Origin of the sequence: Amycolatopsis mediterranei (genome assembly GCF_026017845.1) — a bacterium.
Lineage (GTDB): Bacteria > Actinomycetota > Actinomycetes > Mycobacteriales > Pseudonocardiaceae > Amycolatopsis > Amycolatopsis mediterranei.
In genome coordinates this window covers 7,965,349-8,022,111 of sequence record NZ_CP100416.1, presented here as the reverse complement: position 1 = coordinate 8,022,111, position 56,763 = coordinate 7,965,349, and the positions used below count along the sequence as shown (strand labels likewise).

Genomic DNA, 56,763 nt, shown 5'->3' with positions numbered 1-56,763 from the left:
GGGCCAGGAAGTCGAAGTCACAGCCTTCGTCGGCCTGCGTGATGTGTTCGCTGTAGAGCGCGCCGTAACCGCGTTCGAACCGGGGGGCCGGCGCGGTCCACTCGGCACGCCGCCGTTCGAGCTCCGCATCGGACACCTCGAGCCGCAGCGTCCGCGAAGGAACGTCCAAGGTGATCAGGTCGCCGTCGCGGACCAGGGCCAGCGGGCCGCCGACGTGCGACTCGGGGGCCACGTGCAGGACGCAGGCGCCGTAGCTCGTCCCGCTCATCCGCGCGTCGGAGATCCGGACCATGTCCCGGACGCCCTGTTCGAGCAGGTGCGCGGGAATCGGCAGCATCCCGTACTCGGGCATGCCGGGGCCGCCGAGCGGGCCGGAGCCGCGCAGCACCAGCACCGAGTCCGCGGTGATCGCCGGGTCGTCGATGCGCTTCTTGAGGTCGGGGTAGTCCTCGAACACCACGGCCGGCCCGGTGTGCGTCAGCAGGTGCTTCTCGGCCGCGATGTGCTTGATGACCGCGCCCGACGGCGCCAGGTTCCCGTGCAGCACGGCGACCCCGCCCTCGGTGGCGACCGGGTTGTCCCGCGTGCGGATGACGTCGTCGTTGTGCACCTGCGCGTGCGAAAGGTTCTCGCCGAGGGTGCGGCCGGTGACGGTGAGCCGGTCGGGGTGCAGCAGGTCGGTCAGCCGCGACAGCAGCCCGGGCAGGCCGCCGGCGTAGTAGAAGTCCTCCATCAGCCAGTCGCCGCCGGGGCGGATGTTCGCCAGCACCGGCACGCGCCGGGCGATCGCGTCGAAGTCCGCGAGCGACACCGGGATGCCGCTTCGGCCGGCCATCGCGATCAGGTGGATCACGGCGTTGGTCGAGCCGCCCAGCGCGAGCACGGTGGTGATCGCGTCGGCGTACGCGCGCTTGTCCAGCACCTTCGTGATGACCAGGTCTTCCCAGACCATGTCGACGATCCGGGCGCCGCTCGCGGCGGCCATCCGGTGGTGCGCCGAATCGACGGCGGGGATCGACGCCGCACCCGGCAGGGTCACGCCGAGCACCTCGGCGGCCGAGGTCATCGTCGACGCCGTCCCCATCGTCATGCAGTGCCCCGGTGAGCGGGCCAGTCCGCGTTCCAGTTCGGACAGTTCGGCGTCGCCGATCAGCCCGGCGCGCTTGTCGTCCCAGTACTTCCACATGTCGGTGCCGCTGCCGAGGACCTCGTTGCGCCAGTGCCCGCGCAGCATCGGCCCGGCCGGGACGAAGAGGGCGGGCAGCCCCGCGCTGGCTGCGCCCATCAGCAGCGCCGGGGTGGTCTTGTCGCAGCCGCCCATCAGGACCGCGCCGTCGATCGGGTAGGACCGGAGGATCTCTTCGGTCTCCATGGCCAGCAGGTTGCGGTAGAGCATCGGGGTCGGCTTCTGGTAGGTCTCCGACAGCGTGGCGACGGGGAACTCCAGCGGGAAGCCGCCGGCCTGCCAGACGCCCCGCTTGACCTGCTCGGCGCGTTCGCGCAGGTGCATGTGGCAGGGGTTGATGTCCGACCAGGTGTTGAGGATGCCGATGACGGGTTTGCCGAGGTGCTCTTCCGGGTTGTAGCCGAGCTGGCGGCTGCGGGCGCGGTGGCTGAAGTTGCGCAGTTCGTCGCCGCCGAACCACCGGTGGCTGCGGAGTTCCTCGGGTTTCTTCATGCGATCCAGTATGGCATCTGATATACGATCTGCCTGGCCTGGTTGAATGGGTTCCGACACGAACTAGGGAGCGCGCCATGACCGGGACGTTCAGCCTGCCCGCCTCCCGGACCGAAGTGGTCCTGGAGGAGATCCGCCGCGGCATCCTGACCCGGGAACTCGTCCCGGGTCAACCGCTGGTCGAGGCGGAGCTGGCCGCCCGGCTCGGCGTGTCGAAGACCCCGGTGCGCGAGGCGCTCAAGGTGCTGTCCAACTCCGGGCTGGTGACGTTCAGCCCGTACAAGGGCGCGTCGGTGATCACGGTCGACGCCGAGCTCGCGAAGTCCGTCTACGACGTGCGGATGGTGCTCGAGCCCGAGGCCGTCCGGCGGACCGTCGAGCGGCACGACCCCGAGCTGCTGGAAGACGCGGCGGAGGCGCTGAAGGAGGCGTCGACGGCGATCGCGGACAAGGACCAGGCCGCGCTGAGCCTGCTGAACCGCCGCTTCCACCGTGCCCTCTACCGCGGCTGCGGCAACCCGCTGCTGGTCAGCATCCTCGACGACCTCAAGGACCGCGCGGCGCTGATCAGCGTCGTCGGCTGGGAGGCCAACCCCAGCTGGAAGAAGGAGTGGACCGAGCACCGGGCGGTGCTGGCCGCGGCGAAGAAGGGGGACGCGGAGGGCGCGGCCGCCCTGCTGCGCGACCACATCGGCGGGTTCCTCGAGCGGGTGCTGAAGGCCATCGGATGAGGCTGCTGCTCATCTCGGACACCCACCTGCCGGCCCGCGCCCGCGAGCTGCCGCCGCAGGTGTGGGCCGAGGTGGCGGCCGCCGACGTCGTCGTGCACGCGGGCGACTGGGTCGACGTCGCCCTGCTCGACGAGCTGGAAGAGCGCAGCAAGCGGCTGATCGGCGTGTACGGCAACAACGACGGCCCGGCGCTGCGCGCGCGGCTGCCCGAGATCGCTCGGGTGGAGCTCGACGGCGTACGCCTGGCCGTGATTCACGAAACGGGCGCCAAACAGGGCCGCGAGCAGCGGTGCGACGCGCAGTTCCCGGACACCGACGTGCTGGTCTTCGGGCACAGCCACATCCCGTGGGACACGGTGGCGCCGTCCGGGCTGCGCCTGCTCAACCCCGGTTCGCCGACGGACCGCCGCCGTCAGCCGTACTGCACGTACCAGACCTGCCGCATCGAAAACGGTGCGCTGACCGGCGTCGAGCTGCATCAACTGCCCCGGAGGGGGTAGACAGGTCCCATGGATCCGGCATGGGCGTTGCGGGAGATCGCGTTCCAGCTCGAACGCGCGGGCGAACCGACCTACCGCGTCCGGGCGTTCCGGAACGCCGCGGCGACGGTCGACAAGACCGGCGCCGAGAAGCTGGCACAGCTGGCGGAGAACGGCACGCTGACGTCGTTGCCGGGGATCGGCAAGGCCACCGCCGGCGTCATCGAGGACGCGCTGGCCGGCCGCGACCCGGCGTACCGGGGGAAGATCGTCGACAAGGAGCTGCCGGACGGTGAGCCGCTGCGCTCGGCGTTGCGCGGCGACTGCCACACCCACTCGGACTGGTCGGACGGCGGCAGTTCGATCGGCGAGATGGCGGTGGCGGGCCGGGACGTCGGCCACGAGTGGATGGTGCTGACCGACCACTCGCCGCGGCTGACGGTCGCGAACGGGTTGTCCCCGGACCGGCTGCGGACGCAGATGCAGATCGTGGCGAAGGCCAACGAGCTGATGGCGCCCTTCCGCCTGCTGCACGGCATCGAGGTCGACATCCTCGACGATGGCTCGCTCGACCAGGAAGAGGAGCTGCTGGGGCAACTGGACTTCGTCGTCGCGAGCGTCCATTCGAAACTGCGCATGCCGGCGCGCGACATGACACGCCGGATGGTGGCGGCGGTGCGGAACCCGCACGTGCGGGTGCTGGGGCACTGCACCGGACGGCTGGTGGTCGGCCGCGGGCGTCCGGAGTCGGAGTTCGACGCCGAAGCGGTGTTCACGGCGTGCCGCGAGAACGGGGTGGCGGTGGAGATCAATTCCCGGCCGGAGCGCCTGGACCCGCCGATGCGCTTGCTGCGCCTGGCGGCGGAAATCGGCTGCGACTTCACCATCGACAGCGACGCGCACGCGCCGGGCCAGCTCGACTGGCTGGGCTACGGCTGCGAGCGCGCGATCAAGGCGGGAATCGGGCCGGAGCGCATCCTGAACACCCGTACGGCGGATGCGCTCCTGACCCGATAGCCCGGCTCAGTTGATCGTGTACGAGTCCCCGTAGACCTTCCACTTCAGCGGGGTGTGCAGGTCGAAGTTGCCCTCGCTCAGGAACTTCGCCTGCTCGGTGTCGACGCGGGAGGTGTCCGCGTGCGCCTCTTCCTGCTTCATGATCACCTTGCGGGCGGCGAAGAACGCCTTGAGGTACGTCGCTTCGTCGCCGCCCTGTGCCGGGGTCTTCGCCTTCTTCATCGCGGCCTTGCGGATGCCGCCGAAGCTGTCGGAGCTGTCGCCGGGGCCGTGCATCACGATGGCGTCGTAGTAGGCGAACTGACCGAGGTTGCTCAGGCCGTCCGCCTTGCCCTGGTTCACCGACGGGTTGAAGTAGACGCGGTCGCGCTCGTTGTTCTGCGCGGTCTGGAACGCCGTCGTCGCCGCGGCCTGCTTCCACGCGCTCTCGAACGCCGAGCCCAGCCCGGAGTGCGAAGCCGTGCCGTTCACCTTGCGCAGCGCGGGAAGGTACTTCGCCAGTGGGTTGTTCGGCACGGAATTCGTGTACGCCTCGACGAGTTCCAGCATGTCGCCGGTGCCCGAACAGAAGCCGATGATGCCCGCGGTGTAGCCGCGGCCGTCGCCGATGTCCTCGATGTACTTGTACTGCGCCTTCCAGTCCAGCGAGGAGTTTTCCGCGCTGGAGACCAGCTTCATCGCGATTTCCTTCTTGGCCGGGGCCGAGAGGTCACCGGTGGCGAGCACGGACGCGCTGGACGCCGCCAGTGGCGCGGGGGCGGCCGAGGAGAGGGCCGGCGTGGTGATCACGAGGGCGGCGACGGAGGCCGCACCGAGCGTGCCGACGAGGACCGGCCGCAACTTCTTGCTCATGGGGAGGGGACCCTTTCCGCGGGATGCGCCGTCGGAGTACGGCGGTTACGGGTGATGTGGGTGGAGCTGCGGCGTAACGACACGGTAGCGAAGGGTCAGCAGGCTCCACAAGAGGCGGAATTCGTTCATGTTCGTGAACGGTCCAGACCACCACCGACGGGTCCGGAAAGGACGGTCAGCGCACCCCGGCGAAGAGGCGGATGACGTCCGGCAGCACGGTCACCGGGATCGTCGGGTCGATCGCGCGCTGGACGCCGAGCCCGATGCCCAGGCTGAGCAACGCCGTCGCGGCGTCGTCGGCCGACATCGGGAGGGTGATCCCGAACCGCTCGGCGTACCCGGTGAGCAGGCCGGCGATGGTGTCGCGGATGGCCTTGTCCCGCGCGGCCAGCTCGGCACGCACGTGCGGGTCGCGCCGCGCGTTCGTGGCGAACTCGACCTCGAGCGCGGTCCAGGCCTCGTCGCCGATGCTGCGCTCGGCCCAGGTCTGGAACGCCGCCAGCAGTCCCTCCATGCCTTCGGCGCCGGCCAGCGCCTCGGCGATCAGGGCGACCTGCTCGTCGTGGATCCGGTCGAGCACGGTGAGGCAGAGCTCGTCCTTGTTGCGGAAGTTCGAGTACACCGCGCCCTTCGAATACCCGGCCTCGTCGGCGACCTTCTCCAGCGACGTCACCGAGTAGCCGTCGCGCAGGAAGAGCAGCTTGGCGGTCTCGATCAGCTGCTCGCGGGTGCGTGCCTGGCTTTCCGCGCGGGTGAGTCGGGCCATGGGGGCACTCTAGCGAACAGTGGAATTGGGGTACCGATGGTTTTCGGATACTGCTAGTCTCCGAAAATGGAACAACGCGACTTCGCCGTCCTCGTCGTCGGTGCCGGGGCATCGGGCCTGGGTGCCGCCATCCGCCTTTCCCAGGCCGGCGTCGGTGACCTCGCCGTGCTGGAGAAGGCCGGCGCGCTCGGCGGGACCTGGCGCGACAACACCTACCCCGGCTGCGCCTGCGACGTCCCGTCCGCGCTGTACTCCTACTCGTTCGCGCCCAATCCGGAGTGGACGCGCGCGTTCGCCGGCCAGGCCGAGATCCGGGCCTACCTGCAGGACACGGCCGCGCGCTTCGGCGTCACCGAGAAGATCCGCTACGGCGTCGAGGTGACGCGCGCGCAGTGGAACGCCCGGGAGTCCCGGTGGGAGCTCGAGACGTCGCAGGGGCCCTGCACCGCGCGGATCCTGGTCGCCGGCACCGGTCCCTGGCACGAACCGCTGATCCCGGACCTGCCGGGGCTCGCCGGTTTCCCCGGCGAGGTCTTCCACTCCGCGCGCTGGAACCACGGTTACGACCTGACGGGCAAGAGGGTCGCGGTGATCGGCACCGGCGCGTCCGCGGTCCAGTTCGTCCCGGAGATCGTGCCCCGGGTGGGGCGGCTGCACCTGTTCCAGCGCACCGCGCAGTGGGTGCTGCCCAAGCCGGACCACCCCGTCGCGGGCGCCGAGCGGTTCCTCCTGCGGCGGTTCCCGGCCCTGCAAGGGGCCCTGCGCGCCGCCGAGTACGGCCTGATGGAGACGCTCGGCTTCGGCTTCCGGCACCCGTGGCTGCTGCGGCAGGTGCAGAAGATCGGGCTCGCCCACCTGCGCCGGTCCGTCCGGGATCCCGTGCTGCGCAAGGTGCTCACGCCGGACTACACGCTCGGCTGCAAGCGCCTGCTGATGTCCAACACGTACTACCGCGCCCTGACGGAGTCCACTGTGGACGTCCATCCGACGGCGGTGCGGGCGGTGGAGGGCCGCCGCGTGCTGGGCGCGGACGGTACGGTCGCCGAGGTCGACGCGATCATCTTCGGCACCGGCTTCCACATCCTCGACATGCCGGTGTCGGCGCGCGTGTTCGACGCCGAGGGCCGCAGCCTCGACGACCACTGGAAGGGCAGCCCGCAGGCGTACGCGGGGACGACGGTGGCCGGGTTCCCGAACCTGTACCTGCTGCTGGGCCCGAGTCTCGGCACCGGGCACTCGTCGGCGTTCACGATCGTCGAGGCCCAGCTGCGGCACACGGTCGCGGCGGTGACCCGGACGCTGCGGTCGCCGGGGACGTCGCTTTCGGTCCGCCCGGAGGTGCAGGCGGCGTTCAACGCGGAGGTCCAGGCGGCCCTGCCGGGCACGGTCTACCAGTCCGGCGGCTGCTCCAGCTACTACACGGACGTCAACGGGCGCAACAGCTTCAGCTGGCCGTTCTCCACCGGGCGGCTGCGCTCGCGGGTGGGCGAGTTCCGCGAAGCCGACTACGAGATCACCGACTGCGAGATCACAACGTCGTGAAGCGGATGCCCGCCTTGGTGAGCCGGTCCACGAGCGCACCGCCCATCGCGGTCGCCGTGGTCACCTGGCCCGCCGTCTCCGGGAGGTCGTCGGTCGCCAGGCAGAGGGCCGACTCCGCCAGCATCTTCGCCGTCTCGTCGTAGCCCGGATCGCCGCCCGAGACCTCCGTCACCACCCGCGAGCCGCCGCCTTCGCCGAGGAACCGCACCGAAAACCACGACCGCGCGCGCCGCTCGGGACTCGGCCCGTTGCCGGGCGCCAGCAACCGCGACAGCGCCCGCCGGGCCGGCGGGACCTGCGCCGCGGCGAGCAGGGCACCCGCCCCGGCCACACCGCCGGCCAGCACGGGCAGGTGCTTCACCGCGGCGAAGTGCCGGTACGTGAAGTCCGGCCCGTAGCGCTCGGACGCAGCCGCCGACCGGCGGACGACGTCGGGGTCGATCGTCGGCAGCGGCACCGCCCACCAGCCCGGCTCGGCGACCCGGTGCGGGCGTCCGAGCGGGGCGCGGGCGAACCGGCCCGCCGGCCGCGGCTCGGTCGCCGCGCGTTCCTTCGCGACGCGGGCCCCGGCCGGCAGCCGGGACATGATGGTCAGCGCGCTGAGGAACGTGCCGCCCGAGGGCATCCCGCCGGCGCGGACGTAGCCGTCGACCCGCAGCGGCACGCCTTCGGGCAGCTGCTGCACGGTGAACCAGGCGCCGAGGTCGTGCGGGATCGAGTCGAACCCGCACGCGTGCACCAGCCGCGCGCCGGTCTCGCGGGCGCGCCGGTCGTGCGCCAGGTACATCCGGTCGACGAACTCGGGTTCGCCGGTCAGGTCGACGTAGTCGGTGCCCGCTTCGGCGCACGCGGCCACCAGCGGTTCGCCGTGCGTCAGGTACGGGCCGACGGTGGTGATCACCACCTTCGTGGCCTCCGCGACGGCCACCAGGGAAGCGCGGTCGCCGGAGTCGGCGACGAGCAGGTCGAGCGCGCCGAACCGGTCGTCGATCTCCGCCAGCCGCGTCCGGACGGCCTCGAGCTTGCCGCGGTTGCGCCCGGCCAGCGCCCAGCGCAGGTCGGCCGGGGCGTGGCGGGCCAGGTACTCGGCGGTCAGGCCGCCGGTGAACCCGGTGGCGCCGAACAGGACCACGTCGTACGCGCGCATGGCAGCTCCTTCGAAGGGACGTCGGCGGGCTCAGGTTACCCGCCGGTCAGTTCCCGGCGCCGGGTGAACTACCGGCGGGTACAGTGCCCCCTCGACCGCGAGGAGGCCACCGTGACCGAACGCTTCGGCAGCTACCAGAACGAGATCTACCTGCAGGGACTCGGTGGTCGGCTGCCGCCGTGCTCGACCGACGCGACGAAGCTCGAGGCGTCGGCCCGCGAGGTCATGGCACCCGGGCCGTTCTCCTACGTCGCGGGCGCGGCCGGCTCCGGCGCGACCGCCCGGGCCAACCGCGAGGCGTTCGACCGCTGGCGCGTCGTGCCCCGGATGCTGACCGGCGCCACGGACCGCGACCTGGCCACGACGGTGCTCGGCACCCGGCTGCCCGCGCCGGTGGCCCTCGCCCCGGTGGGTGTCCAGTCGATCGTCCACCCGGACGCCGAGTCCGCGACCGCCCGCGCCGCCGCGTCGGTCGGACTGCCGTTCACCCTGTCCACGGCGTCCTCGACCGGCATCGAGGACGTCGCGGCGGCCGGCGGCGACGGCCCGCGGTGGTTCCAGCTGTACTGGCCGGGCGACAACGACGTCTGCGCGAGCCTGCTGACGCGGGCGAAGAACGCGGGCTACACCGCGCTGGTCGTCACCCTCGACACGTGGACGCTGGCCTGGCGACCGTCCGATCTGGACCAGGCGTACCTGCCGTTCCTGAAGGGCGAAGGCTGCGCCGTCCCGTTCACCGACCCGGTGTTCCGCGGCCTGCTGGAGAAGTCGCCGGAAGACGACCCGAACATGGCGATCCTGCGGTGGATCGGCATGCTCACCGGCACCGACCGGACGTGGGACCAGCTGCCGTTCCTGCGCGAGCACTGGGACGGCCCGATCGTGCTCAAGGGCATCCAGCACGTCGCCGACGCGCGCCGCGCGGCCGAGGCCGGCATGGACGGCGTCGTGGTGTCGAACCACGGCGGCCGCCAGGTCGATGGCGCGCTCGGTGCCCTGGAGGCCCTCCCGGGCATCGTCGCCGCGGTCGGCGACCGCATCGAGGTGCTGTTCGACTCGGGCGTCCGCACCGGCTCCGACGTCCTCAAGGCACTGGCCCTGGGCGCCCGGGCGGTGCTGGTCGGCCGCCCGTGGGTGTACGGCCTGGCCCACGCGGGCGAGGACGGCGTGCGCCACGTCCTGCGCAGCCTGCTGGCGGACTTCGACCTGACCATGGGGTTGTCCGGCCACCGCACGCTCGCCGACCTGGGCCCGGACTCGCTGCAGCGGACGTGAGGTAACGAATCGGGAACTCGGGCGACAGCGCGGGCGAGGGCCGCTACGGTTCTGCCTCGCCACGGCCGCTCGGGGACGGACCGGTGGTTCCATCGTTCCTTTCACCAGGGGGTTTCCCATGTCTTCGATCATGATGCGGATCGGCGTGCTGTGCGCCGTGCTCGGGTTCGGCACGCTCGTCCTCGAGCAGTTCGACTACGAGTTCCGGATCCTGTCCTGGGCCACCGACATGCAGCCGGTGTTCGGCATCGTCCTCGGCGTGGCCGGGCTCGCGCTGATCGGTGGCTCGGTGGCGCTGAGCCGGGCCAAGACGGCGGAGCAGCACGCGCCGGTCCAGCCGCCGCAGCAGCCCGGCCAGCCCGGCTGAGCCCAAAGCGCCCCAATGTGGCCTTGGTTGCGTTCAACGCACCCAATGTGGCCTTCGGTGCGTTGAACGCACCGAAGGCCACATTGGGGCGCTCGGGGCCGGGTCGATGTCTGGTCGGTCACGCGGCGGGGATATTCGGAAGCCCGGTCGGTCACCCACGGCTATCCTTGGACCAAGAATGTCCGAGCCATCCCCCTTCCACGCGCTGCGAGCGCGCCTGCCCGAGCTCATGCCGCGTGACGAGCAGCGGCTGCGCCGCCGGCTCGAGGGCGCCCGCAAAGCCCGTGACCGTGACAGCGCCCTCGCGCGGATCGCCGCCGACGTCGACGCCGCCGAGCTGCGCCTGCGGTCGCGGCGCGAAAGCGTGCCCAAGATCGAGTACCCCGCCGAGCTGCCGGTCAGCAAGCTCAAGGACGAGATCGCCGCCGCCATCGACAAGCACCAGGTCGTGATCGTCGCGGGGGAGACCGGCTCGGGCAAGACCACCCAGCTGCCGAAGATCTGCCTGGAGCTCGGGCGCGGCATCCGCGGCCAGATCGGGCACACGCAGCCGCGGCGGCTGGCCGCGCGCACGGTCGCCGACCGCATCGCGAGCGAACTGAAGACCGAGCTCGGCGAGACCGTCGGCTACAAGGTGCGGTTCACCGACCAGTCCGGGCAGGACACGCTGGTCAAGCTGATGACCGACGGCATCCTGCTGGCCGAGATCCAGACCGACCGGTCGCTGCGCCAGTACGACACGCTGATCATCGACGAGGCCCACGAGCGCAGCCTCAACATCGACTTCATCCTCGGCTACCTCAAGCAGCTGCTGCCGCGCCGCCCCGACCTCAAGGTGATCATCACCTCGGCGACGATCGACCCGGAACGGTTCTCGAAGCACTTCGACGACGCGCCGATCGTCGAGGTCTCCGGCCGGACGTACCCGGTCGAGGTGCGCTACCGGCCGCTCGTCGACCCCGAAAATCCGGCAGCTCCCGAAGGCTCCGGAGACGCCGACGAGCGCGACCAGACCCAGGGCATCCTCGACGCCGTCGAGGAGTTGTGCGCCGAGGGCCCCGGCGACATCCTGGTGTTCCTGTCCGGCGAGCGCGAGATCCGCGACACCGCCGACGTGCTCAACCGGGCGAACCTCCGCAACACCGAGGTGCTGCCGCTGTACGCGCGGCTTTCGTCGGCCGAGCAGCAGCGCATCTTCCAGTCCCACACCGGGCGCCGGGTGGTGCTCGCGACCAACGTCGCCGAGACGTCGCTGACCGTGCCGGGCATCAAGTACGTCGTCGACCCGGGCACCGCGCGGATCTCCCGCTACAGCCACCGCACCAAGGTGCAGCGGTTGCCGATCGAACCGGTGTCGCAGGCGTCGGCGAACCAGCGCAAGGGCCGCTGCGGCCGGACGTCGGACGGCATCTGCATCCGGCTCTACTCCGAAGCGGACTTCGAGGCGCGGCCCGAGTTCACCGATCCGGAGATCCTGCGGACCAACCTCGCCTCGGTCATCCTGCAGATGACGTCGCTGGGCCTCGGCGACATCGCGGCGTTCCCGTTCGTCGAACCGCCGGACCGCCGCCAGGTCGCCGACGGCGTCGGCCTGCTGCAGGAGCTGGGCGCGTTCGCGCCGGGCGGTTCCGGGTCCGATCGCAGCCTGACCGACATCGGACGCAAGCTCGCGCAGCTGCCGGTCGACCCGCGGATGGGCCGGATGGTGCTGGAGGCGGCCCGCAACGGCTGCGTCCGCGAGGTGATGATCATCGCGGCCGCACTGTCCATCCAGGACCCGCGGGAACGGCCGGCCGAGAAGCAGCAGGCCGCGGACGCCCAGCACGCGCGGTTCGCCGATCCGACGTCGGACTTCCTGGCCTACCTGAACCTCTGGGAGTACGTCGCCGAGCAGCAGAAGGCGTTGTCCGGCAACCAGTTCCGGCGCATGTGCCGCACCGAGTACCTGAACTACCTGCGGCTGCGCGAGTGGCAGGACATCTTCAGCCAGCTGCGTCAGCTGGCCAAGCCGCTCGGCATCTCGCTGAACACGAACACGGCCCCGGCCGACCCGCAGCGCGTGCACACGTCGCTGATCGCCGGGCTGCTCTCGCACATCGGGCTCAAGGACCCGGCGAAGGGCGACTACCTCGGCGCGCGCGGCGCCCGGTTCGGCGTGTTCCCGGGCTCGGCGCTGTTCAAGAAGCAGCCGCGCTGGGTGATGTCGGCGGAGCTGGTCGAGACGTCGCGGCTGTGGGCGCGGGTCAACGCGCGCATCGAACCCGAGTGGGTGGAGCCGCTGGCCGGGCACGTCGTCAAGCGGTCCTATTCCGAGCCGCACTGGGAACGCAAGCAGGGCGCGGTGATGGCGATCGAGAAGGTGACGCTGTACGGCGTCCCGCTGATCGCCGACCGCCGCGTCAACTACGGCCGGATCGACCCGGAGCTGTCGCGGGCGCTGTTCATCCGGCACGCGCTGGTCGAGGGCGATTGGCAGACGCGGCACCACTTCTTCGCCGAGAACCGGGCGCTGCTGGAGGAGGTCGAAGACCTCGAGAACCGCGCGCGGCGGCGTGACATCCTGGTCGACGACCAGACGCTGTACGAGTTCTACGACGCGCGGGTCCCGGCGGACGTCGTGTCGGTGCGCCACTTCGACAGCTGGTGGAAGAAGGCCCGGCACACCGAACCCGACCTGTTGTCGTTCGAGAAGTCCATGCTCATCAACGAGTCCGCCGGCGGCGTCCGCGAGGGCGACTACCCGGACTCGTGGACGCAGGGCACGCAGGTCTTCAAGCTGACCTACCAGTTCGAGCCGGGCGCGGACGCCGACGGCGTCACCGTGCACATCCCGCTGCCGGTGCTCAACCAGGTGACGCCGGACGGGTTCGACTGGCAGGTGCCGGGGCTGCGGGCGGAACTGGTCACGCAGCTGATCAAGTCGCTGCCGAAGGCGGTGCGCCGCAACTTCGTCCCGGCGCCGGACACGGCCCGGGAAGTCCTTTCGCGAGTGTCCCCTTCGGACGGTCCGCTGCTGGAGGTGCTCGGCCGCGAGCTGCGTGCCCTGCGCGGGATCACGGTGCCGTACGCGGACTGGGACCTGTCTTCGGTGCCGGAGCACCTGAAGATGACGTTCCGGGTGGTCGACGAGCGGGGTCGCCGCGTGGCCGAGGGCAAGGACGTGGCGGAGCTGCAGCGCCGCCTGGCCCCGAAGGTCCGCGAGACGATCTCCAAGGCGGCCAACACCCTGGAGAAGGCGGGCCTGACGAAGCCGTCGTTCGGTTCGTTGCCGGAGGTGTTCTCCTCGCACCAGCGTGGGCACGACGTCAAGGCGTACCCGGCGCTGGTGGACGAGGGCGCGACGGTGGCGGTGCGGCTGCTGGACACGCCGGCCCAGCAGGAACACGCGATGTGGGCGGGCACCCGGCGGATGCTGCGGCTGAACCTGAACTCGCCGATGAAGTTCATCACGCGGTCGCTGTCCAATTCGTCGAAGCTGGTGCTCAACCGGAACCCGCACGGCAGCGTGGCGGCGCTGCTCGAGGACTGCGTCGACTGCGCGGTGGACGCCCTGATGGCCGCGGGCGGCGGCCCGGCGTTCGACGAGACCGGCTTCAAGGTGCTGCTGGAGAAGGTCCGGGCGGGCTTGCACCCGGCGGTGCTGGACGTGCTGACCGAGGTGGAGAAGATCCTGCGCGCGGCGAACGACGTCGAGGTGCAGCTGTCCTCGTCGCGCGGCCCGGCGGAGTCCTTGGCGGACATCCGGGCCCAGCTGACGGCGCTGGTGTATCCGGGTTTCGTGACGGAGACGGGCGCTTCGCGACTGCGCAACGTGGTCCGGTACCTGCAGGGAATTTCCCGACGGCTGGAGAAGCTGGTTTCGGAGCCGACGCGCGACCTGCAGCGCACGGCGGACATCGCGTGGATCCAGGGCGAGTACGCCGACGCGCTGGCTTCGCTGCCACCGGGAACGTCGTCCCCGGAGCTGCGCGAGGTGCGGTGGATGATCGAGGAGCTGCGGGTTTCGTTCTTCGCCCAGACACTGGGGACGGCGCACCCGGTGTCGTTGAAGCGGATCACGAAGGCCCTGGACGACGCCCTGGCCTGACGCCGGGAATGTCCGGCTTCGAACTTCCGTCGGTTGACCGCGGCCGGATGGACGTCAAGCCTGGGTCGGCTGGAGACCTTCCTGGGAAAGGGCTTTCCGATGTCCTTGGGTGTTTCGTCCGCCAGGCGAAGAATTTTCGCCGTCTGTACCGCGCTTCTTCTGCCGCTGCTCTTCGCGCCCACCGCGCACGCCGCCACCGGGGGCTCGCCGCTGCCCGTGGTTCCGCACGCCGGCAAGCACAAGATCGCCGCGGAGGCTCGGCACGACGTGCCGAATCCGCTGCTCAAGGAGCAGTTCGCCGAAGGGGAAGAGGAGGACGGCGACAATCCCGCGCTGTCCGCGCTCTGCCAGACCTACATCGGCAAGCCGAACCCGTACCGGCCGCTCGCGCCGAACACCGACGTCATCGACGGCGACACCATCGTGCCGACCGGCAGCCAGACCGGCTGCAGCACGGCGCAGAACGAGACCACCATCGCCGTCAACCCGGAGAACCCGCGCAACATCGTCGCCGGGGCGAACGACTACCGGCTGTACAACACGCGTGAGTCCCGCAACGACTCCGGCGGCTTCGCCTACACCTCGTTCGACGGCGGCCGGACCTGGGCGAACGTCCAGCTCCCGCACCTCGACTTCCCGACCGGGGCGGCCGCGCCACTGTCCTACATGGACGCCGCCGGCGACCCGGCCATCGCCTTCGGGCCGCACAACACCGTCTACTACGCGACGCTCGTGTTCAGCCGCGCCGCGGTGCCGGACGACCAGCAGCTCGCCAGCGGCATCGCCGTGTCGGTGTCCCACGACGGCGGCCGCAGCTTCGGCGACCCGGCGATCCTGCACCTCGACGGCGTCACCCCGGCCGGCACGGCGACGCCCACGAACATCTTCAACGACAAGGAGTGGATCGCCGCCGACCCCGTGTCCGGCGACGTCTACGTGACCTGGACGCAGTTCACCTACGACGCGACCGGTGCGTTCACCGAGTCGCCGATCGTGCTGTCGAAGTCGCGCGACTTCGGCCGGACGTGGTCGCCGATGCGCCGGATTTCGCCGTCGCTGACCGGGTTCCCCGGCGGGATCACGCCGTTCGGCAGCGGCTCGAACCCGGTGGTCACCCGCGACGGGACGCTCCAGGTCGCCTACGAGACGTCGGTGTGCGCGACGGCCGCGTGCGACCAGCCCGCCGACCACGACGCGGTCGTCGTGGCGACCTCCCGCGACGGCGGCCGGACCTTCCGGCACGCCGAGGTGGGGCTCGACTTCGACTTCCCGGTCGACGAAGACGTCGCCAACAACGCGCTGACCGGCGAGAACTTCCGGGTCAACAGCTTCCCGCAGCTGACCTACGACCGCGTGACCGATCACCTGTGGGTGACCTGGGCCGACGACCGCAACGGCACCTACCGCGACGGCGAGTCGGTGAAGACGAACGGCGACGCGTTCCTGAGCGGGTCCGACGGCCGGCACAGCTGGTCGAAGCCGGTGAAGATCGGCACCGGCGCGGACGAGGTGTTCCCGGCGGTCGCGGCCCTGGCCGGGCGCGTCGCGGTCACGTCCTACACGCGCGCGTACGACCCGAACGGCATCGGCCTCGACTACGCGTACGCCACCGGCTGGGGCGACCGGTTGTCCCCGCTCCGCCGGATCACGACGCAGACGGCGAACCCGCAGGTCCAGTTCGTGTCGACGGGCGCGGAGACGGGCAAGGAACTCCAGGGCGTGTTCATCGGCGACTACACGGCGACCGCGGTCGGCGCGGACTTCCGGCTGCACCCGGCCTGGACCGACTTCCGCGGCAACCCGGGGAGGACCCTGCCGAACCAGGACGTCGGGACGCAAACCCTCCCGATGTTCCCGTAACCCGCCGTACCTGGACGGACGACACGCGTACCTGGACGGACGACACGCGTACCTGGACGGACGACACGCTGCAGGCCGGGCAGCCAGGTCGTGTCGTCCACCTGGGTACGCGTGTCGTCCGTCCGGGTTCGGGCAGTTGGGGCTACTTCGCGTCGGCGTAGGTGTCGACCTCGGCGGTTTGCATGGGGAAGCGGACCGGGCAGGCCGGGCCGAACAGCATCCGGGCGGCCTCCGTCACGCTGTCCGTGATGGCGGACGACACCTCGGGAGCCAGGGCCGCCGGGGTGTGGACGATCACCTCGTCGTGCTGGAAGAACACCAGGTGGGCCGGGGCGGGCAGGCGGGTGCGGAGGGTCGCCAGCATCACCGCCGTCATGTCCGCCGCGCTCGCCTGGACCACGAAGTTGCGCGTGAACCGGCCCCAGCCGCGGGAGGCCCGGCGGGCCTTCAGCTCCGCCGCTTCGTCCGACGCCAGCCCGCCCGTCAACGCCCGCCACGCCGCCGAGGGCGCCGGGGACGTGCGGCCCAGCCGGGACCGGACCCGCTCGCCGCGCTCGCCCGCCTGCGCCGCATGCTCCACATAGGACACCGCGTCCGGGAAACGCTGCCGCAGCAACCCCAGCAACGGGCCCGCTTCGCCGGACGTGCCGCCGTACATCGCCGAGAGCATCGCGATCTTCGCGCGCGCCCGGTCGTCGCGGTCGTCGTCCGCGGCCGGCACCCAGCGGGCGCCGGAGAACAACGCCTCGCCCAGCCGCGCGTACAGGTCCGTCGCCGCCGCGACGTCGGCCAGCCGCCGGTCGCCCGACAGCGCCGTGAGCACCCGGGGCTCCAGTTGGGCCGCGTCCGCCACCACCAGCTTCCAGCCCGAGTCCGCGCGCACGCAGGTGCGCAGCACCTTCGGGATCTGCAGCGCCCCGCCGCCGCGGCTGGCCCACCGCCCGGACACCACCCCGCCGACCACGTAGTGCGGGCGGAACCGGCCGTCGGCGACCCACTCGTCGAGCCACGCCCAGCCGTTCGCGGTGAACAGCCGCGACAGCTCCTTGTACTCCAGCAACGGCCCGACCGCCGGGTGGTCGATCCCCTTCAGCAGGTACTTTCGCGCCGCCGGCACCTCGATCCCGGCGCGGGCCAGCGCCCGGACCACGCTCGGCGGCGAGTCCGGGTTCACCGGCCGGCCGCCGAAGGCCTCGCTGATCTTCGCCGCCAGCTCGACCAGCGCCTTCGGCCGCTGCCCGGCCGGCACGCGCGGCCCCAGCCGTGCGGCCAGCAGTGCCTCGTGCACGTCGGCGCGCCACGGCAGGCCGTCGGCCGACATCTCCGCGGCGGCCAGCGCGCTCGCCGACTCCGCGGCCAGCAGCAGCCGCATCCGGTCCGGGTGCTCGGTCGCCGCCACCCGCCGCTCCTGCTCCACGAGGACGCGCCGCACCGCCGTGACGACCGTCACGCCCTCGGGCAACGTCGGCACGCGGGTCTCGAACAGCGTCGGCTGCGCCAGCTCGACGGCCGACGAGTCCGCCGGCGGTTCTTCGCCGTTTGCCCTGGCCCAGGCCGCGCGCAGGCTCCGAGACTGCTCCTCCGCGCCCTCGTACGCCAGCAGCAGCCCCTCGGCCAGTTCGAGGTCGTAGCAGCGCCGCACCCGCAGCCCGGCTGCCAGCAGCACCGGGTACGTCCGCTCCACCGACGGGAACACCCATCGCGGCGCCGTCGACGCCTCCAGCTCCCGCGCCAGCCCCGCGAAAGCCGCCTCGTCCAGGCCGGACACCGTGTCCGACGGCGTGTGCACGGTGAAGCTCCCGTCCTCCTCCCGTCCCGCGATCACCTGCACCCGGACATCATGCCGACCACCACCGACAGTTTCCGCTCGACGCCGACCACCACCGGCAGTTTCCGCCCGCTCGCGGGCTGGTGCGTTCGGCCTACGGTTGGTTTACTCTCCGGTAGCTCCCATACCGCCGGTACGCCCGCCGTCGGCGTGGGCGATGAGGCTTGTTCAGCCGTCGCCCGCTGCATGACGTCCGAGCTACCCGGCGGTTCACGTGTGGGGCGCAGCGGTCTAACCCGAACAAGCCTCACTCTTCCCCGCAGCAACGGAGGTGCCCGGATGAGCCTGGTCGCGCTCGCAGCGCAGGTGGCGGACAAGGTGGCCGAGACGGCGCGCAGCGTCGACGTGATGCGGCGGGCGGGACTCGTCCCCTTCCCCCGGCTCGACGAAGGCGTCCGCTCGCTGGTCGCGCTGCGGAAGTTCGGCCCGTTCGCGGGCGCCAACCACATCTCCGCCCGCCGCGACCCGGCCGCCGTCGGCATCGTCGACGAGCTCGGCCCGCTCACCTACAAGCAGCTCGACGACCAGTCGAACGCGCTGGCCAGGGCCTGGTCCGAGCGCGGCATCCGCCCCGGCCAGGTCGTCGCCGCACTCTGCCGCGACCACCGCGGCCTGGTCCTCACGATGGCCGCCTCGGGCAAGCTCGGCGTCCGGCTGCTGCTGATGAACACCGGGTTCGCGAAGCCGCAGCTGGCCGACGTGGCCCAGCGCGAAGGCGTCACCGCGCTCGTCTACGACCAGGAGTTCACCGGCCTGCTCGACGCGATCCCGGACGGCGTCGACCGCTACCTCGCCTGGGTCGAGCCGGGCTCGGACCTGACCGACCGGACCGTCCCGGTGCTCGACGAAATCATCGCCAGCACCGACGACCGGCCGTGGCCCGCGCCGGCCAAACCCGGCGGGTTCGTGCTGCTGACCAGCGGCACCACCGGGACGCCGAAGGGCGCGCCGCGGCCGCACACCTCCGCACTGGCGTCGGCGCAGTTCCTCGACCGGATCCCGCTGCGGTCGAACGAGGCCACCTACATGGGCGCGCCGCTGTTCCACGGCACCGGCCTGTCCCAGTTCATCCTGTCCTTCGCGCTCGGCTCGAAGGTCGTGATGCGGCGCAAGTTCAACCCCGAAGAGGCGCTGCGCGGCGTCGCCGAGCACAAGTGCACCGCGCTCGTGCTGGTGCCGACCATGCTGCAGCGCATCGTCGACCTGCCGAAGGAGGTCCGGCAGAAGTACGACACTTCGGCGTTGCGGATCATCTTCGTCGCCGGCTCGGCGCTGTCGCCGGACCTCGGCAACCGGGCCAACGAGGCGTTCGGCCCGGTCGTGCACAACCTCTACGGCTCGACCGAGGTCGCGGTGGCGACGGTCGCGACGCCGGAGGACTGGGCGAAGGCCCCGGGCACGGTCGGCCGCGCGCCGGTCGGCTGCAAGGTGGCCCTGTACGACGCCAAGGGCGGCAAGATCACCGAGCCGAACGTGACCGGCCGCGTGTTCGTCGGCAGCGGGCTCAGCTTCGGCGGCTACACCGACGGCCGGCACAAGGAGATCATCGACGGCCTGCTCTCCAGCGGCGACGTCGGCCACTTCGACGAAGACGGCCTGCTGTTCATCGACGGCCGCGACGACGAGATGATCGTCTCCGGCGGCGAGAACGTGTTCCCGATCGAGGTGGAGAACCTGCTGGTCGAGCGCGAAGACGTGATCGAGGCGGCGGTGATCGGCGTCGAGGACCCCGAGTTCGGGCAGCGGCTCAAGGCGTTCGTGGTCCGGGCCGAGGGCGCGGAACTGGACGCCGACGAGATCCGCGACTACGTCAAGGCGAACCTGGCCCGCTACAAGGTGCCGCGAGACGTCGAGTTCCTGGACGAGCTGCCGCGCAACGCGACCGGGAAGGTGCTGCGCACCAAATTGCAGTGACAATCGAGGCTTCGCCTCGGGCCGGGGGCTTCGCCACCCGGACCCCCGAAAAGCGATTCATGACCCCCGCTGCACGTTGACGACCAGCCAGCGCCCGTCGCGGCGCTCGGCGACCACCGTGCAGGCCACTCCGTCGCGGTGCCCGGTCGCGACGCCGACCGAGGGCGTCACCTGCAGGCGCGTCCACCGGAAGGCGCCCGCCGGGACGCGGCCGGGCCAGCCGGCCTTGCCGAGCACGCGCCCGGCCGGGCCGTCGCCGCGGAAGCCGTCGGCCAGCAGCGGTGCCAGCGCCTCGGTGTCGCCGCCGGCGTCGGCGTCCCGCCAGCGGGCCAGCAGTTCCTCGAACGTCTCCACTGTTCGAAGGTCGCAGGCGCCGGGTAGCGCAACATCGGCCACCTGGCCGAGATCCGCTGGCAGACTGGCCGGGCCATGACTGCGACGAAACTCCTGCCGGCCGGCACGGTCACGATCCTCTGCGCCGGCGATGCCGCCCCGGCCCTCTTCGCGACCCCGGACGAGGCGCTCGCGGCGCTGGCCGGCGGCCCGGCGGCCGTGCACACCGGGGACGTGCTGATCCGCGACGACGGCACGCCCACCGGCCCCGCCGTCCGCCGCTGCGAACACCTGCGCGCGCTGGCCGGAGACGGCCGGATCCTGGTCTCGGCCCGCACCGCGGCGGCCCTCGGGGACGCCGTCACGCTGCACGACCTCGGCGTCCACCGCCTGCCGGACCTCACCGCGCCCGAGCGGATCTTCGAACTCGGCGGGACACCCGGGCCGCTGCGCTCGCTCGACACGGTCCCGAACAACCTCCCGGTGCAGCTGACCGGGTTCGTCGGCCGTGACACCGAGGTCCGCGACGTCCGGCGGCAGCTCGCCGGGGCGCGGCTGGTGACGCTGGCCGGCCCCGGCGGCAGCGGCAAGACGCGGCTGGCCGCGCAGGTCGCCGCGAGCACCGAGTGGCCCGACGGCGTCTGGTGGGTGGAGCTGGACGCCGTGACCGACGTTGCCGAGCAGGTGGCCGCGACGCTCGGAGTGCCGGTGGAGCCCCGGATCGGCGCGGCGCGCTCGGTCGCGACGGAGCTGTGCGACCGGCGCGTGCTGCTCTGCCTCGACAACTGCGAGCACGTCCTCGACGGCGCCGCCGAAATCGCGGTCGAACTGCTGCGCTCCTGCCCGGAAGCCGCGGTGCTGACGACCAGCCGGGAGCCACTGGGCGTGCCGGGGGAGACGGTCTGGCGGGTGCCGCCGCTGGCCGTCGAGGAGGCCGTCGCGCTGTTCGTCGAACGCGCGGGCGCGGTCCGGCCGCTGTTCACGTTGGACGCCTCCAGCGCGGCCGCCGTCCGGTCGATCTGCACGCGGCTCGACGGCATCCCGTTGGCCGTCGAGCTGGCCGCGGCCTGGCTCGGAACCCTGGCCCCGCACCAGATCGACGCCGGTCTCGAGGACCGGTTCGCTCTGCTCACCCGCGGCCCGCGCGGGGCGCCGGCGCGGCAGCGGACGCTCGAAGGCTCCCTCGCCTGGAGCCACGACCAGCTCGACGAGGAGGACCGCGTCGTGTTCCGGCGGCTGGCGGTGTTCGCCGGCGGGTTCACCCTGGACGCGGCGGGCGGCCCGGCCGTGCTGCCCGCGCTCGGCCGGCTCGTCGACAAGTCCTTGGTACTGGCCGAAGACGGCCGGTACCGGCTGCTGGAAACCCTCCGCGAGTACGCGGCGGCCCGGCTGGCCGAGGCGGGGGAGACCGCCGCCGTCCGCGACCGCCACCTCGATTTCTACCTGGCGCTGGCCGAAGCCGCCGAGCCCGACCTCGACCGCGACAAGGACGCTTGGCGGGCGCGGGTCGAGCCCGAGCGCGACAACTTGCGCGCGGCCCTGGAATGGGGGCTGGCGCAGGAAGATCCGGCCCGGGGCCGCCGGCTCGCAGCCGCCGTCGCGTGGCTGTGGAACCTGCACGGACGCGGCCACGAAGGCCTCCAGTACCTCAGGCGCGCGGTCGCCCGGTGCCCGGACGACCGGACCCCGCTGCAGGCCCGGTTGCTGACCGGGATGGGCCTGGTGGCGGACACGACCGCGCCGTTCGACGTCGAAGCCGCGCGGCGCGGCCTGGACCTCGCCACCGAACTCGGCGAAACGGGCCTGCGTGCGCGGTGCCTCTCCCTGACCGCCCTCGGCCACGTGTACACGGACCTGGACACCGCTTGGGACGTCGCCGTCGAAGCCGGGAAGGTCGCCGAAGACGCCGGAGACGGCTTCGCGCGGGACAGCGCGTTGATGCTGCGCGGGATCGTCCGGTTCGCCCGCGACCGCCACGACGAAGCGGCGCCACTGCTCGACGAGGCGGCCGAAGGACTGCTGCGCCGGGGCGATCGCGGCCTCGCGTCGACCGTCCTCAGTGTCCGGTCCGGGATCGCGCTCGCCGCGGCGGACCTGCCGCGGGCGCGGGAACTCGCCCGGCAGGCCGTCGAGGTGGCTGCGCCGCTCGGCGACTTCCACCGCGTCAACACGACGCTGTGCCGCCTGGCGCTGGTGCACTGCGCGGCCGGCGACGTCGACGCCGGGTTCCGTGTGATGGAGCCGTTCCTGCGGCTGCTCGAGACGGCGGGTGACGTCTTCGTCCCGGGGATGGCCGGCGTGCTCGGCGAGCTGCATTGGCGGCGAGGCGAGTGCGAAACCGCGTTGCGCTGGTTCGAGCGCGAACCCGTGCCGGGGACGTACCTGGCTGCGCAGGGCCTGGCCGAACGCGGCGCTCTGTTGCGCGCGCTCGGCCGTACCGAGGAGGCCACGGAGGTGCTGGCCACCGCCGTCGAGCTCACCCGCGGTTGGTTCCTGCCGTCGCCCTTGGCCGACGCCCTGGACCAGCAGGGATACCTGGCGGAGCCGGAGCAGGCGGCCGAACTGCACCACGAAGCTTTGAGCCTGCGCCTCGACCACGGCCTCCGGCTGGGCGTCCTCAACAGCCTCGACGCGTTGACGACGCTGCTCGCCCGCGCCGGCCGCGAGGCCGACGCCGCTCGCGTGCTCGTGTCGGCTTCGCAGGCCCGGGCCGAGCTGGGGGTTCCTCGCCGTCCGTCTGCGCAGGCGGAGCTGGACACTCTCGGCCTGGCGACCTCCGAACCGGCGATGACCCTCGACGACGTGGTCGCGTTCGTGCGCCGGACCCGCGGCACCCGCGGCCGGCCGTCGAGCGGCTGGGGCAGCCTGACGCCGACCGAGCTCGAGGTGGTGAAGCTGGCGGCGGAGGGCTGCACGAACCCGGAGATCGGCACCCGGCTGTTCATGAGCCGCGGCACGGTGAAGACGCACCTGGCGCACGTGTACGCGAAGCTGGGCATCGCGAACCGCACGGAACTCGCCTCGATCGCGGCGGCTCGCCTCAACTGAAGGTCAGTCCCAGTCGATGCCGAAGACGCCGGGGCCGAAGTCGAACGTCACCGCGTGGACGCCGTCCGCGCCGTCGAGCTTCAGGGGGCGGCGGGCGAGGGTGCCGTTCGCGCCGCCGCGGGAGTACTGCCAGCAACGGCCGGGCGCGGTCCCCGGCGCGAAGCGGACCTCCAGCAGGTACTCCCGCACCGGGCGGCGGAACTCGCGGTAGTGGGTGTTGCGGCACTCCGGGTACGGCGGCCCGCTGTTGGTCAGGGTGTACTCGATCAGGTGCGTCTCGCCCCGGTTGATCGGCTGGTCGAAGAGCAGCTCCGTGACGAGCAGGCCGTGGGCCTCGTCGGTCTCGGCGCGGCCGACCCGGCAGTTGCGCACCGCGTGCAGTTCGGGAACGCCCGCCGCCGGGTCGTCCTGGGAGTAGACCAGCAGCCAGCGGTCCTGGCCGTCCGCGGCGGCCTGGAACACCGCCCGCGCGGTCACCGCCCGCTGCCCGCCGTCCGCGGCGATCTCGCACAGGTCGTGCAGCCCGACCATCTTCAGCGGCTGCTGGCGGTCGAGCGCGTGCGGCGCCCCGACCTTCTCCAGCAGCGGCTGCAGCACCTCGCGCGGGAACGACATCGGCTCGCCGCCGGCCTGGCGCTTCCCGGCGCCGCCGCGGGGCCGGGGCGGGGGCAGCAGCCCGAGCAGGGACCCGGCGGGGACGTCGAGGATCTCCTCGAGCGTGCGGACGGCCGAGAGCGAGCTCTGCCGCTCCGGCTGCCGTTTGCCCGACTGCCAATAGCTGAGCGCGGTGACGCTGACGACGACGCCGCGGGCCCGCAGCCGCGCCTGGATCCGGTCGAGCGAGAGCCCGCTGGTGGCGATGGCCGCGCGCAGCCGGATGGCGAATTCGGTACGGCCGCTCTCCTGGCCGTCACCCGCCGCGCTGCCCGCCATCGCTGAATTCCCGACCCGCCCCGTGCCGTCCCCCGACGATCCCCGACACGGAGCACGTTAGCAGTTTTCCGCCCGGTCTCCGCGCCCCACTTCGGCGGGACCGCCGGGACGCCCACTCGGGCGAACGGGCTAGTACTGGCAACTGTGAACCATTGCCCCGGCCTGGGCCGACGCGCTTTTATGACTTGCCTGCGCCGGTGGCTCCGCCTCCCCCTCACGGCCCACCCGGGCGCAGGCGCGACCGGCCGCGAGAGCGGTTCCGGCTCCGGTTCACCCGGCCGCGTTGTGCGACCGGCCGGTGTGGCCGCGCGATGACCGGTGGCCCGGCGACGCCCCCAGCGCCGGGCCACCGGTCTTGTTACCACCGGGTAGCATCCGGGACATGACGCTCCGGCAGAACATCCTCATCACCGGCGCCAGCAGCGGCCTGGGCGAGGGCATGGCCCGTCAGTTCGCCGCGAAGGGACGCAATCTGGCGCTGTGCGCGCGGCGCACCGAGCGGCTCGAGAAGCTGGCGGCCGAGCTGACCGCGGCGCACCCCGGGATCCAGGTCGTCACGCGCACCCTCGACGTCACCGACCACGACCGCGTGTTCGCCGTCTTCGCGGAATTCCGCGACGAGCTCGGATCCCTCGACCGGGTGATTGTGAACGCCGGGCTCGGGAAGGGGCAGCCGGTCGGCACGGGCCGGTTCGACGCCAACCGCCAGACCCTCGAGGTCAACTTCGTCGCGGCCGCCGCCCAGATCGAGGCCGCCGCCGGCATCTTCCGCGAGCAGGGCGCCGGCCACCTCGCCGTCATCTCGTCGTTCAGCGCGATCCGGCCCTTCCCGGGCAAGCTCACCGCGTACGCCGCATCGAAGGCCGGGATCTCGGCGTTCGTCGACGGCACCCGGCTCGAGCTGAAGCGCCAGGGCATCGCCGTCACCGACGTCCGGCCCGGCTACATCGAGTCGGAGATGAACGACCGGATCGGCCGGAACCCCTTGCTGGCCAAGGCCGAGACCGGCGCCCGCGGGCTGGCCAAGGCGATCGAGGCCGAGCGCGCCCGGGCTTACGCCCCGGCGTGGCCGTGGGTGCCGCTGAGCGCCGTCATGCGCGTGGTGCCGACGGCGCTGCTGCGGAAGTTCGCGTGAACGCCCCGGTCGAGGTCCGCGCGGAGGACGCCTTCGACGCCGCCGCGGTGCACGCCTGGCTGAGCGCGAAGGTCGAGGGCCTCGGCGACGAACCGCCGCACGTCCGGCAGTTCCCCGGCGGCGCGTCCAACCTGACGTACCTGCTGACCTACGCCGATCGCGAGCTGATCCTGCGCCGCCCGCCCGCCGGGCGCAAAGCGGCGTCGGCGCACGACATGCGGCGCGAATACCGCGTGCAGCACGCGCTGAAGCCGGTGTTCCCGTACGTGCCGCGGATGGTGGCGTTCGGGGACGACCCGGCCGTGCTCGGCGGCGACTTCTACGTCATGGAGAAGCTCGACGGCCTGATCCTGCGCGGCGACCTGCCGCCGGGGATGGCGCTGGCGCCGGAGCAGGCGCGCGAGCTGTCCGGCAGGGTCGTCGACCGGCTGGTGGACCTGCACGCCGTCGACGTCGGGAAGGCCGGGCTCACCGACCTCGGCAAGGGCGCCGGGTACGTCGAGCGGCAGGTCCGCGGCTGGTCGGAGCGGTACGTCGCGGCGCGCACGGACAACGTCGGCGACTTCGCCGAGGTGCGCGCGTGGCTGGCGGCCAACCAGCCCGGCGAGGTCGAGATCTGCCTGATCCACAACGACTACCGGCTCGACAACCTGGTGCTGGACGGCCCGTCGACGCTGAACATCACCGGCGTCCTCGACTGGGAGATGGCCACGCTCGGCGACCCGCTGATGGAGCTGGGCAGCATGCTCGCATACTGGGTCCAGGCCGGCGACGACGACGTCATGCACGCGAGCCGCCGCCAGCCGACCCACCTGCCCGGCATGTTCACCCGCGAGGAGTTCGTCGCGCGCTACGCCGAAAAGACCGGGCTTTCGATCGGCGACTGGCGGTTCTACGAGGTCTACGGCCTGTTCCGGCTCGCCGCGGTGCTGCAGCAGCTGTACCGGCGCTACCACGACGGCGCCACCCGCAACCCGGCGTTCAAGGACTTCTGGCAGTTCGTCGGGTACCTGGACTGGCGCTGCCGCGAGATCATCGCGAAGGGGGGCGTGTAGTGGGCGCCATCTATCTGGTCCGGCACGGGCAGGCGTCCTTCGGCGCGGCCGACTACGACGCACTGTCGCCCCGCGGCTTCGAACAGTCCACTGTGGTCGGTGCGGAACTGCTGCGGCGCAGCGTTTCCTTCAGCCAGGTCCGGTCGGGATCGCTGGCCCGGCAGCGCGACACGGCGGCTACGGCGCTGAAGGTGCTAGGCAGTGACGTCCCGGTGGTCGAGGACCCGCGCTGGAACGAGTACGACCACGTCGACATCGCCCGCCACCACGCCGGCGGGGCCCCGCAGGAGGATTCGCGGTCCTACCAAGGTGTCCTGGACGCGGCTCTGACGGCTTGGACGTCGGCCGGTGCCGACGGTCCGTGCGCCGAGACGTGGCCCGCGTTCCTGGCGCGGTGCCGGGACGCGCTGAGCGACCTGGTGGCGTCGCTGGGCAAGGGGGAGCACGCGGTCGTGTTCACCTCCGGCGGCGTGATCGCGACGATCTGCGGCCTGCTCATGGGCACCCCCGAAGCAGGGTTGCTCAAGCTCAACCGCGTCACGGTCAACGGCGGGATCACGAAGCTGGTGTCCGGGCGCGGCGGCGTCACACTGCTTTCGTTCAACGAGCACCCGCACTTCGAGGCGGACGCCGCCTCGCTGCTCACCTACCGGTAGGAGACGCTCGATGGAGTTCGGCGAGGTCACGCTGTACCCGGTGAACGGCCACGGCCCGGAGGACGTCGTCGTCGACGGCGAGGGCCGGATCTACACCGGCGTCGACGACGGCCGGATCCTGCGCCTGTCGCCCGACGGGCAGCACATCGACGTCATCGCCGACACAGGCGGCCGCCCGCTCGGGCTCGAGCTGTACGGCGAGGACGAGCTGCTGATCTGCGACGCACGGGCCGGGCTGCTGGTGGCCCCCCTGTCCGGTGGTGCGGTCTCGGCCTTGGCCACGTCCGCACTGGGCCTGGACTTCGTGTTCTGCAACAACGCGGCGGTGGCCTCCGACGGGACGATCTACTTCACGGACTCGTCCCGCCGCTTCGGCATCGACCACTGGCGCGACGACCTGATCGAGCAGACGGCAGGCGGCCGGCTGCTGCGCCGGTCACCGGACGGCTCGATCGACCTGCTCCTGGACGGCCTCCAGTTCGCGAACGGCGTCGCGCTGGCCCCGGACGAATCGTTCGTGGCGGTGGCGGAAACCGGCGCGTTCAGCGTGTCGCGGGTGTGGCTCGGCGACGGCCGGACCGACGTCTTCGCCGACGGCCTGTGGGGCTTCCCGGACAACATCTCGACGGGCACGGACGGCCTGATCTGGATCACGCAGGCGTCCCCGCGCGTGGCGGCCCTCGACGTGGTTCGCCGGCTGCCGGCCTTCCTGCGGGCGGGCATCCGGCGGCTGCCGGCGTCGGTGCAGCCCCGCCCGGGTCGTGAGGTCGGCGTGCTGGGCGTTGCGGCGGACGGCCGGGTCGTGCATGCGTTCCGCGGCGAAATCCCCGGCTTTCACATGCTGGTGGGCGTCCGCGAGTGGCAGGGGCAACTCTGTTTCGGCTCTTTGGAGGAGCCGGCGATCGCGGTGACGCCTACCATCGGGTGATGCTGAACAACGTCCGGATCGAAGCGCGCATCCCCACCCAGGACCTGGCTCGCGCCCGGCGCTGGTACGCGGAGAAGCTCGGGCTCGAGGCGGTCGAGGAACGCGAAAACGGCCTGCGGTACGAAGGTGCGTCGGGCGTCTTCTGCCTGTATGCCTCGGCGGGGGCGTCCGACGGTTCGTTCACGCAGGTCGCCTTCTACGTCGACGACCTCGAATCGACGGTCGCGGTGCTGCGTTCGCGTGGCGTGGTGTTCGAGGAGTACGAGGGCATGCGCGGCGGGATCATGGAGATCCGCGGCAACTACCCGAGCAAGGGCAGCGGCGAGCGGGCCGCGTGGTTCCGCGACAGCGAGGGCAACCTGATCGGGCTGGGCGAAGTGGTGCCTTAGCGCCGGGTGAAAACCTCGGCAAAGAAAATGCCGATCGAAAGCAACCGGCAAATGATCTTTGTCGGAAAGCGCCGTTTTCCGGGATTGATTTTTTCCGACCTGATGGGCCCGGCCGAGGTTCACTCGAAAGGTCGCTGACGTGGTTCCCCTGCTGGGTACGCTGATTCCGGCAGTGGCGAACGCGGTGATCCGCCATTATTGATCGACCAGACGGCAGGGCGTCGATGTCCCGGAATGCGGCGAGGTTCCTCGTCATCGGTGGCGGTTGCGTCGTCGCCGCGGTTCTGGTCGTCGTATCCGCCGTGCTCCGCGGTGGCGATCTGGATGCGGCGGACAAATGGGCCAGTGTCATCGGTGTCTACCTCAACATCGCCGCGCTGGTGGTCGCCGTCGTGGGGCTGGTGCTGGGGTGGCACGTGGGCCGGACCCGGAACACGGCCGCGGGCGCGCGCCAGGTCATCACGGCGGAGGGCAGCGCGGTCGTCAAGGCCCGGGGAGCCCAGCAAGCGAGCGGATCGCCGGCCGCCGGCGTCGACCAGCGGATCGCCGGCCGGGGGAAGGGGACGATCGACGCCCCCGGCGCCCAGGTCGTGCGCGGTGACGACGGGGCGAAGGACCCGGATGGCTGAACTGCTTTCCCGGACGCGGGAAACCACGGTCGCGGCGATTCTCGAGGACGACACGTGCCCCCAGCTGGTGACCGGCCCGTTCGGAGCGGGCAAGACCCGGGTGCTCGGTTCGCTCGAAGACCGGCTCATCGCCCGCGAGTACGTCGTCCTCCGGGTGGTCGTTCCCCCGGGCGAGGGGCCCGGCGACGGGATCGGCCGCACCTTGGACCAGTTCCGGCAGACACTGGACATCTCCCGCCAGCTCGGCGAGCAGCTGAAGCAGTTCGGCCACCCCCGGCTGGCCAAGGCCACGGCGACGCTGACCCGCAAGGCCCAGATCGCGCCGATCCGGGTGCAGCAGACCATCTCGGCGTCCGGCCGGGCGATCGTGCACGCCAACGGCGCGCAGGGGCTGCAGATCCAGTGGGGCGACCACCTCGGCGTGCTCGACCGCGCGCTCGGCGACCACGTCGTCGAGGCGATCACGCGGGCCGGCCGCCGGCGCCGGGTCGCCCTGCTGATCGACGACGTGCAGCACCTCGACGAAAAGCGCGGCGTGGCGTGGCTGCTGGAGCTGGTCCGCACGCTCCACGGCGTGCGGGTCGTGGCCGCGCGCCGCGGCGCGGCCGCCGACACCGTGCTCGGCCGCGTCTTCCGCAGCCACGGGCTGGGGCCGCTGTCCCGCGACGACGTCGCCGCGCACCTCGCCCAGCGGCTCGGCGCGGGCGCGGAACCGGCGCTCGTCGACCACGTGTGCCTGGTGACGGGGCGGCTGGCCTGGGGCGTCGGCGTGCTGGCCGAAGGACTGGCCCGGGCGCGCGGCGAGACCGCCGGACCCCCGGTCGTCCCGACCGGTCCGCTCGAGCTCGACGAGCTCTTCGGCCACGTGCTGGCGGCCTTGCCCGGGGAACTGCGGACGGCGCTCGAGCAGCTCGCGGTGCTTCGCGAGTTCGACCGGGCGGCCGCGGTGCACATGCTGGGCGCCGGCGGCACGCCACCCGACCGGGCCGAGGCAGTGCTGGACGAGCTGGTGGACGCGCTGCTGGTCGAAACCGGCGTACTCGGGAGGGACCCCCGGACCCGGTCGGCGGACGTCGCGCACGCACCGACGTCGCTGCGCCTGCCGGAACTGGTCCGGCGGGTGGCCGGCACGAGCGCGCGGGCGCAGGGCCCGGCGCGGCCGGCCGAGCTGCACCGGCGCGCGGCGGACTTCTACCAGGCCGCCGTCGACGCCGCCGGCGCCGAAACCGGCGATCCCTTCGCACACTGGTCGGCGCTCGAAGGCGGCCTGGCCCGGCGGTACTTCTCCGAATGGGTGCACCACGTCGCCCACGCCGAACCGCGGCTGCGGTCGGAGACGCGCAGCAAGATCATCCGGTGGTACCTGGAGGGATTCTTCTGGTACGAGTGGAAAGTCCCGCACTGGTTCTGCTCCAGCCTGCTGAGCTACTGCGCCGAGATCCGGCGGACCAACGAGGACGTGGAATGGCTCGACTGCCTGGCGGCGCTGCACCAGAACTACCCCCGCGGGTGGCGCAAGGCCGCCGAGCCCGCGGTGTGGCGCCGGGCGATCGACGCCCTCACCCACCTGCGGACCACCGGGTGGCAGCCGGCCGGTCCGCCGGCCGAGGTGACCGACGCCGGGCAGGTCTTCGCCCTCGCCACCCACCTGCTCGCCGAGTGCTTCCACTACTCCGGTGCGAGTCCCCAGGCCGCCGAGGAACGCTACCTCGAGGCGGCGGAGTGGTACGTGGGCGAGCACAACGACTGGAACCGCCGGTACGCGCGCCTGCACCGGATCGACCTCGCTGTCACGTACGACCTCCGGGAGGTCGCCCCCGGCGAACTCACCGAACTGCTGGAATACGCCCGCGGCGTCGGTGACGTCGAGATGTTCTGCTTGGCGTTGCGGGTGGCCGCCGACGCGCACCTTCGCCGGGGCGAACTCCGGCACGCCGCGGCGGCGATCGCCGCGGCCACCCTCCACGCGCTGGCCTACCAGGCCAAGCAGCTCCTGCTCCCGCAGATGCACAACTTCCCGGACGGCTACACGCGTGAGGTCTACCTGGAGATGATCGCGCGGACCGACGCGCTGGTCGCGGAGGTCCGGGAGCGCGACGCCGCCGTGGCCGCGCGGGTGGAGGCGGCGCTGGTGGACCTGTTCGCCCCGTTCTGGGACGGTGGTGCGGGCGAACGGGAGGCGATGCTGCCACCGCCGCCGTCGGATCGGGACCTGGGTGTCGGAGACGGCGACTACGTGCGGCGGGTCCGCTGGCTGGCCGAGATCCGGAGCCGGCACCTGTGGCGGGTGACGGTCGACCCGGAAGGGCTCGGACTGGAGGCGTGATGACGACGGCGTTCACCAACGCGGCGGTCTGGACCGGGGCCGGCGCGGTGCGGGACGCCACCGTCCTGGTCGACGGTGAAGTGGTGCTCGCCGTGGTCGACCGGGACGAGCCGCTGCCCGCCGCCGCGCGGATCGTCGACCTGGCGGGGGGTGCGCTGCTGCCCGGCTTCGGCGACGGTCACGCCCACCCCGTCTTCGGTGCGCTGGAAGACGACGGTCCCGCGGTGCGGGCCGCGCGGACCGTCGACGAGGTGGTGCGGGTGGTCCGGGACTTCGCCGAAGCCCACCCGGGTCCGGACTGGGTGGTCGGGGCCAGCGTCGATCGGTCCCTCACGGCGGACGGGAACTTCGACGCCCGCTGGCTCGACGCGGTCGTCCCGGATCGGCCGGTGGTCCTGCGGGCCAGCGACTACCACACGGTGTGGTGCAACACCGCCGCGCTGCGGGCGGCGGGGATCGGGCCCGGCACCCGGGATCCGGCGCTCGGCCGGATCGTGCGCCGCGACGACGGATCGCCGTTGGGGACGCTGCTCGAGTGGGGCGCCTGCGACCTGGTCCTCGACCGGGTGCCACCGCCTTCGCCCGCGGCGTTGCGCCGCGCGGTCGCCTCGGCGAGCACGCGCTGCGCCGCCGCCGGGCTCACCTGGATCCTCGACGCCTGGGTCGACGTGACGTCCGGGGTCGTCGACGCCTACCTCGACGCCGTGGCCGCGGGCGAGACTTCGACCCGGTTCGACCTGGCTTTCCGCGTCGATCCGCGCGAATGGCGGGAGCAGGTGCCCGTCATCGCGGCCGCGCGGGCCAGGGTCGAGGCCGCGGGCCTCGGCGACCGGTTGCGTGCCCGGACCGTGAAGTTCTTCGCGGACGGGATCATCGAGAGCGCCACCGCGGCGCTGCTCGACTGCTACTGCGGCCAGGACGGCGATCGCGGCATGCCGATGTGGGAGCCGGCCGAACTGGCCGCCGCGATGGCCGTCTTCGACGCCGCGGGGATGCGCACCCACGTGCACGCCATCGGTGACGCCGGGGTGCGCAGCGCGTTGGACGCGGTGGAACGGGTCGCGGACGGCAACGCGTGGTGGGACCGCCGGCCGACGATCACCCACCTGCAGCTGGTGGACCCGGCGGACGTGGCCAGGTTGGCGCGGACCGGCACCATCGCCAACTTCCAGCCGTACTGGGCGCAATGGGACGAGTTCCAGACCAACCTGACCAGCCCGCTGATCGGCGACCGGGTGGACCGCCAGTACGCCATGGCGACGGTGCACGCCTGCGGAGCGCGGGTGTCCTTCGGCAGCGACTGGCCGGTGAGCTCGGTCCGCCCGCTGGACGGCCTGCGGACCGCGGTGACCCGCAAGCGGTCCGGGAGTTCGAGTCCGCCGTGGTGCCCGGAGGAGCGGCTCACCGTGGCACAGGCGCTCACGGCCTACACCGCGGGAGCGGCGTACCAGGCCGCGGACGAGGGCCGGCGCGGTGCGATCGCCCCGGGCATGGTGGCCGACTTCGTGCACCTCGCGGCGGACCCGTTCGCCGTCGACCCGGATTTCCTGGACACGATCGAAGTCCTCGGCACCTGGGTGGCGGGCCGGCGGGTGGCCGGCCGGGACTGATCCGCGCGCTCAGCGGCCCGTCCAGCGCGGCTCCCGCCCCGCGGACCAAGCCGCGTAGAACTCCTTGTGGTCCTTCGCCGTCATCAGCAGGGCCTGGGTGATCGCCTCCAGCTCGATCGCGCTGCCCAGGTCCATGTCCAGCTCGCGGGTCAGCAGCACCTTCGTCGTCGCGTACGCCAGTGCCGGGCCGTCCGCGAGCCGGCGGGCCAACGCGGCCGCCGCGGCCGGCAACTCGTCATCGGGAACCACCTGCGTGGCCAGCCCGATCTCGGACGCCCGTGAAGCCGAAACCTTGTCGCCCAGGATCAGCAGCTCGGTCGCCCGGCCCAGACCGACGAGCCGCGGCAAGAGGTACGCCGACCCCATGTCCGCCCCGGCCAGTCCCACCTTCGTGAACAGGAACGCGAACTTCGCCGACTCCGCCAGCAACCGGAAGTCACTCGCCAGCGCGATCACCGAGCCCGCTCCGGCCGCCACGCCGTTGACCGCCGCGATCACCGGGAGCGGGCACTCGCGCAGGGCCTTCACCACCGCGCCGGTCATGCGGGTGAACTCCAGCAGCTCCGCCGTCTCGAACTTCTGCAGCTCGCCGATGATCTCCTCGACGTCGCCGCCCGAACAGAACCCGCGGCCCTGGCCGGTGATCACCAGCACCCGGACGTCCTCGTGCTGCGGGAGCTCCAGCACCAGGTCCCGCAGATCGGCGTAGACGTCGAACGTCAGCGCGTTCAGCTTTTCCGGGCGGGTGAACGTCACCGTGGCCACCCCGTCGGCCACCGTGAAGCCGAAGTGCTCCCACTCCTTCGTCAGCGGGGCAGTTGCGCGGAACGGGCTCATGACTGGATTCCTCCGCCGTCGAGTACGAGGGTCTGGCCGTTGATCGCGGCGGCTTCCGGGGCCGCCAGGAAGGACACCGCGAACGCCACCTCGGCGGGCTCGAGCAGTCGGCCGAGCGGGGACGCCGCCGCCAGCGCCGCTTCCGCTTCCGAGGAAGAACGTCCGGACCGGGAGACGATCCGCGCCACCGAGGTCGCCGTCATGTCGGTGCGGACGAACGCCGGGCACACCGCGTTCGCCGTGACGCCGGTGCCGGCCAGCTCCGCCGCCACCGCCCGCATGAAGCCCACCGCGGCGTGCTTCGACGCCGTATACCCGGCCGTGTAGCGGTAGCCGACGTGCGAAGCCGTCGACGCCACCGTGACGATCCGCCCGTGGTCGCGCGAGCGCATCCCGTCCAGCACCGCGCGCGTGCAGAGGAACGCGCCGGTCGCGTTCACCTCGAACTGCTCGCGCCAGTCGTCGAGCGAGGTCCGGGAAACCGGGGCGCTCGAGGAGATCCCGGCGTTGTTGACCAGCACGTCGACCGGCCCCGCCGAAGCGAAATAAGCCGCCACGGCTTCCTCGTCGGTCACGTCGCAGTCGGTGCGACCCGGCGCCAGCACGGTGTCGCCGGACGAACGGAACCGGTCCGCGATCGCCGCGCCGATGCCACGCGTGCCGCCGGTGACCACCACCAGGCGGCTCACGGGCGGGCCGCCAGGGCACGCCGGTCGAGCTTTCCGTTGGCCGTCCGGGGGAGTTCCGTCATGAAGACCACCTCGCGGGGGTACTTGTGCTTGGCCAGGTGGGCTTTCGCGTGGTCCTTCAGCTCCTCGGCCGGCACCGGAGCCCGCACCACGACGTACGCGCGCGGCACGACCAGGCCGTCGATCTCGTGGCCGACCACCGCGCAGTCGGTGACGGCCGGGTGGCCGAGCAGGCAGTCCTCGATCTCGCCGGGCGCGACGAACACGCCGCCGACCTTGAGCAGCGCGTCGGCGCGGCCGTGGTGGCGGAAGTACCCGTCCGGGGCGCGGCTGAACAGGTCACTCGACGTCAGCGTGTCGCCGTCGAACGTCCGCGCCGACTTCTCCGCGTCGCCGTGGTACTCCAGGGCGATCGTCGGCCCGGTCACCCGCAGCGGCCCGATTTCCCCGTCCGGCAACGGGTTTCCGAGCTCGTCGACGACCTCGGCGGTGTAGCCGGGAACGGGCGTGCCCAGCGTGCCGACGCGCGCGGCGCCCGGGCGGTTCGACAGGTAGATGTGGTACGCCTCGGACGAGCCGATCCCGTCCACCACCGGAATCCCGAAGGCCGCGTCCCACTTGCGGTGCAGCTCCGGCGGCAGCGCCTCGCCCGCCGACGTCGTCATCCGCAGGCAGCTCAGGTCCTGCTCCGCCGCGGCCGGGTGGGCGACCATCGCGCTCATCATCGTCGGCACGTTGACCAGCACGGTCGGCCGGTACCGGGCGATCAGCCCGAACATCAGGTCCGCCGTGCTGCGCTCGGGGAAGGCGATGCCGGCCGCGCCGACGCCGAACGGGAACAGCGCCACCAGGTCGCGCGCGTAGCCGAAGAACAGCTTGGGCACGGCCACGATCCGGTCGTCCTCCCGCAGGCCGAGCACCTGGACGGCGTACCGCTCGAAGCTCTCCTTCGGACTGCGCAACGGGTGTACGCACGCCTTGGGTGCGCCCGTGCTGCCGGTGGTGAACTTCCAGATGCCGATGTCGTCCACAGTGGTCGGTGTGGCTTCCAGGGTCTCCGGCGCCGCGTCGACCAGTGTCCGGAACGGACGCTCACCGGGGAGCAGCTCGGCTTCGGGCACGCCCGTGACGAGCAACCCGGTGGCGCCCGCCGCACGCAACGCGGGCAGCGTGACGGCGTCCGCGAGCACCGCCACGGCTTCGGTGTAGCCGAGGTAGTACGCGTAGTCCTTGGGCTGCAGGAACGGGTAGACCTCGGCGGTGACCGCGCCGATCTTCTGGGCGCCGTACCAGGCCGCGACGAACTCGTCGCCGTCGCTCAGCGCCAGCAGCACCCGGTGTCCTTTTCGGACACCGGCGTCGAGCAGCACGTTCCCCACGCGGTTCGCCAAGGCCGCGAGCGACGCGTAACTGACCTCGCGCTCCCCGACGTACAGGGCGGTCCGGTCACCCCGGCCTTCCGTCACGTGCCGGTCGAGGAAATACGTGGCGAGGTTGAACGGCTCACTCACGGGCCAGCTCCCGGATCGCTTCCACCAGCAGGTCGGTCAACGTCGAGAAGGTTTCTTCGCCTTCGCGCGCGGTTGCTTCCGCGGGCTTGCCGCAGTACGCGTCGGTCATCCCCATTTCCCGGAAACCGCCGTCTGCGGGAGCGGCGGCCAAGCTGACCGGCACGTGCGGCAACGTCCGCATCAGCGTCTGATCCACCAGTTCGGGCCGGTCGGCGAGCACCAGCGACGTCTCGTACCGCCCGGCGTGGCACTCGCCGGACCGGAACTCGTCGGTCAGCCGCTCCGCGTGCCGCCGCCGGACGAGTTCGAGCAGGGCGACGCGCCCGTCGTAGGCGAAGTTCAGCGTCTCGGCGGCCCGCCGGAGGGTGACCAGGTGTGCGGGCTCGAAGTGGTTGTTGACCAGCAGGATCCGCCCGAGTCGTTGAGCGATCAACGCCGCACCGATGTCGACGAGCAGGGAGTGCAGCGTCTCCTCGCCGATGTGGATCCCGCCGGCGAACCCGGCCGCGAACCGCGTGACGCCGTAGGGCACCTCGGGCAAGACCAGCACGTGGACGTCGTCGTCCGCGGCCAGCCGCTCGGCCGCGCGCTCGCACATCCCGCGGGAGATCAGCGGGTCCGTGCCCAGCGGCGCGTGTGGACCGTGCGGCTCGATCGCGCCCACCGGCAGCAGCAGCACCGGGACGCGCTCGTCGTCCGGCAGCGAAGCGACCTGCCGCGAGCTGAGGTCCGCGAAGTACGTCACGCAAATCAAGCTACACCGCAGCGCCCTGAGGTGTATAGAGTTGCGCCCATGCCCGGAGACGCCTTCGAAGCCAGCCCTCAGGAGCTGGTCGTGACGTTGCTGGGCAGCTATGTGCACCCGCGCGAGACCCGCCGGGTGTGGTCGGGCGGCCTGGTCGCGGTGCTCGCCGAGCTGGGCTTCTCCGACGGCGCGGCCCGAATCGCGCTCACCCGCCTGGTGCGCCGCGGCCTGCTGCAGCGTCACCGCGAAGGCCGTACCGTGCACTACTCGCTGACCCGGCGCACCGTCGCGCTGCTCGCCGACGGCGACCACCGGATCTTCTCCCTCGGCCGCCGCGAGCGTGCCGCCGGCGAGTGGACCGTGCTGTGGCAGAGCATCCCGGAGAGCCGCCGCCAGGCCAGGGAACGCCTGGTCCGGCGGCTGCGGTTCCTCGGGTTCGGGCCCTATCAGGACGGCACCTGGATCGCTCCGCACGACCGCGAGGCCGAGGTCGTCGCCCTGCTCGGCGAACTCGACGTCACCGAGCACGCGGGGCTGCTGCTCGGCCGCCCGTCGGCCGCGCTGGACGTCCGCCGGTTCGCCGGCCGGGCGTGGGACCTCGACGATCTGGCCGCGCGGTACGCCGCGTTCGTCGGCCAGTTCGGCGGGTACGCGGGCCGGGAGCCGCCGGACGCCGAGGCGTTCGAGGTGCGCACCCGGCTGGTGCACACCTTCCGCATGTTCCCGTCGCTCGATCCCGAACTGCCCGCTGACCTGGTGCCCGCCCCGGACTGCCGGGCGGCGGCGGTCGAACTGTTCCACGATCTGTACACCGCGCTCGCGCACCCCGCTCAGCGCCACTTCGACGAGGTGACCCACGGATGACCGAACCCGGCCAAGCGACCCAGGAAGCTCTGAGCTACACCTCCTACCTCGGGCTGGACGAGGTGCTGAACTCGCAGCGCCTGCGGTCCGACGAACACGACGAACTGCTGTTCATCGTGATCCACCAGGTGTACGAGCTGTGGTTCAAGCAGATCCTGCACGAAGCCGCCTTCCTCCAGACGAACCTCGAAAAGGGCAACACCGCGCACTCCATCCGGACGCTGCGCCGGATCCTCACCATCCTCAAGGTCGCGGTCGCGCAGATCGACGTGCTGGAAACGATGACGCCCAGCCAGTTCACCAGTTTCCGCGCCCGTTTGGACGCTTCGAGCGGCTTCCAGTCGGCCCAGTTCCGGGAGCTGGAAGCGGTGCTCGGCCGCCGTGACGAGCGGGTGTTCGCGCACTACCCCGAAGGCGGGGAGCAGCGGAAACGGATCTCCGAAGCGATGGCGCGCCCGTCGTTGTTCGACTCTTTCCTCGCGTACCTCAAGGTTTCTGGCTACGCGGTCGACTGTGACAGAGACGTCACTCGCTCGGTGGAGCCGTCGCCGGCCCTGCAGGCGATATTGCTGGACGTGTACAGCGACGACGGGGGACCCTCGGTCGTCGCGGAGTGTCTGGTCGATCTCGACGAAGGGATGCAGGAGTGGCGCTACCGGCACGTGAAGATGGTCGAACGCACCATCGGCGACAAGACCGGGACAGGAGGATCATCCGGCGCGACTTACCTGCGTACCACGCTTTTCCAGCCGATGTTCCCGGATCTCTGGGCCGTACGGAGCCGACTGTGACCACTTTGGACGACTTGCGCGCGGACCACAACGCGCTCGCCGCGCACTACACCCGGTTTGCGGTGGCCGACCGCCTCCTGCTCTCCGGGCACTCGCACCAGGCCTGGCCGGACGTCGCCGAAGAGGGACTCCTGGAGTCATTCGCCGACGCCGCCCGTGACGTCGACGTCAAGTGGGAGCGCGCCTTCGCGAAGGCGGACGAGCTGCGCGCGGGCTTCCGCCTGCTGCTCGGTGACCCGCACGGCGAGTACGCGCTCGGCGCGAGCACGCACGACCTGGTGCTGCGCTTCCTGTCGGCGATGGAGCTGCCGCGGCGGCCGCGCCTGGTCACCACCGACGGCGAGTTCCACACCCTTCGCCGTCAGCTCGCCCGCCTCGAAGAGGAGGGCGTCGAGATCGTGCGGGTGCCGCTCGAGCCGGTGACGACGCTCGCCGAGCGCGTCGCGGGCGAGGTGAACGACGACACCGCGGCCGTGCTCGTGTCCGCGGTGCTCTTCGAAACCTCGAGGCTGGTCCCCGGGCTCGCGCACCTCGCCGACGTCTGCCGCGGGCGCTCGATCGAGCTGGTCGTGGACGCCTACCACGCGCTCGGCGTCGTGCCGTTCGCGCTGCACGACCTCGGGCTCACCAACGCCTGGGTGCTCGGCGGCGGCTACAAGTACCTGCAGCTCGGCGAGGGCAACTGCTTCCTGCGGCTGCCCGCCCACGCCCAGGAGCTGCGGCCGGTGATCACCGGCTGGTACGCCGAGTTCGGCGCGCTCGCCGACGAGCGCCACCCCGGCCGGGTGCCCTACGCCATCGGCGGCGACCGGTTCGCCGGCGCCACGTACGACCCGGCGAGCCACTACCGCGGTGCGCGGGTCCAGCGGTTCTTCGCCGAGCAGGGGCTGACGCCGGAGTTCCTCCGCGAGGTGTCGCAGCACCAGGTGGGCCTGCTCGCTTCGGTGTTCGACTCGCTCGGGCTGCCCGAAGACGTCGTCACGCGCGACCGTTCGGTGGAGCTGGAGCGCCTCGGCGGATTCCTCTCGCTGCGCTGCGCCGACGCCGCCGGGCTGCAGGCGGCGTTGGCCACCGAGGGCGTCCGGACCGACAGCCGGGGGCCGTACCTGCGCTTCGGCCCCGCGCCGTACCTTTCGGACACCCAGCTGGAGACGGCGATGCGCACTCTCGGCAAGGTGATCACCGGCTGACTACCTGTCCGTATGGCGAGACCTCCACTGGTCTGGCGATCACCGGGGATCTAGGTTGGTGCCGGGCACCCACCGGGCGGACGACCTCCGCGCGCCGGGTTCCCGCCTACCCGTGAAGCGCGTCCCGGCCACGAACCGGGCGCGGGAGACAAAGGAGTCACCACCGTGACCGAAGGAGTGTTCGCCCGGGGCACCGGGCACGAACAGGTCGTGTACTGCCACGACCAGGCCAGTGGCCTCAAGGCCATCATCGGCATCTACTCCACCGCGCTCGGTCCCGCACTGGGCGGGACGCGCTTCCACCCCTACGCCACCGAATCCGACGCGCTCGACGACGTCCTCGCGCTGTCCAAGGGCATGGCGTACAAGAACGCCCTGGCCGGGCTGGACCTCGGTGGCGGCAAGGCCGTCATCGTCGGCGACCCGAAGACGCTCAAGTCCGAAGCGCTGCTGCGCGCGTACGGGCGCTTCGTGCAGTCCCTGGGCGGCCGCTACATCACGGCGTGCGACGTGGGCACGTACGTGCAGGACATGGACGTCGTGGCCCGTGAGTGCCAGTACGTCACCGGCCGCTCGCCGGAGGACGGCGGGGCCGGCGACTCGTCCGTGCTCACCGCGTTCGGTGTCTTCCAGGGTATGCGGGCTTCGGCCGAGCACGTCTGGGGCCGCCCGGACCTGGCCGGCAAGCGCGTCGGCGTGGCCGGCGTCGGCAAGGTCGGCCACATCCTCGTCGGCCACCTCGTGGAGGCCGGCGCGCAGGTGACGATCACCGACGTCTACGCGCCCGCGATCTCGCGCACGCTCGAAAGCCACCCGTCCGTGCAGGTGGCGTCCGATGTGGACACTCTGCTGCGCACCGACCTCGACGTCTTCGCGCCGTGCGCGCTGGGCGGTGTCCTGAACGACGAGACCGTGCCGGTGCTCGGCGCCCGGATCGTCTGCGGCGCGGCGAACAACCAGCTCGCGCACGCGGGCATCGACAAGCAGCTGGCCGACCGCGGTGTCCTGTACGCCCCGGACTACCTGGTGAACGCGGGCGGCGTGATCCAGGTCGACGACGAGCGCCACGGCTTCAACTTCGAGCGCGCGAAGCGCAAGACCACGGCCATCTACGACACGACGAAGGCCGTGTTCGCGCTGGCCGACGCCGACGGCGTGCCCCCGGCGACGGCGGCCGACCGGCTCGCCGAGCGGCGGATGGCGGAGGTCGGGCGGCTGCGGTCCATCATGACCGGGTGAGTCCGTCCGAGTTCTTCGAAGCGGTGGGCGTGCGGGGTTTCCTGCACGCCCACCGGCTCGGTTCGTCTCGCGAATGCGGCCTGGACGCGGACTCGCCGGTGGTCATGGCGTCCGTGGTGAAGGTGCCCCTGGCCTTCGAGTTCGCGCGGCAGGTGGCCGCCGGGCAGCTCGACCCGACCGACCGGGTGCGGGCGTCGGCCGCGGACCGCCTCGGCGGAACCGGTTCGGCGGCCTTCGCCGACGACGCCGAGTACAGCCTGCGGGACGCGGCGCTGCTGGCCCTTTCGGTGTCCGACAACACGGCCGCGGACCTGCTGTTCGACCGCGTCGGCGTGGACAACGTCCGGTCGCTGCTGGCCGAGCTGGGCTTGACCCGCACGACGGTGATCGGCGCGCCGCGGGACGTGCTGCGCACGATCATCGAAGACACTTCGGCGGGCCGCCCGTTGCGCGCGCTGGATCCCCTGCGGACTTCCGCGACCACACCTCGCGAGATGACGACGTTGCTGGCGGCGATCTGGGCGGACGACGTGGGCGCCCCGGTGCGCGAGTGGATGTCCGTGCAGGTCGGCTGGCACCGGCTGACGGCGGGGTTCCCGCCGGAGGTGGCGGTGGCGGGCAAGACGGGCACGATGCCGGGGATCCGCAACGAAATCGGCGTCGCGACCTACCCGGACGGCACCGCCTACGCGGTCGCGGTGTTCACCACCGGCGGCGCCGAGACGCTGCGGCGCCCGGACATCGACCGGGCAATCGGCGCGGCCGCCCGGGCGGCGGTCGATCAGCTGCGCTCGTAGAACACGTCCCACGGCCGGGGGCCCGGCGCAGGGGGCACGATCCGCGAAACGCCGTCGTCTTCGAGGACGCGGGCCGCGATTTCGCCCAGCTTCGCCGCCTGGGGGTGCGGGCTGGTCGAGGGCCAGGCGAAGGCCATCCGGGCCCGCAGCACCGCGCCTTCGAGCGGCCGCCACACCACCCGCGGTTCCTTGCGGGCGCCGGGTTCGAACGCCACGCCGTGCCCGGTCAGGACCAGGCCGAGCACGAACTCGGGATTGCGGGCGTGCCGGATCGCCGCCGGGCGGAAGCCGTGGTCCCAGCAGGTGCGCAGCAGGGCGTCGTAGCTTCCCGGCGCGGCGGCGCGCGGGGCGTGGACCAGGCCTTCGCCGGCCAGATCGGCGAGGGTGAGCTCGGCGCGGCGGGCGAGCGGCGAGTCGCGGGGGAGCAGCACGCCCAGCGGGGTGTCGACGACCGGGCCGAGGTCGAGCCCGACCACGTCCACCGGCAGCTGCAGGAGGCCGGCGTCGAGTTCGCGGTCGGCGAGCAGCCGGGCCTGCTCGGCCGTGGTGAGCTCCTGCAGGTCCAGCCGCACGGACGGGCACTCGGCGGCGAACTTCGTCAGGATCGCGGCCAGCACCCGGCCGGGCAGTTCCGGAGGCACGCCCGCGCGCAGGCTGTCCAGCTCCCCGCGTTCGGCCTTCGCCACGAGGGTCGTCATGCGGTCCCAGCGGGAGAGCAGATCGCGGGCTTCGGCGCGCAGGACTTCGCCGGCTTCGGTGAGCGTGACGCGGCGGCCGCGTTCGAACAGCTTCGCGCCCAGCTCGGCTTCGAGCCGCTTGACGCGCTGGCTCAGCGGCGGCTGCGCGATCCCGAGCCGTTCGGCGGCCCGGCCGAAGTGCAGTTCGTCGGCGACGACGAGGAAGTAGCGCAGCGAACGGAGGTGGTCCACGCTGCGACGATAGCCGTTCACCTATCAAGGAGTGGTCGTCCAGATCTTGGACAGCTCGGTGCCGTTCGTGGTCGGGTGTCCGGTATGGACAAGGGAGTGAGCAGGCGCGGGCTGTTCGGCGCGGGCGCGGCGGCGGCCGCGATCCTGGCGGGCGCCCCGATCGCGGCGGCGGCGGGCGGTTCGGGAATGGTGCTGCGCTGGTGGGGGAACAACGGCTGGGAGATCCGCATCGGGGCGAAGACGATCCTGATCGACCCGTGGCTGACGCGGTTCAAGACGGGCACGTACACGTCGGCGGGCGCGGATCCGCGGACGCCGCTTTCGGTGAACCGCGCGTTGATCGACGGTTACCTCGACCGCGGTTTCCTCCGGGCGGACCACATCCTGGTGACCCACGGCCACTACGACCACCTGACGGACGTTCCGTACCTGGCCGAACTCACCGGAGCGACGGTCATCGGCACCGAGACCCATTTGAGTCTCATGGCGGCGCTGGGTGCCCCGGAAGACCAGCTGGCGATCGCGACGGGCGGAGAGGACCTGACGTTCGACGGGTACTCGATCCGCGTGCTGCGGTCCCTGCATTCGGCGACGGGCACCCGGGCCCGGGTGGCGTTCCCGGGCACCCGGCCGCTGTCCCGCCGCGACCGCCCCCGCGTGATCGCGGACCTGCTGGAGGGCGGCACGCTGGCGTACGTGGTGTCCGGTGGCGGAGCGAGCGTGCTGGACTTCGGGGGATCGAACTACGTCGAGTCCGAGCTGGCGGGGCTCCGGCCGGACGTGGTGCTCCTGCCGCCGGGCGGGGCGAAGGTGCGGGAGTACGTGCCGCGCCTGCTGCGCGTCCTGGGAAACCCGCGCTATGTGGCGGCTACGCATTGGGATGACTTCGATCTGCCGCTGGGCCAGGCCCACGACCCGAACGGGGGTTTGGAGGTGCTGCGGACCGCGGTGGCGGCGGCGAGTCCCGGGAGCGAGTTCGTGGTGCTGGACCACCTCGGGGAATTCACCCCTTGAAAGCGCGAGGCCCCCACCGCTCGCGGTGGGGGCCTTCGGCTCAGCCGCTCTTGCGGCGGAACGTCCGCTTGTTCGCCGCCGGGCCGTGGGCGTGCTGGTTCTTGCCGCCCGCGTTCTCGTGCGACGCTCCCGTTCGCGCGTGGGCCTGCTTGCGCTCCAGTGCTTCGCGGAACTTGCGCTTGACGTCGTCCTCCTCGCCGCTGGGCGACGGGTCCGGTTCACTCATGCTTACCTCCGAAAATGACGACGTGTGACCGCCCCAGCCTGGCATCCCGCAAACTGCTTGGCGAGTCGATTTGGTCACGTCGTCAGCGTTTGGGGGACGGCACGCCACCGAACTGGACCGACTTGCGGGTCAGGGGGCGGCCACAATGGTCGCACAGCAGCATCGGGCGCAGCCGCTCGCCGCACTCGACGTGGTGCAGCGTGATGTCCGGCTCCTGGCCCGTCACCTCGAACCCGCGCGACCACTCGGCGATGAACGCCAGCGCCGGGAAGAACGCCAGGCCCTTCGCCGTCAGGCGGTAGTCGCGGGCGTCGGTGCGGGTCTTCGCCGTGCCCGTGCGCAGGACGCCGACCTCGACGAGCTTGCTCAGGCGGCCCGACAGCACGCTCGGCCCGATGCCCAGTTCGCGCTCGAACTCCGAGAAGTGCCGGCAGCCGAGCAGCGCCGAGACCAGCAGGCCGGTCGACCACCGGTCGCCGAGCAGCTCCATCGTGTCCGGGAAGAACATCATCGGATCGCCGGCCAGGGATTCGGCGTCCTTGCGGCGGAAGCGCTTGGACGCCGTCGCCGCCGCGACGCCGGTGCTGTCCAGCCGGGACGCCCGCACGTCACGCGCGTCGACCCGGCGGCCGCAGGCGGCACAGCCGAGGGGCGCTGATGTAGCCAGCTCACAGTCGAGGTGGATCAGCGTCGGCAGCACCTCGCGGCGGCCTTCGACCCACTCGCGCTCCCACGCCCAGATGCAGATCAGCAGCGGCCACAGCTCCAGGCCGCGCTCGGTGAGCCGGTACTCGTGCCGCGTGCGGCGCGCGTCCCGGTACGGCACCCGCGTGAGCATGCCCGCGTCCACCATGTCCCGCAGCCGCCCGGACAACGCCGTCGGCGAAATGCCCAGGCGGAGTCGCAGCTCTTCGTACCGCCGGAAGTGCAGGAACAGGCCCTGCAGGATGAGCAGCGTCCACTGGTCGCCGACCAGCTCGAGCGCCCGGCGGAGCGGATCCCCCGCCGGCCGGATGCGCTGTGCAGTCGCCTCCACCAAAAGCTTTCCCCTCGTTACATCGCCACCTCAGGATAGCACCTGGCTACACCAAAAGAAGCCTATTGACAGCTGGGTACACAAATCATAGTCTGATTCCCATCAGCCCGCGCAGCCAGGGAGCAGCCCGATGACCAGCACCTCCGAACAGCCGCTGATGGTGGCCCGGACGGCGGACGCGGACGAGGCGAACCCCTACCTGCTCGGCGTCTACGCCCCGGTCGGCACCGAGATCGACGCCGAAGACCTGCAGGTCATCGGCGAGATCCCGAAGGATCTCAACGGCGTCTACCTGCGCAACGGCCCGAACCCGCGGTTCGCCCCCGAAGGCCGCTACCACTGGTTCGACGGCGACGGCATGATCCACGCCGTCCACCTGGAGAACGGCAAGGCCCGCTACCGCAACCGCTGGATCCGCACGAAGGCCTTCGAGGCCGAGTCCGCAGCCGGCAAGGGGCTCTGGACCGGCGTCATGGAGAACCCGAAGGACAACCCCTTCGGCAACACCCACGGCCTGGGCCTCAAGGACAACGCCAACACCGACGTCGTCTTCCACCGCGGCCGGATCCTCGCCACGTGGTACCTGTGCGGCTCGCCGTACGCGGTCGACCCGCTGTCGCTGGAGACCCTCGGCGCCGAAGACTTCCTCGGCACGCTGGCCGGCGACATGATGGCCCACCCGAAGGTCGACGAGACCACCGGCGAGCTGTTCTGGTTCGACTACGGGCCCCGCCCGCCGTACCTGCGCTACGGCGTGATCAGTGCGGACGGCAAGGTCGTGCGCACCACCGACGTCGAACTGCCAGGCCCACGCCTGCCACACGACATGGCCATCACCGAGCACTACGCGGTGCTGATGGACCTGCCGCTGGTCCAGGACCTCGCGGCGGCGCAGCAGGGGCGCCACAAGCTGCACTTCGACCGCTCGATGCCGAGCCGCTTCGGCGTGTTGCCACGCTACGGAGACGGTAGCCAGGTCCGGTGGTTCGAAGCGAGCCCGTGCTACATCTACCACGTCGTCAACGCCTGGGAGCAGGGCGGCGAAGTCGTCCTCGACGTCTGCCGCGTCCAGCGTCCGCAGCCGCGGGCCGACGCGCACACGCCGCTGGCGAAGATGCTGTCCTACCTGCGGCTCGACGCCCAGCTGCACCGCTACCGCTTCGACCTGCGGACCGGTGCGTGCCACGAGGCGCCGCTCGACGACGACAACACCGAGTTCCCGACCGTCGACGCCCGCGGCGTCGGACGGCGGAACCGGTACTCCTACGCGGTGCACATCTCGCCCGAGTCGACGCTCAAGTTCGACGGGCTGGTGCGCCACGACAATCTTGCCGGCACGAAGACCGAATACCGGTTCGGTCCCGGCCGGTGGGGCAGCGAGGCTCCGTTCGCACCCCGCGAAGGAGCACCCGTCGATTCGGCGGACGGGTACTTGGTGACGTTCGTGCAGGACGAGCGTGAGGGACGCTCGGAACTGGACATCTTCGACGCCGCCGACCTCGCTGCCGGACCCGTGGCCAGGGTCCTGCTTCCCCAGCGTGTCCCGCTCGGTTTTCACGCGACCTGGGTCCGGGCGGACCAGCTGGAAAACCTCCGTTCATGAGATGCCATCGAGAGGGTCGCGCCCGGGACTTCCGGACGTGGGGATGGTGGAGTGCGGAGACGATCGACCAGCTCGTCAAGGAGCGGGTCAGTGCCGACCCGGAGGGTCTCGCGCTGGTCGATCCACCGAACACCACCGCACTGGTCGGACGCGACCCGGTGCGGTGGACCTGGAACCGGCTCGACGAACGCGTCGACGTCCTGGCCGCGTTCCTGCTCGCCGGAGGGGTGCGAGCAGGCGACGTCGTGGCCGTGCAGCTGCCGAACTGCTCGGCCCTGGTCCAGGCGTTCCTCGCGATCGTGCGGATCGGCGCGATCGTCACCCCGTTCCCGGTCTCCTACCGGGAACACGAACTCGGCCCCATGTGCCGGCGCACCGGGGCCGTCGGGGTGGTGACCGCATCCAGATACGGCGAGCACGAGCTCGCCGGGGCGGCCCTTGGGCTAATAGGCGCTTCGGCGCCGTCGGTCCGGTTCGTCGTCGCCTCGGGGGACGACGAACCGGCCGGCGCCCTGGCCTGGCCCGAAGCTCCACTGTCCGAAGCGGAGAAATCCACTTTGGACTCCTACCTGACCGAAGCCGACGTGAACGACTGCGTCACGATCTGCTGGACCTCCGGCACCGAAGCCGTGCCGAAGGCCGTGCCGCGCTGCCACGGAGACTGGCTGGCGACGGCCGCCGGGTGCGTCCAGGCCGCCGGGATGACCCGCGACGACGTCCTGCTCTCGCCGTTCCCGATGACGAACATGGCCGGCATCGGCGGCATGTTCCTGCCGTGGCTGCTGACCGGCGCCGTGTTCGTCCCGCACCACCCGTTCGACCTGCCGGTGTTCCTGCGCCAGCTCGCGGCCGAGCGGGTGACCTACACTCTCGCGCCACCGGCGTTGCTGACCATGCTGCTGCACAACGAGAAGATACTGTCCGAAGTGGACATCTCGGCGCTGCGGAAGATCGGGTCCGGCTCGGCCCCGCTCTCGCCGTGGCTGGTGCGCACCTGGGCCGAGCGGTACGGCATCGACATCATCAACTTCTTCGGCTCGAACGAGGGCACCGCGCTGCTGTCCGGACCGGTGGACATCCCGGACCCGGACCAGCGCGCGACCTACTTCCCGAACTACGCCTCCGCCGCCACCTGGTCGACCCCGGTGGCCGAGTGGACGTCGGTGCGGCTGCACGACCCGGTCACCGGCGAGCGGGTGACCGAACCCGGGCGCCCCGGCGAGCTGCACATCGCCGGGCCGACGGTGTTCGCCGGTTACCTCACGGAAATGGGCGAGCCGCTCGACACCTCGGCGTTCGACGAAGACGGGCACTTCCGCACCGGCGACGTCTTCGAGATCGACGGCGAGCGCGGGGAGTTCCTGCGGTACGTCGACCGGCTGAAGGATCTCGTGATCCGCGGCGGCATGAACATCTCGCCCGCCGAGGTCGAGGGCCTGCTGGCCGGTCACCCGGACGTCGCCGACGTCGGCGTCGTCGGGGTGCCCGACGACGTCATGGGGGAGCGGGTGTGTGCGGTCGTGGTGCCGGGCTCGCGCAAGCCGGCCCTGGACGAGCTGGTCGCGTACCTGCGCGACCGCAAGGTGGCTGCGTTCAAGCTGCCGGAACGGCTCGAGTACGCCGACGTGCTGCCGCGCAACCCGGTGGGGAAGATCCTCAAGCGGCAGCTGCGGGAAAGCCTGGGATGAGGTCATGACGGTGTACGTGCTGGGCGGGGCGCAGACCGACTTCGCGCGCAACTTCACGAAGGAAGGGCGCGGGCTCCTCGAACTGTTCGCCGAGGTGGTGCCCGCCGCGCTGGCCGACGCCGGCGTGAGCGCGGACGACGTCGAAGTCGCGCACGTCGGGAACCTCGCCGCCGAGCTGTTCACCGGCCAGGCGCAGCTCGGCGGCCTGCTGGTGGCGGCCGTCCCGGAGCTGGACGGCGTGCCGTCGACCCGGCACGAAGCCGCCTGCGCCTCCGGCAGCACCGCCGTCCTCGCGGCCTGCGCGGACCTCGAAGCGGACCGGTACGACGTGGCGCTGGTCGTCGGCGTCGAGCTGATGCGCAACGTCGACGGGCAGCGGGCGGCCGAGCACCTCGGGTCCGCCGCGTGGGCCGGGCACGAGGCCGTCGCCGCGAAGTTCCCGTGGCCCGCGCTGTTCGCCGACGTCGCTTCCGCCTACGACGCCCGTTATGGTCTTGATCCGGGGCACCTCGGGCTGTTCGCCGAACACGCCTTCACCCGGGCGGCGCTGAACCCACTGGCCCAGGCCCGCGACTGGCGGTTTCCGGCGGCCGCGTTCGGACCGGACGACGAGCTCAACCCCGTCATCGAGGGCCGCCTGCGCAAGCAGGACTGCGGCCGGATCACCGACGGCGCCGCGGCGGTCCTGCTGGCCTCGCCCGCGTTCGCCGAACGGCTCGGCGGCGGGTTCCCGCGGATCGCGGGCTTCGGGCACCGCACCGCGCACATCGGCCTCGCGCCGAAGATCGCCTCCGGCGGCGAGTACCTGTTCCCGCACCTGCACGGCGCCGTCGCCGACGCCTACCGGCGAGCGGGCGTGCCCGGCCCCGGCGCGCTCGACGTCGTCGAGCTGCACGACTGCTTCACCATCACCGGCCTGGTCGCGCTGGAGCACCTCGGCGCGGCACCGCCCGGCGGCGGCGGCCGGTTCATCGACGGCGGCGGGCTCGACGCGGCCGGGATCAACCCGGGTGGCGGCCTGATCGGCCTCGGCCACCCGGTCGGCGCGACCGGCGTCCGCATGCTGCGCGACGCGGCCCGGCAGGTCTCGGGCACGGCGGGCGAGACGCAGGTCGGGGGCGCGCGGACGGCGTTGACGCTGAACGTCGGCGGCTCGTTCACCACGGTGGTCACCATGATCGTGCAGGCCGCCGCATGAAGCTTTCGGCGTCGCTGGGGCTCTGGCAGGACCGGCCGCCGGAGGAGGCGCTCGACACCGCCCGCGCCGCGGAGGCCGCGGGCTACCCGGAGCTGTGGATCGGCGAGATGGCGACGTGGGACGCCTTCGCGCTCGGCACCGCGATCGGCGCGGCCACTTCGCGGATTTCCCTGACCTTCGGGCCGCTGGCGGTGACCGTGCGGGACCCGGCGACGATCGCCATGGGCGTCGCGTCGGTGGCGGCGCTGACCGGGCGCGCGACCGGCGTCGCGCTCGGGACGTCCAGTGACGTCGTGGTGCGCGGCTGGCACGGCCGCTCGCGCGATCGGGCGGCCACGGCCTTGGCGGAGTCCGCCGTCGCGGTCCGGCAGCTGCTGGCCGGCGAGAAGTCCTCTGTGGACGGCACGGTCGTCGGCTCGCTGGGCTACCGGCTGCGGCTGCCCGCTCCGGAGTCGCCGCTGACGATCGCCGCGTTCGGGCCGCGGGCGCTCGACGTCGCCGCGCGGCACGCCGACCGGATGGTCGTCAACCTCGTCAGCCCGGCGGCCGCGGCGACGCTGGTGCGCGGGCTGCACGCTGCCGCCGGACGCGCGGGCACCACCCCGCCGCCGGTGGCCGCGTGGGTGGTCGCCGCGGCCGATCCGGGGCCGGCCGAGCTCGAGCAGCTGCGCCGGGGCGTGGTCGGCTACCTCGCCGCGCCCGGCTACGCGGACATGTTCCGCGCGGCGGGCTTCGGCGACCTGATCGACTTCGCCCGCACCCGGCCGCACCCGCGCGAGCTCCTGGCCGCGGTGCCCGCCGAAGCCATCGCCGCGGTCGGGCTGTTCGGCTCCCGCGACGAGATCGCGGCGAAGATCGGCTCGTACGCGGCCGCGGGCGTCGACGAGCTGGCGATCGTGCCCGCGACCAGCGACGACGATCCCGGCGGCGAGAAAACCCTCGCCGCGTGTCGATCCGCGGCCGTCCCGTTCGACGCGTAGGCATGACGGAACCGACAGCAACCCAGAACCTCGACCGATCCGGGTCCGCGGCGCTGCCGTGGAGCAGGGCGCGCGACCTCCTCGCCACCCAGACCCCCAAGGAGGACCTGACGTTCTTCGTCGGGACCGTCCGCCCCGACGGGCGTCCGCACGCCGCCGGCGTCGGCGCCATCTGGGTGGACGACACCCTGTACTTCGTGAGCGGGCCGGGCACGCGCCGGGCCCGCAACCTGGCGGCGAACCCGGCGTGCAGCGTGTCGGTGCGGCTGCGCGGCCTCGACCTCACGATGGAAGGGGAGGCCCACCGGGTCGCCGAACCCGAGGTCCTGGAGCGGGTGGCGGCCGTCTACCGCGAGGGCGGCTGGCCCGCGACGGTGGAGGACGGCGGGTTCAACGCGCCGTTCATGGCGGCGAGCGCCGGGCCGGCGCCCTGGCACCTGTACCGGCTCACGCTGCACCGGGCGGTCGGCGTCGCCACCGCCGAGCCGCACGGTGCCGCGCGCTGGGACTTCAGCCGCTGATCGCGGCGGCGACCAGCCCGCCGATCGCGGCCATGCCGTCGGCGTTCGGGTGCATCGGCGCGGCGACCGACGTGGGGATCACGCTCTCGAACCACTTCACGCCGGGCAGCTTGCAGACGTCGTGCCCGATCGAGGCCGTCCGGACGTCGATGTAGTGCGCGTCGTGCGCGGCGGCCTGCCGGGCCAGCGCGGCGTTCGTCTTGTCGATGCTGCCCTGGATGTAGTTCGCGTCGCGGGGCGTCAGTGGCGCGATCGGCCAGCAGCCGTTGTGCGGCAGGTAGGTGCCGTAGCCGGCCACGAAGACGTCGGCGTCCGGCGCCTTCGCGTGGATCGCGTCGAGCAGCGCGCCCCACACGGGCTCGAACGCGGCGATCTTCTCGGCCAGCTGGTCGTGGCCGCCGGCGGTGTACCGGTCGACGCAGTCGGGGTTGATGCCGGGCAGCAGGTTGATGCAGCTCGTCGCGGCCCCGACCAGGCCGACGTCGTTGCCGCCGATCGTCACGGTCACCGTGCGGGTCTGCGCGCCGAGCGCGTCCAGCTGCGGCGGCACGGCGCCGGCCGACGTCTGCTGCGGGGCGGTCATGTCCGCCGTCGTCGCGCCCGAACAGGTGACGTCCGTCAGCGGCACGCCGAGTTCTTTCGCGGCGACGTGCGGGTAGTTCGCCAGGGAGCGGAGGCAGCCGGGGGAGGAGAGGTCGGGCGGGAGGATCAGCGGCCCGGCCGCCGCCGAATCCCCCAGTGCCACGTATTCCCCGGCGGTGCCCGCCGCCGCCGGGACCGCCGTCGCGCCCGCCAGCGCGGTGACCATGATCGCGATGAACGCCGTCGTTCTCACTCGCACGCCGTCCTCCTTGACACGCTGTTCTCTTGATGCAGTGCCGACTGTTGGTCTCCGTGACACCATCGGCACCGGGCGTGGCTCGATTGACTGGGAATGCGGGCAGAGAACGGGGGGATCGGTTGTGACGGAGCACAAGCCCGGCGGGGATCTCGCCCTCGGCGGGCAGCGCGTGCACGAGCGGCTCACCCGGGAGGAGCCCGAGCTGATCGCCCGGGTGCTCGCGCGCATCCAGGCCGAGGTCGCGGACTACCGGCGGCTCCCGGTCGAGGAACTGGCCGGCGACATCGCGGGCATCACGCGGCAGGCGGTGCGGGCGTTCGCGCGCAGCCTGCGCGAGAACCGCGAGCTGAACGCGGCCGAGCTGCGGCAGGTCGGCGCGTCCGCGGTCCGCCGCGCGGAGGAGGGCTTCCCGCTGGAGGCCGTGCTGACCGCGTACCACGTCGGCGCGCGGGAGATCTTCGCCGTCGGCGCCGCTCTGTCGGGCAGTGCGGACGTCGCCGATCTCCTCGAAGTCGCGGACCGGGTGCTGGCGTTCGTCGGCACGGTCACCGGCGCGGTCACCCGCGGGTACCTGGAGGAGCTGCGGACGAAGGTCGGGCAGGAGCACACCGCGCGCCGGACGCTGCTGTCGGTGCTCGTCGACGGCGGCCCGGTCGACGTCGTCGCCCGCAGCGCCGGGATCACGCTGCCCGCGCGGTACGTCGTGCTGAGCGTCGAACTCGGGCCGCACGCCGACGAGGAGTCGCCGGGGGTGGACGCCGAGATCGCCGTCCGCCGCAAGCTCCGCCGGTTCCTGGCGGCGTTCGACCAGGCGTGCGGTGACGGCGTGCTGGCGTCCCTGGACGGTCCCGGCGGGCTCGTCCTGCTCCCGGTGGCCGGCCGGTTGGCCTCGGTTCCGGAGTGGCACGCGGTGCTCGACGCGGCCGGGCGCGCGGCGGGGGTGACCGTGCTGGCGGCGGCGGAACCGGCGGCGCCGGCCGAGGTCCGGGCGGTGGCCGCGCAGACCGGCGAGGTGCTGGACGTGCTGCGGTGGTTCGGCCGGCCGCCGGGGCTGTACCGCCTCGACGACGTCCTGGTGGAGTACCAGCTGACCCGCCCGGGAGCGGCCCGCGACCGCCTCGCGGCGGCGCTCGACCCGCTGGAAGCGCACCCGGAGCTGGTCGAGACGCTGGACACCTACCTGGCGCTGGACACCAACCGCCGCCGCACGGCGGCCCAGCTCCACGTCCACCCCAACACGGTCGACTACCGCCTCCGCCGCGTCCGCGACCTCACGGGCATCGACCCGCTCCACCCGGCCGGCCTGCCCCGCATCATCGCGGCCTCGGCCGCCCGCCGCGCCGCCCTCCCCCGCCGCTGACGCGTCGTCCACCCAGGTACGCGTGTCGTCCCCCGGGGTACGCGTGTCGTCCGTCCAGGTACGCAAGCCGACCCTCCAGGTACGCAGGTCGACCCTTCAGGTACGCGAGCCGACCTTCCGGTCACGGGACCCGGAGGACCCGGCCGGCGAACTCGCGTACCTGGACGGACGACTCGCGTACCTGGACGGACGACACGCGTGATTGCGGGGGCGACACGGTGCGGGCGAGGGCGCCGGTGACCACGGCGCAAGCCAGGACCAGGGCGGCGAGGGCGGAAGCGCGGTCGAAGGTGAGCTCGCCGAAGCGGCCGAGCACGAAACCCGTGTGCAGGGCCCAGGCGATCACCGCGACGCCCACCGCCGCCGCCGGGGAACTGCGGTAGGCGGCCGACAGGACGACCGCTCCCAGGGTGACCAGCGCGTACCAGGGATGACCCGTCGCTCCGGCCAGGTCCGCCACGACCACCGCGGCGACCGCGGCCACGCAGCCGAACGGGAACCCGAAGTCCTCTGTCATCCATCCAGTCCAGGCCCGGGGACGACGACGAGCGTGACCCCGGACACTTTCCCTACACCGGGCCCAGGGATCTTTACGCGCTATTTACCCGTCACGCGGCCGATCGCGTCGGCGAGCTCGGGCCAGACCGCGCGCGGCAGGTTGTGCCCCATACCCGGGATCACGACCAGCTCCGCGCCCGGGATCGCCTCGGCCGTCGCCTTGCCGCCGCTCACGTTGATCAGCGGGTCGGCGTCGCCGTGGACGACCAGGGCCGGCAGGCGCACCGAATGCAGCCCGGCCGTGCGGTCGCCGGACGCCATGACCGCCGCCGCATGGCGCAGCGTGCCCACCGGGTGGCGGGCGCGGTCGTAGTGCAGGGTCGCCTTGGCCAGCAGGAACGCTTCGTCGTCCGGGTAGCCGGGGGAGCCGAGCCGCCGGTAGCCCTCGACGCTGTCGGCGATGGCCTGTTCGCGGGTGCCGGCCGGCGGCCGGGTCAGCATCGCCAGCGCCCACGGCTCGGCCTGTCCCACCGCCGGGTCGCCAGTGGTCGACATGATCGACGTGACCGACCGCAGCCGGTCCGGGTGGTCGATGGCCAGCTGCTGCACGATCATCCCGCCCATCGACGCCCCCACCACGTGGGCCTTCTCGATGCCGAGCGCGTCGAACAGCCCGACGGCGTCGTCGGCCATGTCCGACAGCGTGTACGGCGCACTCGACAGATCGCCGGCCGCCAGCGCGGCCAGGTCCGGCGGGGGCAGGTGGTCGAGCCACGTCGAGAGCCCGACATCCCGGTTGTCGTAACGCACGACGAAGAACCCGCGGCCGGCGAGCAGTTCGCAGAACCCGTCCTCCCAGGTGATCATCTGGGCACCGAGGCCCATCACCAGGACCAGCGGCGGAGCCGCCGGATCGCCGAAAGTGCCGTACTCGAGCTCGAGACCGTTGGCCTGTGCGCGTGCCATACCCCGATCCTGCCGTACCCGCGCGGAGCTGGCACCGGCACGGGCGGTGCGGATACCGTTACACCCCATGCCGACTTCATCCTCGGGCACGGGACACCGCCCTCGGTCGCGGGCCGCGGCGGGACTGCCGGCGCTGACGGCCGACTGCATCGTCAGCGCGGCCACGGCCCTCACCGCCCAGCGCGGCCTCGACAACTGGACACTGCGGGAGCTCGCCCGCTCGGTCGAGGCCTACCCGGCGGTGATCTACCACCACGTCGGCGACCGGGACGCGGTGGTGAACGCCGTCGTCGACCGGGTCGTCGGGCTGCTGGAGCTGCCGGCCGAGCAGCTGCCGTGGCAGGAGTGGTTCACCGAGCTGCTGGCCGGCCTGCGCGCGGTGCTGCGGACCTACCCGGGCTGCGCGCGGCGGCTGGCGCTGTTCGGCCCGTCCGTCAAAGCGGCCACGCGCACCATCGACGCGGGCGTCGGCGTGCTGCTGACCGCCGGGTTCGGCCGCGAAAGCGTGCTGGCCTACAACCTGCTGCTGATGACCGCGTGCCAGTTCGTCGCGATGGAGGACGACCGCGACGGCGCGCTCGCGCTCCGGATCGACAACACCGAGGAGTACGCGACCTACCGCGAGCGGGCCGACCTGCCGGGGATGGCCGAGCTGGGCGCGGCGATGCACGACCTGATGGGTGACCCGGACCTCGCTTCGGGCTATTACGCGCAGCTCTACGACTACGCGGTCCGGCGGTGCCTCGACGGGCTCACGCACCGACTGGACGAACTGCGCAATCCGGAGATTTCGGGTTGACAGCGACTTGACAGTGCCTCGGCGTACCGTGGGCGTGCGTCGGTGGTTCGCCCACTGACCCGGAGCCCCTGGCGCCCTCCTCCCCCTCGTGGCGCCGGGGGCTTCGGTCTACCCGGACTCGCCCTGCCGCGGCGCCGGGGGAGCGCCGCGCGGCGGCTCCGCCTGGATGGCCGGGAAGATCTCGCCGACCAGGGTCACCAGCGACTTCGACAGCAGCAGGTGCACCTGCGCCCGCGTCAGCGAGCGGCGCACGAGCCACTCCCGGCCCGCCGACTTCACCATTCCGCCGAACGCGCGCACCAGCGCGTTGAGCTGGGCCCCGTGCTCGCTCTCCCGGGAGAGCCCGACGGCCTCCAGCACGCGGTCGGCGGATTCGCGGTCGGCTTCTTCGAGGATGCGCTCCACCTCGAGGTCGCGGCCGATGCCTTCGGGGGCGATCGCGGCCAGCCACATCCGCTCCTGGCTGGTGACCATGTCGAGGAACCACTCGATGGCGACGTCGGCCCGCAGTTCGAGCGGCCCCTCGGGGAGGATCTCGACGGCCAGCCGCGGCACGGTCAGCGCGCGGCGGATGATCTCCAGGTACAGCTCGCGTTTCGTGCCGAAGTAGTGGTTGATCAGCCCCCGCGCCACCCCCGCCGCGGCGGCTATGTCCGAAGTGGACACTGCGGAATAGGGACGCTCACCGAACAGCCGCGCCGCACAAGCGTAGATCTGTTCCTTCCGTTCGTCCGGTTCCAGTCTTCGCCATCTCGGCGCCGGCTCGGTGTTCATCCGCCCATCGTCGCACGGGCCGTTGCGCCGGGCAGGGTAGTGAGCACGATGTCGGATGTGCTGCCTGCCCAATACACGATCGGGGCACGGTCAGTCCGGTAGCGTGATCGGGGCGATGTCCGCGAAGCCGTCACCCGGGCCCGGATTCGCCGGATCGGTTGCCCCGCCGAAGTGGTGCAGCACGCCCCACACCGCGTTCAGCGCCGTCTGCACCGCGCCCTCGGCCCAGCCCGCCGTCCACGAGATGTCGTCGCCCGCCAGGAACAGGCCCCGGTACCGCGCCGGCAGCTCGTCCTGCACGAAGTGCGTGAACAGCCGCTGCTGGTAGCGGTAGTGGCCGGGCAGGTTCGCCTTGAACGCGCCCATGAAGTGTGGTTCGGCCTCCCACGACACGGTCACCGGGTCGCCGATGATGTGCCGCCGGACGTCGACACCCGGGTAGATCTCGCGCAGCGACTGGAGCATCACCTCGACGCGCTCGCCGACCGGAAGCGGCAGCCACTTCAGCGAGTCGTCGGCCCACGTGTAGGACAGGCAGATCACCGCGGGCGCGTCCGGGTCGTCGCCGAGCAGGTACGTGCCGCGGGGCATCCGGTCGGTGAGCGTCATGCTCATCGCGTCGCGGCCGGTCGCCGGGTCGCGATCCAGCCAGAACGGCCGGTCGACCGGCACGAACACCTTCGACGACGCCATGTAGTGCGTGCGCTCGATCGCCGTCCAGTGGTCGATCGGGAACAGCGCTTCGTCGCACTCGATGTTCGACAGCAGCATCCAGCTCTGCGCGGTGAACACCGCCGCCGGGAACGTCCGGATGTGCCCTTCGGTGTCCGTCACGGTGATGTTGCCGGGTGCCGTGCGGTGCAGCCGCGCGACGCCGGGCTGCGGCCGTCCGCCGTGCAGCGTGCGTAGGCTGGTGCCGGCCGGCCAGAAAACGATTTCTTCCGGGGCGTGCTCCCACAACCGCAGCGGGAGCTGCCTGCTGCCGCCGGCGATGCTGCGGTGCTCGTCGTCGGCTCCGGTGTAGACGACGCGCAGGATCTCCAGGATGGAGTTCGGGAAATCGGTGTCCCAGCCGCCGGTGC

Annotated in this window: 50 protein-coding genes (2 of these 50 cut by a window edge); 31 read left to right on the top strand and 19 right to left on the bottom strand. The window is 72.0% G+C overall.

Annotated elements, in window-relative coordinates; translation table 11 throughout:
* Positions 1-1,678 carry the 5' portion of an L-arabinonate dehydratase gene (gene araD, locus ISP_RS35910; RefSeq protein ID WP_013228759.1) on the bottom strand. It extends 35 nt beyond the left edge of the window, so the window shows 1,678 of its 1,713 coding nt (coding positions 1-1,678); its start codon is at positions 1,676-1,678; the stop codon falls past the left edge of the window.
* Between the two features lie 77 nt (positions 1,679-1,755).
* Between araD and ISP_RS35905 the strand changes: the two genes are divergently transcribed.
* The 3 genes from ISP_RS35905 to ISP_RS35895 are packed head-to-tail and all read left to right on the top strand — an operon-like array spanning position 1,756 to position 3,905.
* A complete protein-coding gene (locus ISP_RS35905; protein WP_013228758.1) occupies positions 1,756-2,409 on the top strand; it encodes a GntR family transcriptional regulator in 654 nt (217 codons plus the stop codon).
* Positions 2,406-2,909, top strand: coding sequence for a metallophosphoesterase family protein (locus ISP_RS35900; RefSeq protein ID WP_013228757.1), 504 nt, complete (start codon positions 2,406-2,408; stop codon positions 2,907-2,909). The genes ISP_RS35905 and ISP_RS35900 overlap by 4 nt, the downstream gene beginning before the upstream one ends.
* Before the next feature lie 9 nt (positions 2,910-2,918).
* The gene (locus tag ISP_RS35895; RefSeq protein ID WP_013228756.1) at positions 2,919-3,905 is read left to right on the top strand and encodes a PHP domain-containing protein; all 987 of its coding nucleotides are present in this window, start codon (positions 2,919-2,921) and stop codon (positions 3,903-3,905) included.
* A 6-nt stretch (positions 3,906-3,911) separates the two neighbouring features.
* Here the strand turns inward: ISP_RS35895 and ISP_RS35890 are convergent, their stop codons facing one another.
* Positions 3,912-4,757 (bottom strand): chitosanase, encoded by an 846-nt coding sequence (locus ISP_RS35890; protein WP_013228755.1) that lies wholly within the window; start codon positions 4,755-4,757, stop codon positions 3,912-3,914.
* Positions 4,758-4,932: 175 nt separating this feature from the next.
* A complete protein-coding gene (locus tag ISP_RS35885) occupies positions 4,933-5,523 on the bottom strand; it encodes a TetR/AcrR family transcriptional regulator (RefSeq protein ID WP_013228754.1) in 591 nt (196 codons plus the stop codon).
* Positions 5,524-5,589: 66 nt separating this feature from the next.
* On the opposite strand from ISP_RS35885, the gene ISP_RS35880 reads away from it, so the two are divergent.
* Complete coding sequence (locus ISP_RS35880) at positions 5,590-7,065, top strand: flavin-containing monooxygenase (RefSeq protein WP_013228753.1); 1,476 nt, start codon at positions 5,590-5,592, stop codon at positions 7,063-7,065.
* Here the strand turns inward: ISP_RS35880 and ISP_RS35875 are convergent.
* Positions 7,052-8,212 carry a saccharopine dehydrogenase family protein gene (locus tag ISP_RS35875; RefSeq protein WP_013228752.1) on the bottom strand — a complete coding sequence of 387 codons (1,161 nt, stop codon included), beginning with the start codon at positions 8,210-8,212 and terminating at the stop codon, positions 7,052-7,054. The two genes, ISP_RS35880 and ISP_RS35875, sit on opposite strands and share 14 nt — an antisense overlap.
* A gap of 111 nt (positions 8,213-8,323) precedes the next feature.
* Between ISP_RS35875 and ISP_RS35870 the strand changes: the two genes are divergently transcribed.
* The 4 genes from ISP_RS35870 (at position 8,324) to ISP_RS35855 (ending at position 15,801) form a co-directional block, all read left to right on the top strand.
* Positions 8,324-9,487, top strand: a complete 1,164-nt coding sequence (locus ISP_RS35870) for a lactate 2-monooxygenase (protein ID WP_013228751.1) — start codon at positions 8,324-8,326, stop codon at positions 9,485-9,487.
* 118 nt (positions 9,488-9,605) lie between these two features.
* Positions 9,606-9,854, top strand: a complete 249-nt coding sequence (locus ISP_RS35865; protein WP_013228750.1) for a hypothetical protein — start codon at positions 9,606-9,608, stop codon at positions 9,852-9,854.
* A gap of 178 nt (positions 9,855-10,032) precedes the next feature.
* Complete coding sequence (hrpA, locus tag ISP_RS35860) at positions 10,033-13,941, top strand: ATP-dependent RNA helicase HrpA (RefSeq protein WP_013228749.1); 3,909 nt, start codon at positions 10,033-10,035, stop codon at positions 13,939-13,941.
* Positions 13,942-14,040: 99 nt separating this feature from the next.
* On the top strand, positions 14,041-15,801 hold the full coding sequence (locus tag ISP_RS35855) for a sialidase family protein (RefSeq protein ID WP_013228748.1): 1,761 nt from the start codon (positions 14,041-14,043) through the stop codon (positions 15,799-15,801).
* A 142-nt stretch (positions 15,802-15,943) separates the two neighbouring features.
* Here the strand turns inward: ISP_RS35855 and ISP_RS35850 are convergent, their stop codons facing one another.
* Positions 15,944-17,632: a bifunctional 3'-5' exonuclease/DNA polymerase gene (locus ISP_RS35850; RefSeq protein ID WP_013228747.1), complete on the bottom strand. Its 1,689-nt coding sequence runs from the start codon at positions 17,630-17,632 to the stop codon at positions 15,944-15,946.
* Positions 17,633-17,908: 276 nt separating this feature from the next.
* Here ISP_RS35850 and ISP_RS35845 point away from each other — a divergent pair, with 276 nt between their 5' ends.
* Positions 17,909-19,543, top strand: a complete 1,635-nt coding sequence (locus ISP_RS35845; RefSeq protein ID WP_013228746.1) for an acyl-CoA synthetase — start codon at positions 17,909-17,911, stop codon at positions 19,541-19,543.
* A 57-nt stretch (positions 19,544-19,600) separates the two neighbouring features.
* Here ISP_RS35845 and ISP_RS35840 read toward each other — a convergent pair whose 3' ends face one another.
* Positions 19,601-19,897 (bottom strand): nuclear transport factor 2 family protein, encoded by a 297-nt coding sequence (locus ISP_RS35840; protein WP_013228745.1) that lies wholly within the window; start codon positions 19,895-19,897, stop codon positions 19,601-19,603.
* A 75-nt stretch (positions 19,898-19,972) separates the two neighbouring features.
* Between ISP_RS35840 and ISP_RS35835 the strand changes: the two genes are divergently transcribed.
* On the top strand, positions 19,973-22,924 hold the full coding sequence (locus ISP_RS35835; RefSeq protein ID WP_013228744.1) for a helix-turn-helix transcriptional regulator: 2,952 nt from the start codon (positions 19,973-19,975) through the stop codon (positions 22,922-22,924).
* 3 nt (positions 22,925-22,927) lie between these two features.
* On the opposite strand, the gene ISP_RS35830 is transcribed toward ISP_RS35835, so the two are convergent.
* Positions 22,928-23,857, bottom strand: coding sequence for a hypothetical protein (locus ISP_RS35830; RefSeq protein ID WP_013228743.1), 930 nt, complete (start codon positions 23,855-23,857; stop codon positions 22,928-22,930).
* 382 nt (positions 23,858-24,239) lie between these two features.
* On the opposite strand from ISP_RS35830, the gene ISP_RS35825 reads away from it, so the two are divergent.
* The 8 genes from ISP_RS35825 to ISP_RS35790 all read left to right on the top strand — a co-directional run bounded on the left by ISP_RS35825 (position 24,240) and on the right by ISP_RS35790 (position 32,585).
* Positions 24,240-24,992 carry an SDR family oxidoreductase gene (locus ISP_RS35825; protein WP_013228742.1) on the top strand — a complete coding sequence of 251 codons (753 nt, stop codon included), beginning with the start codon at positions 24,240-24,242 and terminating at the stop codon, positions 24,990-24,992.
* Positions 24,989-26,047, top strand: coding sequence for a phosphotransferase family protein (locus tag ISP_RS35820; protein ID WP_013228741.1), 1,059 nt, complete (start codon positions 24,989-24,991; stop codon positions 26,045-26,047). The genes ISP_RS35825 and ISP_RS35820 overlap by 4 nt, the downstream gene beginning before the upstream one ends.
* A complete protein-coding gene (locus ISP_RS35815) occupies positions 26,047-26,703 on the top strand; it encodes a histidine phosphatase family protein (RefSeq protein ID WP_013228740.1) in 657 nt (218 codons plus the stop codon). Before ISP_RS35820 ends, ISP_RS35815 begins: the two co-directional genes overlap by 1 nt.
* A 10-nt stretch (positions 26,704-26,713) precedes the next feature.
* Positions 26,714-27,631 carry an SMP-30/gluconolactonase/LRE family protein gene (locus ISP_RS35810; protein WP_013228739.1) on the top strand — a complete coding sequence of 306 codons (918 nt, stop codon included), beginning with the start codon at positions 26,714-26,716 and terminating at the stop codon, positions 27,629-27,631.
* Positions 27,631-28,020 (top strand): VOC family protein, encoded by a 390-nt coding sequence (locus ISP_RS35805; protein ID WP_176742210.1) that lies wholly within the window; start codon positions 27,631-27,633, stop codon positions 28,018-28,020. The genes ISP_RS35810 and ISP_RS35805 overlap by 1 nt, the downstream gene beginning before the upstream one ends.
* Before the next feature lie 224 nt (positions 28,021-28,244).
* Positions 28,245-28,649, top strand: a complete 405-nt coding sequence (locus tag ISP_RS35800; protein ID WP_013228737.1) for a hypothetical protein — start codon at positions 28,245-28,247, stop codon at positions 28,647-28,649.
* A complete protein-coding gene (locus ISP_RS35795; RefSeq protein ID WP_013228736.1) occupies positions 28,642-30,975 on the top strand; it encodes an AAA family ATPase in 2,334 nt (777 codons plus the stop codon). The genes ISP_RS35800 and ISP_RS35795 overlap by 8 nt, the downstream gene beginning before the upstream one ends.
* Positions 30,975-32,585, top strand: a complete 1,611-nt coding sequence (locus ISP_RS35790) for an amidohydrolase (protein WP_013228735.1) — start codon at positions 30,975-30,977, stop codon at positions 32,583-32,585. Before ISP_RS35795 ends, ISP_RS35790 begins: the two co-directional genes overlap by 1 nt.
* 9 nt (positions 32,586-32,594) lie before the next feature.
* Here ISP_RS35790 and ISP_RS35785 read toward each other — a convergent pair whose 3' ends face one another.
* Genes ISP_RS35785 through ISP_RS35770 form a run of 4 tightly spaced genes read right to left on the bottom strand, consistent with a single transcriptional unit; the run spans position 32,595 to position 36,367 of the window.
* Positions 32,595-33,422, bottom strand: coding sequence for an enoyl-CoA hydratase family protein (locus ISP_RS35785; protein WP_013228734.1), 828 nt, complete (start codon positions 33,420-33,422; stop codon positions 32,595-32,597).
* Complete coding sequence (locus ISP_RS35780) at positions 33,419-34,111, bottom strand: SDR family NAD(P)-dependent oxidoreductase (RefSeq protein ID WP_013228733.1); 693 nt, start codon at positions 34,109-34,111, stop codon at positions 33,419-33,421. The genes ISP_RS35785 and ISP_RS35780 overlap by 4 nt, the downstream gene beginning before the upstream one ends.
* Positions 34,108-35,622: a benzoate-CoA ligase family protein gene (locus ISP_RS35775; protein ID WP_013228732.1), complete on the bottom strand. Its 1,515-nt coding sequence runs from the start codon at positions 35,620-35,622 to the stop codon at positions 34,108-34,110. Before ISP_RS35775 ends, ISP_RS35780 begins: the two co-directional genes overlap by 4 nt.
* Positions 35,615-36,367, bottom strand: a complete 753-nt coding sequence (locus ISP_RS35770) for a creatininase family protein (RefSeq protein WP_013228731.1) — start codon at positions 36,365-36,367, stop codon at positions 35,615-35,617. Before ISP_RS35770 ends, ISP_RS35775 begins: the two co-directional genes overlap by 8 nt.
* Positions 36,368-36,415: 48 nt before the next feature.
* Here ISP_RS35770 and ISP_RS35765 point away from each other — a divergent pair, with 48 nt between their 5' ends.
* The 5 genes from ISP_RS35765 (at position 36,416) to ISP_RS35745 (ending at position 41,248) form a co-directional block, all read left to right on the top strand.
* Positions 36,416-37,231 (top strand): PaaX family transcriptional regulator, encoded by an 816-nt coding sequence (locus tag ISP_RS35765; RefSeq protein ID WP_013228730.1) that lies wholly within the window; start codon positions 36,416-36,418, stop codon positions 37,229-37,231.
* A complete protein-coding gene (locus ISP_RS35760) occupies positions 37,228-38,022 on the top strand; it encodes a tryptophan 2,3-dioxygenase (RefSeq protein WP_013228729.1) in 795 nt (264 codons plus the stop codon). Before ISP_RS35765 ends, ISP_RS35760 begins: the two co-directional genes overlap by 4 nt.
* Positions 38,019-39,212, top strand: coding sequence for a PLP-dependent aminotransferase family protein (locus ISP_RS35755; protein ID WP_013228728.1), 1,194 nt, complete (start codon positions 38,019-38,021; stop codon positions 39,210-39,212). Before ISP_RS35760 ends, ISP_RS35755 begins: the two co-directional genes overlap by 4 nt.
* A 165-nt stretch (positions 39,213-39,377) precedes the next feature.
* The gene (locus tag ISP_RS35750) at positions 39,378-40,451 is read left to right on the top strand and encodes a Glu/Leu/Phe/Val dehydrogenase dimerization domain-containing protein (RefSeq protein WP_013228727.1); all 1,074 of its coding nucleotides are present in this window, start codon (positions 39,378-39,380) and stop codon (positions 40,449-40,451) included.
* Complete coding sequence (locus ISP_RS35745) at positions 40,448-41,248, top strand: serine hydrolase (RefSeq protein WP_013228726.1); 801 nt, start codon at positions 40,448-40,450, stop codon at positions 41,246-41,248. Before ISP_RS35750 ends, ISP_RS35745 begins: the two co-directional genes overlap by 4 nt.
* Here ISP_RS35745 and ISP_RS35740 read toward each other — a convergent pair.
* Positions 41,233-42,177, bottom strand: coding sequence for a LysR substrate-binding domain-containing protein (locus ISP_RS35740; protein ID WP_013228725.1), 945 nt, complete (start codon positions 42,175-42,177; stop codon positions 41,233-41,235). The genes ISP_RS35745 and ISP_RS35740 overlap by 16 nt on opposite strands.
* An 84-nt stretch (positions 42,178-42,261) precedes the next feature.
* On the opposite strand from ISP_RS35740, the gene ISP_RS35735 reads away from it, so the two are divergent.
* Positions 42,262-43,191, top strand: coding sequence for an MBL fold metallo-hydrolase (locus ISP_RS35735; RefSeq protein ID WP_013228724.1), 930 nt, complete (start codon positions 42,262-42,264; stop codon positions 43,189-43,191).
* 40 nt (positions 43,192-43,231) lie between these two features.
* On the opposite strand, the gene ISP_RS35730 is transcribed toward ISP_RS35735, so the two are convergent.
* Positions 43,232-43,417 carry a DUF5302 domain-containing protein gene (locus ISP_RS35730; RefSeq protein WP_013228723.1) on the bottom strand — a complete coding sequence of 62 codons (186 nt, stop codon included), beginning with the start codon at positions 43,415-43,417 and terminating at the stop codon, positions 43,232-43,234.
* Between the two features lie 82 nt (positions 43,418-43,499).
* The gene (locus ISP_RS35725; protein ID WP_013228722.1) at positions 43,500-44,456 is read right to left on the bottom strand and encodes a winged helix-turn-helix transcriptional regulator; all 957 of its coding nucleotides are present in this window, start codon (positions 44,454-44,456) and stop codon (positions 43,500-43,502) included.
* A gap of 127 nt (positions 44,457-44,583) precedes the next feature.
* Between ISP_RS35725 and ISP_RS35720 the strand changes: the two genes are divergently transcribed.
* From ISP_RS35720 to ISP_RS35700, 5 genes are read left to right on the top strand one after another with little or no spacing between them, the layout of a single operon-like run.
* Positions 44,584-46,056, top strand: a complete 1,473-nt coding sequence (locus ISP_RS35720) for a carotenoid oxygenase family protein (RefSeq protein WP_013228721.1) — start codon at positions 44,584-44,586, stop codon at positions 46,054-46,056.
* Positions 46,053-47,744: a class I adenylate-forming enzyme family protein gene (locus tag ISP_RS35715; protein ID WP_013228720.1), complete on the top strand. Its 1,692-nt coding sequence runs from the start codon at positions 46,053-46,055 to the stop codon at positions 47,742-47,744. Before ISP_RS35720 ends, ISP_RS35715 begins: the two co-directional genes overlap by 4 nt.
* A gap of 4 nt (positions 47,745-47,748) precedes the next feature.
* Positions 47,749-48,942, top strand: coding sequence for an acetyl-CoA acetyltransferase (locus ISP_RS35710; RefSeq protein ID WP_013228719.1), 1,194 nt, complete (start codon positions 47,749-47,751; stop codon positions 48,940-48,942).
* Positions 48,939-49,922, top strand: coding sequence for an LLM class F420-dependent oxidoreductase (locus ISP_RS35705; protein WP_013228718.1), 984 nt, complete (start codon positions 48,939-48,941; stop codon positions 49,920-49,922). The genes ISP_RS35710 and ISP_RS35705 overlap by 4 nt, the downstream gene beginning before the upstream one ends.
* 2 nt (positions 49,923-49,924) lie before the next feature.
* Positions 49,925-50,443 carry a pyridoxamine 5'-phosphate oxidase family protein gene (locus ISP_RS35700; protein ID WP_013228717.1) on the top strand — a complete coding sequence of 173 codons (519 nt, stop codon included), beginning with the start codon at positions 49,925-49,927 and terminating at the stop codon, positions 50,441-50,443.
* On the opposite strand, the gene ISP_RS35695 is transcribed toward ISP_RS35700, so the two are convergent.
* Entirely contained in the window at positions 50,433-51,278 is an 846-nt protein-coding gene (locus ISP_RS35695) for an SGNH/GDSL hydrolase family protein (RefSeq protein WP_013228716.1), read from the bottom strand. The two genes, ISP_RS35700 and ISP_RS35695, sit on opposite strands and share 11 nt — an antisense overlap.
* Positions 51,279-51,405: 127 nt before the next feature.
* Between ISP_RS35695 and ISP_RS35690 the strand changes: the two genes are divergently transcribed.
* The gene (locus ISP_RS35690) at positions 51,406-52,644 is read left to right on the top strand and encodes a PucR family transcriptional regulator (RefSeq protein WP_013228715.1); all 1,239 of its coding nucleotides are present in this window, start codon (positions 51,406-51,408) and stop codon (positions 52,642-52,644) included.
* Between the two features lie 121 nt (positions 52,645-52,765).
* On the opposite strand, the gene ISP_RS35685 is transcribed toward ISP_RS35690, so the two are convergent.
* Together ISP_RS35685 and ISP_RS35680 are read right to left on the bottom strand one after the other, a co-directional pair.
* The gene (locus tag ISP_RS35685) at positions 52,766-53,161 is read right to left on the bottom strand and encodes a hypothetical protein (RefSeq protein WP_013228714.1); all 396 of its coding nucleotides are present in this window, start codon (positions 53,159-53,161) and stop codon (positions 52,766-52,768) included.
* A gap of 80 nt (positions 53,162-53,241) precedes the next feature.
* Positions 53,242-54,108, bottom strand: a complete 867-nt coding sequence (locus ISP_RS35680; protein ID WP_013228713.1) for an alpha/beta fold hydrolase — start codon at positions 54,106-54,108, stop codon at positions 53,242-53,244.
* 67 nt (positions 54,109-54,175) lie between these two features.
* Between ISP_RS35680 and ISP_RS35675 the strand changes: the two genes are divergently transcribed.
* The gene (locus ISP_RS35675; RefSeq protein WP_013228712.1) at positions 54,176-54,907 is read left to right on the top strand and encodes a TetR/AcrR family transcriptional regulator; all 732 of its coding nucleotides are present in this window, start codon (positions 54,176-54,178) and stop codon (positions 54,905-54,907) included.
* Between the two features lie 108 nt (positions 54,908-55,015).
* Here the strand turns inward: ISP_RS35675 and ISP_RS35670 are convergent, their stop codons facing one another.
* Positions 55,016-55,681, bottom strand: coding sequence for a TetR/AcrR family transcriptional regulator (locus ISP_RS35670; RefSeq protein WP_013228711.1), 666 nt, complete (start codon positions 55,679-55,681; stop codon positions 55,016-55,018).
* Between the two features lie 90 nt (positions 55,682-55,771).
* Positions 55,772-56,763, bottom strand: the 3' portion of a protein-coding gene (locus ISP_RS35665) for a flavin monoamine oxidase family protein (protein WP_013228710.1). It continues 700 nt past the right edge of the window; only the last 992 of its 1,692 coding nucleotides appear in the window; the start codon falls outside the window, past its right edge; its stop codon occupies positions 55,772-55,774.

What these genes read in the sequence shown, in the direction of transcription:
- ISP_RS35905 (WP_013228758.1), top strand. Translation starts at nt 1,756, where the DNA reads ATGACCGGGACGTTCAGCCTGCCCGCCTCCCGGACCGAAGTGGTCCTG.
- ISP_RS35900 (WP_013228757.1), top strand. Translation starts at nt 2,406, where the DNA reads ATGAGGCTGCTGCTCATCTCGGACACCCACCTGCCGGCCCGCGCCCGC.
- ISP_RS35895 (WP_013228756.1), top strand. Translation starts at nt 2,919, where the DNA reads ATGGATCCGGCATGGGCGTTGCGGGAGATCGCGTTCCAGCTCGAACGC.
- ISP_RS35890 (WP_013228755.1), bottom strand. Translation starts at nt 4,757, where the DNA reads ATGAGCAAGAAGTTGCGGCCGGTCCTCGTCGGCACGCTCGGTGCGGCC.
- ISP_RS35885 (WP_013228754.1), bottom strand. Translation starts at nt 5,523, where the DNA reads ATGGCCCGACTCACCCGCGCGGAAAGCCAGGCACGCACCCGCGAGCAG.
- ISP_RS35880 (WP_013228753.1), top strand. Translation starts at nt 5,590, where the DNA reads ATGGAACAACGCGACTTCGCCGTCCTCGTCGTCGGTGCCGGGGCATCG.
- ISP_RS35875 (WP_013228752.1), bottom strand. Translation starts at nt 8,212, where the DNA reads ATGCGCGCGTACGACGTGGTCCTGTTCGGCGCCACCGGGTTCACCGGC.
- ISP_RS35865 (WP_013228750.1), top strand. Translation starts at nt 9,606, where the DNA reads ATGTCTTCGATCATGATGCGGATCGGCGTGCTGTGCGCCGTGCTCGGG.
- hrpA (WP_013228749.1), top strand. Translation starts at nt 10,033, where the DNA reads ATGTCCGAGCCATCCCCCTTCCACGCGCTGCGAGCGCGCCTGCCCGAG.
- ISP_RS35855 (WP_013228748.1), top strand. Translation starts at nt 14,041, where the DNA reads ATGTCCTTGGGTGTTTCGTCCGCCAGGCGAAGAATTTTCGCCGTCTGT.
- ISP_RS35845 (WP_013228746.1), top strand. Translation starts at nt 17,909, where the DNA reads ATGAGCCTGGTCGCGCTCGCAGCGCAGGTGGCGGACAAGGTGGCCGAG.
- ISP_RS35835 (WP_013228744.1), top strand. Translation starts at nt 19,973, where the DNA reads ATGACTGCGACGAAACTCCTGCCGGCCGGCACGGTCACGATCCTCTGC.
- ISP_RS35830 (WP_013228743.1), bottom strand. Translation starts at nt 23,857, where the DNA reads ATGGCGGGCAGCGCGGCGGGTGACGGCCAGGAGAGCGGCCGTACCGAA.
- ISP_RS35825 (WP_013228742.1), top strand. Translation starts at nt 24,240, where the DNA reads ATGACGCTCCGGCAGAACATCCTCATCACCGGCGCCAGCAGCGGCCTG.
- ISP_RS35810 (WP_013228739.1), top strand. Translation starts at nt 26,714, where the DNA reads ATGGAGTTCGGCGAGGTCACGCTGTACCCGGTGAACGGCCACGGCCCG.
- ISP_RS35805 (WP_176742210.1), top strand. Translation starts at nt 27,631, where the DNA reads ATGCTGAACAACGTCCGGATCGAAGCGCGCATCCCCACCCAGGACCTG.
- ISP_RS35800 (WP_013228737.1), top strand. Translation starts at nt 28,245, where the DNA reads ATGTCCCGGAATGCGGCGAGGTTCCTCGTCATCGGTGGCGGTTGCGTC.
- ISP_RS35795 (WP_013228736.1), top strand. Translation starts at nt 28,642, where the DNA reads ATGGCTGAACTGCTTTCCCGGACGCGGGAAACCACGGTCGCGGCGATT.
- ISP_RS35790 (WP_013228735.1), top strand. Translation starts at nt 30,975, where the DNA reads ATGACGACGGCGTTCACCAACGCGGCGGTCTGGACCGGGGCCGGCGCG.
- ISP_RS35785 (WP_013228734.1), bottom strand. Translation starts at nt 33,422, where the DNA reads ATGAGCCCGTTCCGCGCAACTGCCCCGCTGACGAAGGAGTGGGAGCAC.
- ISP_RS35765 (WP_013228730.1), top strand. Translation starts at nt 36,416, where the DNA reads ATGCCCGGAGACGCCTTCGAAGCCAGCCCTCAGGAGCTGGTCGTGACG.
- ISP_RS35760 (WP_013228729.1), top strand. Translation starts at nt 37,228, where the DNA reads ATGACCGAACCCGGCCAAGCGACCCAGGAAGCTCTGAGCTACACCTCC.
- ISP_RS35735 (WP_013228724.1), top strand. Translation starts at nt 42,262, where the DNA reads ATGGACAAGGGAGTGAGCAGGCGCGGGCTGTTCGGCGCGGGCGCGGCG.
- ISP_RS35730 (WP_013228723.1), bottom strand. Translation starts at nt 43,417, where the DNA reads ATGAGTGAACCGGACCCGTCGCCCAGCGGCGAGGAGGACGACGTCAAG.
- ISP_RS35720 (WP_013228721.1), top strand. Translation starts at nt 44,584, where the DNA reads ATGACCAGCACCTCCGAACAGCCGCTGATGGTGGCCCGGACGGCGGAC.
- ISP_RS35715 (WP_013228720.1), top strand. Translation starts at nt 46,053, where the DNA reads ATGAGATGCCATCGAGAGGGTCGCGCCCGGGACTTCCGGACGTGGGGA.
- ISP_RS35710 (WP_013228719.1), top strand. Translation starts at nt 47,749, where the DNA reads ATGACGGTGTACGTGCTGGGCGGGGCGCAGACCGACTTCGCGCGCAAC.
- ISP_RS35705 (WP_013228718.1), top strand. Translation starts at nt 48,939, where the DNA reads ATGAAGCTTTCGGCGTCGCTGGGGCTCTGGCAGGACCGGCCGCCGGAG.
- ISP_RS35700 (WP_013228717.1), top strand. Translation starts at nt 49,925, where the DNA reads ATGACGGAACCGACAGCAACCCAGAACCTCGACCGATCCGGGTCCGCG.
- ISP_RS35685 (WP_013228714.1), bottom strand. Translation starts at nt 53,161, where the DNA reads ATGACAGAGGACTTCGGGTTCCCGTTCGGCTGCGTGGCCGCGGTCGCC.
- ISP_RS35680 (WP_013228713.1), bottom strand. Translation starts at nt 54,108, where the DNA reads ATGGCACGCGCACAGGCCAACGGTCTCGAGCTCGAGTACGGCACTTTC.
- ISP_RS35675 (WP_013228712.1), top strand. Translation starts at nt 54,176, where the DNA reads ATGCCGACTTCATCCTCGGGCACGGGACACCGCCCTCGGTCGCGGGCC.
- ISP_RS35670 (WP_013228711.1), bottom strand. Translation starts at nt 55,681, where the DNA reads ATGAACACCGAGCCGGCGCCGAGATGGCGAAGACTGGAACCGGACGAA.